Annotated in this window: 55 protein-coding genes (2 of these 55 cut by a window edge); 13 read left to right on the plus strand and 42 right to left on the minus strand. The window is 45.7% G+C overall.

What is annotated here, in order from left to right:
* The 8 genes from ICN24_RS08360 to ICN24_RS08390 form a co-directional block, all read right to left on the minus strand.
* Nucleotides 1–382: the 5' end (the start) of a Ppx/GppA phosphatase family protein gene (locus tag ICN24_RS08360; RefSeq protein ID WP_216223111.1), read on the minus strand. It extends 1,100 nt beyond the left edge of the window; only the first 382 of its 1,482 coding nucleotides appear in the window; the start codon lies at nt 380–382; its stop codon lies beyond the left edge, outside the window.
* Nucleotides 383–571: 189 nt separating this feature from the next.
* Nucleotides 572–772 (minus strand): GDCCVxC domain-containing (seleno)protein, encoded by a 201-nt coding sequence (locus ICN24_RS10400; RefSeq protein ID WP_370623125.1) that lies wholly within the window; start codon nt 770–772, stop codon nt 572–574.
* A gap of 42 nt (nt 773–814) precedes the next feature.
* Nucleotides 815–1,531, minus strand: coding sequence for an MgtC/SapB family protein (locus ICN24_RS08365; RefSeq protein WP_216222904.1), 717 nt, complete (start codon nt 1,529–1,531; stop codon nt 815–817).
* Nucleotides 1,532–1,544: 13 nt separating this feature from the next.
* Nucleotides 1,545–3,287: an alkaline phosphatase gene (locus tag ICN24_RS08370; protein WP_216222905.1), complete on the minus strand. Its 1,743-nt coding sequence runs from the start codon at nt 3,285–3,287 to the stop codon at nt 1,545–1,547.
* Between the two features lie 83 nt (nt 3,288–3,370).
* Complete coding sequence (locus ICN24_RS08375) at nt 3,371–4,729, minus strand: DUF2252 domain-containing protein (protein WP_216222906.1); 1,359 nt, start codon at nt 4,727–4,729, stop codon at nt 3,371–3,373.
* Nucleotides 4,730–4,875: 146 nt separating this feature from the next.
* Nucleotides 4,876–5,316 (minus strand): tautomerase family protein, encoded by a 441-nt coding sequence (locus ICN24_RS08380; protein ID WP_216222907.1) that lies wholly within the window; start codon nt 5,314–5,316, stop codon nt 4,876–4,878.
* 13 nt (nt 5,317–5,329) lie between these two features.
* Complete coding sequence (locus ICN24_RS08385) at nt 5,330–5,830, minus strand: arsenate reductase ArsC (protein ID WP_216222908.1); 501 nt, start codon at nt 5,828–5,830, stop codon at nt 5,330–5,332.
* A gap of 27 nt (nt 5,831–5,857) precedes the next feature.
* Entirely contained in the window at nt 5,858–6,034 is a 177-nt protein-coding gene (locus ICN24_RS08390; RefSeq protein ID WP_216222910.1) for a hypothetical protein, read from the minus strand.
* Between the two features lie 360 nt (nt 6,035–6,394).
* Between ICN24_RS08390 and ICN24_RS08395 the strand changes: the two genes are divergently transcribed.
* Together ICN24_RS08395 and ICN24_RS08400 are read left to right on the plus strand one after the other, a co-directional pair.
* Entirely contained in the window at nt 6,395–6,871 is a 477-nt protein-coding gene (locus ICN24_RS08395) for an MgtC/SapB family protein (protein WP_216222911.1), read from the plus strand.
* 83 nt (nt 6,872–6,954) lie between these two features.
* Complete coding sequence (locus tag ICN24_RS08400; RefSeq protein WP_216222913.1) at nt 6,955–7,155, plus strand: hypothetical protein; 201 nt, start codon at nt 6,955–6,957, stop codon at nt 7,153–7,155.
* A gap of 4 nt (nt 7,156–7,159) precedes the next feature.
* Here the strand turns inward: ICN24_RS08400 and phoR are convergent, their stop codons facing one another.
* The 8 genes from phoR to ICN24_RS08440 form a co-directional block, all read right to left on the minus strand.
* A complete protein-coding gene (gene phoR / locus ICN24_RS08405) occupies nt 7,160–8,458 on the minus strand; it encodes a phosphate regulon sensor histidine kinase PhoR (protein WP_216222914.1) in 1,299 nt (432 codons plus the stop codon).
* A 64-nt stretch (nt 8,459–8,522) separates the two neighbouring features.
* A complete protein-coding gene (gene phoB, locus ICN24_RS08410) occupies nt 8,523–9,236 on the minus strand; it encodes a phosphate regulon transcriptional regulator PhoB (protein ID WP_216222915.1) in 714 nt (237 codons plus the stop codon).
* A 16-nt stretch (nt 9,237–9,252) separates the two neighbouring features.
* Nucleotides 9,253–9,957, minus strand: a complete 705-nt coding sequence (gene phoU / locus ICN24_RS08415; RefSeq protein ID WP_216222918.1) for a phosphate signaling complex protein PhoU — start codon at nt 9,955–9,957, stop codon at nt 9,253–9,255.
* Nucleotides 9,958–9,970: 13 nt separating this feature from the next.
* Nucleotides 9,971–10,807, minus strand: a complete 837-nt coding sequence (gene pstB, locus ICN24_RS08420; RefSeq protein ID WP_255532627.1) for a phosphate ABC transporter ATP-binding protein PstB — start codon at nt 10,805–10,807, stop codon at nt 9,971–9,973.
* 8 nt (nt 10,808–10,815) lie between these two features.
* Nucleotides 10,816–11,682 carry a phosphate ABC transporter permease PstA gene (gene pstA / locus ICN24_RS08425; protein ID WP_216222919.1) on the minus strand — a complete coding sequence of 289 codons (867 nt, stop codon included), beginning with the start codon at nt 11,680–11,682 and terminating at the stop codon, nt 10,816–10,818.
* Nucleotides 11,679–12,665, minus strand: a complete 987-nt coding sequence (gene pstC, locus ICN24_RS08430) for a phosphate ABC transporter permease subunit PstC (protein ID WP_216223115.1) — start codon at nt 12,663–12,665, stop codon at nt 11,679–11,681. Before pstC ends, pstA begins: the two co-directional genes overlap by 4 nt.
* 83 nt (nt 12,666–12,748) lie before the next feature.
* Nucleotides 12,749–13,771 (minus strand): phosphate ABC transporter substrate-binding protein PstS, encoded by a 1,023-nt coding sequence (gene pstS / locus ICN24_RS08435; protein ID WP_216222920.1) that lies wholly within the window; start codon nt 13,769–13,771, stop codon nt 12,749–12,751.
* Between the two features lie 195 nt (nt 13,772–13,966).
* Nucleotides 13,967–14,980, minus strand: a complete 1,014-nt coding sequence (locus ICN24_RS08440; protein WP_216222921.1) for a CorA family divalent cation transporter — start codon at nt 14,978–14,980, stop codon at nt 13,967–13,969.
* 105 nt (nt 14,981–15,085) lie between these two features.
* On the opposite strand from ICN24_RS08440, the gene ICN24_RS08445 reads away from it, so the two are divergent.
* The 3 genes from ICN24_RS08445 (at nt 15,086) to ICN24_RS08455 (ending at nt 17,401) form a co-directional block, all read left to right on the plus strand.
* Complete coding sequence (locus ICN24_RS08445; RefSeq protein ID WP_216222922.1) at nt 15,086–15,922, plus strand: hypothetical protein; 837 nt, start codon at nt 15,086–15,088, stop codon at nt 15,920–15,922.
* A gap of 82 nt (nt 15,923–16,004) precedes the next feature.
* A complete protein-coding gene (locus ICN24_RS08450) occupies nt 16,005–16,424 on the plus strand; it encodes a hypothetical protein (protein WP_216222923.1) in 420 nt (139 codons plus the stop codon).
* A 2-nt stretch (nt 16,425–16,426) separates the two neighbouring features.
* The gene (locus tag ICN24_RS08455; protein ID WP_216222924.1) at nt 16,427–17,401 is read left to right on the plus strand and encodes a hypothetical protein; all 975 of its coding nucleotides are present in this window, start codon (nt 16,427–16,429) and stop codon (nt 17,399–17,401) included.
* 5 nt (nt 17,402–17,406) lie between these two features.
* Here ICN24_RS08455 and glmM read toward each other — a convergent pair whose 3' ends face one another.
* The 4 genes from glmM to ICN24_RS08475 form a co-directional block, all read right to left on the minus strand.
* Complete coding sequence (gene glmM, locus ICN24_RS08460; RefSeq protein WP_216222926.1) at nt 17,407–18,750, minus strand: phosphoglucosamine mutase; 1,344 nt, start codon at nt 18,748–18,750, stop codon at nt 17,407–17,409.
* Between the two features lie 40 nt (nt 18,751–18,790).
* Nucleotides 18,791–19,663 (minus strand): dihydropteroate synthase, encoded by an 873-nt coding sequence (folP, locus tag ICN24_RS08465; protein ID WP_370623126.1) that lies wholly within the window; start codon nt 19,661–19,663, stop codon nt 18,791–18,793.
* Between the two features lie 10 nt (nt 19,664–19,673).
* Nucleotides 19,674–21,551: an ATP-dependent zinc metalloprotease FtsH gene (ftsH, locus tag ICN24_RS08470; protein WP_216222927.1), complete on the minus strand. Its 1,878-nt coding sequence runs from the start codon at nt 21,549–21,551 to the stop codon at nt 19,674–19,676.
* Between the two features lie 157 nt (nt 21,552–21,708).
* A complete protein-coding gene (locus ICN24_RS08475) occupies nt 21,709–22,383 on the minus strand; it encodes an RlmE family RNA methyltransferase (protein ID WP_216222928.1) in 675 nt (224 codons plus the stop codon).
* A 127-nt stretch (nt 22,384–22,510) separates the two neighbouring features.
* On the opposite strand from ICN24_RS08475, the gene ICN24_RS08480 reads away from it, so the two are divergent.
* Nucleotides 22,511–23,137: a YhbY family RNA-binding protein gene (locus ICN24_RS08480; RefSeq protein ID WP_216222929.1), complete on the plus strand. Its 627-nt coding sequence runs from the start codon at nt 22,511–22,513 to the stop codon at nt 23,135–23,137.
* Nucleotides 23,138–23,172: 35 nt separating this feature from the next.
* Here ICN24_RS08480 and ICN24_RS08485 read toward each other — a convergent pair whose 3' ends face one another.
* From ICN24_RS08485 to gloB, 7 genes are all read right to left on the minus strand, one after another.
* A complete protein-coding gene (locus ICN24_RS08485) occupies nt 23,173–23,646 on the minus strand; it encodes a DUF4149 domain-containing protein (RefSeq protein ID WP_216222930.1) in 474 nt (157 codons plus the stop codon).
* Complete coding sequence (greA, locus tag ICN24_RS08490; protein WP_216222931.1) at nt 23,646–24,122, minus strand: transcription elongation factor GreA; 477 nt, start codon at nt 24,120–24,122, stop codon at nt 23,646–23,648. The genes ICN24_RS08485 and greA overlap by 1 nt, the downstream gene beginning before the upstream one ends.
* A 56-nt stretch (nt 24,123–24,178) precedes the next feature.
* Nucleotides 24,179–27,442, minus strand: a complete 3,264-nt coding sequence (gene carB, locus ICN24_RS08495; RefSeq protein WP_216222932.1) for a carbamoyl-phosphate synthase large subunit — start codon at nt 27,440–27,442, stop codon at nt 24,179–24,181.
* Complete coding sequence (gene carA, locus ICN24_RS08500; RefSeq protein ID WP_216222935.1) at nt 27,442–28,635, minus strand: glutamine-hydrolyzing carbamoyl-phosphate synthase small subunit; 1,194 nt, start codon at nt 28,633–28,635, stop codon at nt 27,442–27,444. Before carA ends, carB begins: the two co-directional genes overlap by 1 nt.
* Before the next feature lie 234 nt (nt 28,636–28,869).
* A complete protein-coding gene (locus ICN24_RS08505; RefSeq protein ID WP_216222938.1) occupies nt 28,870–30,753 on the minus strand; it encodes a propionate--CoA ligase in 1,884 nt (627 codons plus the stop codon).
* 26 nt (nt 30,754–30,779) lie between these two features.
* Nucleotides 30,780–32,225 (minus strand): transglycosylase SLT domain-containing protein, encoded by a 1,446-nt coding sequence (locus tag ICN24_RS08510; RefSeq protein WP_216222943.1) that lies wholly within the window; start codon nt 32,223–32,225, stop codon nt 30,780–30,782.
* Nucleotides 32,225–33,034 carry a hydroxyacylglutathione hydrolase gene (gene gloB / locus ICN24_RS08515; RefSeq protein ID WP_216222945.1) on the minus strand — a complete coding sequence of 270 codons (810 nt, stop codon included), beginning with the start codon at nt 33,032–33,034 and terminating at the stop codon, nt 32,225–32,227. Before gloB ends, ICN24_RS08510 begins: the two co-directional genes overlap by 1 nt.
* Nucleotides 33,035–33,040: 6 nt before the next feature.
* Here gloB and ICN24_RS08520 point away from each other — a divergent pair, with 6 nt between their 5' ends.
* From ICN24_RS08520 to dnaQ, 5 genes are all read left to right on the plus strand, one after another.
* Nucleotides 33,041–33,847, plus strand: coding sequence for a class I SAM-dependent methyltransferase (locus ICN24_RS08520; RefSeq protein WP_216222947.1), 807 nt, complete (start codon nt 33,041–33,043; stop codon nt 33,845–33,847).
* Nucleotides 33,848–33,856: 9 nt separating this feature from the next.
* Nucleotides 33,857–34,321 carry a ribonuclease HI gene (gene rnhA, locus ICN24_RS08525; RefSeq protein ID WP_216222949.1) on the plus strand — a complete coding sequence of 155 codons (465 nt, stop codon included), beginning with the start codon at nt 33,857–33,859 and terminating at the stop codon, nt 34,319–34,321.
* Between the two features lie 113 nt (nt 34,322–34,434).
* Nucleotides 34,435–35,733, plus strand: a complete 1,299-nt coding sequence (locus ICN24_RS08530; protein WP_216222952.1) for an efflux RND transporter periplasmic adaptor subunit — start codon at nt 34,435–34,437, stop codon at nt 35,731–35,733.
* Complete coding sequence (locus tag ICN24_RS08535; protein WP_216222953.1) at nt 35,730–38,828, plus strand: efflux RND transporter permease subunit; 3,099 nt, start codon at nt 35,730–35,732, stop codon at nt 38,826–38,828. The genes ICN24_RS08530 and ICN24_RS08535 overlap by 4 nt, the downstream gene beginning before the upstream one ends.
* Nucleotides 38,828–39,544, plus strand: coding sequence for a DNA polymerase III subunit epsilon (gene dnaQ, locus ICN24_RS08540; RefSeq protein WP_216222955.1), 717 nt, complete (start codon nt 38,828–38,830; stop codon nt 39,542–39,544). Before ICN24_RS08535 ends, dnaQ begins: the two co-directional genes overlap by 1 nt.
* On the opposite strand, the gene ICN24_RS08545 is transcribed toward dnaQ, so the two are convergent.
* The 3 genes from ICN24_RS08545 to ICN24_RS08555 form a co-directional block, all read right to left on the minus strand.
* On the minus strand, nt 39,541–41,604 hold the full coding sequence (locus tag ICN24_RS08545; protein WP_216222957.1) for a tetratricopeptide repeat protein: 2,064 nt from the start codon (nt 41,602–41,604) through the stop codon (nt 39,541–39,543). The genes dnaQ and ICN24_RS08545 overlap by 4 nt on opposite strands.
* A gap of 18 nt (nt 41,605–41,622) precedes the next feature.
* Nucleotides 41,623–42,714: a tartrate dehydrogenase gene (locus ICN24_RS08550; RefSeq protein WP_216859926.1), complete on the minus strand. Its 1,092-nt coding sequence runs from the start codon at nt 42,712–42,714 to the stop codon at nt 41,623–41,625.
* Nucleotides 42,715–42,793: 79 nt separating this feature from the next.
* Complete coding sequence (locus tag ICN24_RS08555; protein ID WP_216222959.1) at nt 42,794–43,456, minus strand: SprT family zinc-dependent metalloprotease; 663 nt, start codon at nt 43,454–43,456, stop codon at nt 42,794–42,796.
* A gap of 74 nt (nt 43,457–43,530) precedes the next feature.
* Between ICN24_RS08555 and ICN24_RS08560 the strand changes: the two genes are divergently transcribed.
* Nucleotides 43,531–44,841 carry an amidase gene (locus ICN24_RS08560; protein ID WP_216222961.1) on the plus strand — a complete coding sequence of 437 codons (1,311 nt, stop codon included), beginning with the start codon at nt 43,531–43,533 and terminating at the stop codon, nt 44,839–44,841.
* Nucleotides 44,842–44,856: 15 nt separating this feature from the next.
* Here the strand turns inward: ICN24_RS08560 and ICN24_RS08565 are convergent, their stop codons facing one another.
* Both ICN24_RS08565 and ICN24_RS08570 read right to left on the minus strand, forming a co-directional pair.
* The gene (locus ICN24_RS08565; protein ID WP_216222966.1) at nt 44,857–45,840 is read right to left on the minus strand and encodes a tripartite tricarboxylate transporter substrate binding protein; all 984 of its coding nucleotides are present in this window, start codon (nt 45,838–45,840) and stop codon (nt 44,857–44,859) included.
* Nucleotides 45,841–45,869: 29 nt separating this feature from the next.
* Nucleotides 45,870–46,991 (minus strand): NADH:flavin oxidoreductase/NADH oxidase, encoded by a 1,122-nt coding sequence (locus tag ICN24_RS08570; protein WP_216222967.1) that lies wholly within the window; start codon nt 46,989–46,991, stop codon nt 45,870–45,872.
* Nucleotides 46,992–47,152: 161 nt separating this feature from the next.
* Between ICN24_RS08570 and ICN24_RS08575 the strand changes: the two genes are divergently transcribed.
* A complete protein-coding gene (locus ICN24_RS08575) occupies nt 47,153–48,673 on the plus strand; it encodes a CoA-acylating methylmalonate-semialdehyde dehydrogenase (RefSeq protein ID WP_216222968.1) in 1,521 nt (506 codons plus the stop codon).
* Between the two features lie 61 nt (nt 48,674–48,734).
* On the opposite strand, the gene ICN24_RS08580 is transcribed toward ICN24_RS08575, so the two are convergent.
* From ICN24_RS08580 to nuoG, 10 genes are all read right to left on the minus strand, one after another.
* Nucleotides 48,735–49,232 (minus strand): DUF1178 family protein, encoded by a 498-nt coding sequence (locus tag ICN24_RS08580; protein ID WP_216222969.1) that lies wholly within the window; start codon nt 49,230–49,232, stop codon nt 48,735–48,737.
* Nucleotides 49,233–49,297: 65 nt separating this feature from the next.
* A complete protein-coding gene (locus ICN24_RS08585) occupies nt 49,298–49,897 on the minus strand; it encodes an NUDIX domain-containing protein (protein ID WP_216222971.1) in 600 nt (199 codons plus the stop codon).
* 141 nt (nt 49,898–50,038) lie between these two features.
* Complete coding sequence (gene nuoN, locus ICN24_RS08590; RefSeq protein ID WP_216222972.1) at nt 50,039–51,538, minus strand: NADH-quinone oxidoreductase subunit NuoN; 1,500 nt, start codon at nt 51,536–51,538, stop codon at nt 50,039–50,041.
* Nucleotides 51,539–51,548: 10 nt separating this feature from the next.
* Nucleotides 51,549–53,015 (minus strand): NADH-quinone oxidoreductase subunit M, encoded by a 1,467-nt coding sequence (locus ICN24_RS08595; protein WP_216222973.1) that lies wholly within the window; start codon nt 53,013–53,015, stop codon nt 51,549–51,551.
* 24 nt (nt 53,016–53,039) lie between these two features.
* On the minus strand, nt 53,040–55,091 hold the full coding sequence (gene nuoL / locus ICN24_RS08600) for an NADH-quinone oxidoreductase subunit L (RefSeq protein ID WP_216222975.1): 2,052 nt from the start codon (nt 55,089–55,091) through the stop codon (nt 53,040–53,042).
* Between the two features lie 2 nt (nt 55,092–55,093).
* The gene (nuoK, locus tag ICN24_RS08605) at nt 55,094–55,402 is read right to left on the minus strand and encodes an NADH-quinone oxidoreductase subunit NuoK (protein ID WP_215394215.1); all 309 of its coding nucleotides are present in this window, start codon (nt 55,400–55,402) and stop codon (nt 55,094–55,096) included.
* Complete coding sequence (locus tag ICN24_RS08610) at nt 55,399–56,046, minus strand: NADH-quinone oxidoreductase subunit J (protein WP_216222977.1); 648 nt, start codon at nt 56,044–56,046, stop codon at nt 55,399–55,401. Before ICN24_RS08610 ends, nuoK begins: the two co-directional genes overlap by 4 nt.
* Before the next feature lie 21 nt (nt 56,047–56,067).
* The gene (nuoI, locus tag ICN24_RS08615) at nt 56,068–56,559 is read right to left on the minus strand and encodes an NADH-quinone oxidoreductase subunit NuoI (protein WP_216222985.1); all 492 of its coding nucleotides are present in this window, start codon (nt 56,557–56,559) and stop codon (nt 56,068–56,070) included.
* Nucleotides 56,560–56,570: 11 nt separating this feature from the next.
* A complete protein-coding gene (gene nuoH / locus ICN24_RS08620; RefSeq protein ID WP_216222986.1) occupies nt 56,571–57,644 on the minus strand; it encodes an NADH-quinone oxidoreductase subunit NuoH in 1,074 nt (357 codons plus the stop codon).
* An 8-nt stretch (nt 57,645–57,652) separates the two neighbouring features.
* Nucleotides 57,653–57,671 carry the 3' end of an NADH-quinone oxidoreductase subunit NuoG gene (nuoG, locus tag ICN24_RS08625; RefSeq protein WP_216222987.1) on the minus strand. 2,294 nt of this gene lie beyond the right edge of the window, so only the last 19 of its 2,313 coding nucleotides appear in the window; its start codon lies beyond the right edge, outside the window; it ends in the stop codon at nt 57,653–57,655.

Genomic DNA, 57,671 nt, shown 5'->3' on the forward strand with positions numbered 1-57,671 from the left:
CCCCGCCAATATCCACAACTAGGCGATTGCCTTGTATAGCCTGCACCTCATGCGCTGCGCCAATATAAATCAGGCGAGCCTCTTCAACCCCTGCGATCACCTCAATCGGAAAACCTAAAGCTTCTTGCGCGTCATCAACAAACTGCTGAGCATTTTTTGCAACCCTCAAGGTATTTGTTGCTACTGCTCGTACATTGGCCGGATCAAACCCCCTGATGCGCTCGCCAAACCTGCGGATAGCCGTTAGACCTCTTTGGTAAGCGTCGTTACCTAGTAACTTATTGTCGGTGAGGCCCGCTGCCAAGCGAACGGATTCACGTAGGGTATCAATGGGTCGTAATTGGGTGCCAGAGGGTGTGTTTACTGCTTGCGCTACCAACATCCGAAAACTGTTAGATCCTAAATCTACTGCGGCCACGAGGTCTGCAGAATTCGATAAAGGATCTACGGTAGGACTGGTCAAAATATTCCCCAAAATGGATTACGGCATCAATTGTGTCTATTTTATGTAAAAAGCATGACACATTGATGAAATCCACAGCCAGCCAATGCCGCTGGGGGCCCACTGTATTTATGCAGCTAAATTTTGCTCAGAACTTGAGCAATCTAGGCTGCCGTAACTACACAGGATGCAGCAATCGCCGGATTTGGTTTTTAAAATATTGGCGCAAGCAGGACAGCGATATAGATACTGGGATGTACCTGCCTCAAAGTCAATAGTCTCAGTGGCATGGCAATGCGGGCAGGTAACGGTTGATTGAAGTCTGTTCACAAGTCAATACTGAACTACCAATGTTTCAGCAATATGACAGACTTAATCGGTTGTACTTGGACTCCAAAAAGCCTGATTCACAAATTCTTGATCAGCAATCTTTGCGATCAAGAGATCCATTTCATCGCCATCCACAGCGGATGCTGTCAAAACCGCCTGAATTTCAACCTCGTCGCTGCCAAACTGATGCACTTCAATATCTTGTGTTTGGTAACCAGCATCCTCAAGCGTTTTAATAAATTGTTTTAAAGCATGCTTCTGAGCATGCTTGGGCGTAATAATGTAAACAGAGTTTGTGACCTCAACCGAGTCAGTATCTAAAGGTTGTTGATTAATAAAGCTTACGACAGGACGCAGTAAGGTATTGGTTGCCAACACAAATAGGGTTGCCAAGCCGGCCTCAAGGATCAGGTCTGCGCCGGCACAAGCCCCTACCGCTCCAGATGCCCAAAGGGTTGCTGCGGTATTAATGCCGCGGACGTTACCCTCTTCCCGCATGATCACGCCGGCACCTAGAAAACCAATGCCGGATACAACGTAGGCCATCACATGAACAGCACCATCATGACCAGTGAGTCTATTGCCGGCATCAACAAATATTGCGGCGCCGATAGCAACCAAAATATTGGTTCGAAGACCTGCTGTGCGTTGACGATATTGGCGCTCAAGACCAATAAGACCGCCGAATAAAAAGGCTGCTCCTAGGCTGATAGCAGTATCAGCTAAGGAGGCATAGTTAATGCTGTTTAATGATTCCATTGATGTATTGTAATTACTTGGATCCCAGGCCTAGAGATTCCACCATGATTTTAAAAACTTCAGTATTGTCCATAAAACCCTTAAATTTTTCCGATCCCGGGCCCTGTGCGTTCAAAACTGCATCATCAGCTGTATGAACTCCAGAATCCTGGTGCACAGGCAAATTACCTCCTACATGAATAGCATCCTCTTGAATCTGATGATACTTGGGATTGGCAATATAGCTTGAGGAAGCATCTTTAATCGCAGGAACAAAAGTTCCATCTAGCTTTGGATGTAGCGTTTCATAATGATCGGGGTAGTTGCCGTAAAAAAAAGCTAGGCGCTTAGATACATCTACCTTGTTTGGATAACCACGCATATCTGCCTTTGGATAATTTGGGTAGCCTGCCTCAGCATAGATACCAACTTTCTCACGCAATGGGCCTGGGCGATCGTCATGAACTACGCCGCTAATAGAGCCGCTATGAGTATGATCAGGCGTAACAATTATCAAAGTATCAGGATGGGTCTTGGCAAAGTCTTTTGCAATTTGAACTGCATTACTAAGCATGATGGTATCGAAAGCGGCGCGCTCCCAATCCAAGGGGTGATTAAACTTATCGATCAATGCAGCCTCAACCATTAAGAAAAATCCATTTGGATTTCTAGATAAAACCTCAATCGCAGATTGAGTCATCTCAGTGAGATCTGGCTGATTGGGGTACAACTCAACCGTATTCTTTTTTAAATATAAACGGTCAAGCGATCCGTCCATATTGTCAGGATGAAATACTCCGAACAGCTTCTTAGTATTTTTATTTTGCGCCTCTGATAAGAGCTCCTGCTTTGTAAACGCAAGCTGATACCCTGCTGACTTAAAATCATCAACTAGATTTTTGTTATCCTTGCGCTTAGAGCCTGGGGTTGTCGCCGGGTAAAAGTATGCTGAACCACCACCCAATATGACATCAGCTTTGCTCGCAAAAAGTTGATCAGCAATGTACTGTTTATCTGCCCTACGGCGTGTATGGGAAACCATTGCTCCCGGAGTAGCATCTTCTAGCTCGGCATCCGATACTATTCCCACTGCCATATTCGTCTTGCGCTTAATTAACTCTGCAATCGTTTCTACCCTGGGGTGCGAGAGATTATCAGCAGATCGTGAAACATATACACCCATCGCATTTACTGCAGTTTTATGGCCTGTAGTGTAGGCACTCATAGAGTTTGCTGAGTCCGTAATTAAAGAGTCCGATCCAGATGTTCCAATCATCGCGGTACTGGGCATATCATCGAACGCCAACTTGCCTTGATACTTACCCTCAACAATACCCTTTGATAGAACCCTTGCTGCCGTTCTATTAGCAACCGTCATTCCATCCCCAATAAAGAGAATGATATTTTTGAGTTTGCGTGGTCCACTAGCATAAATATCCCAGGATACCTTCAGAGTCTCGTCAGGAGATTTTGCGACTAAGTTATAAAGTCCTGGTTTGGATAGTTGGACATCGCGAAACAGGATGGAGCTACCCTTACCATTTTCATTTGGGATAAATTCAAAGTTGCGTCCGAAGACTTTAGCGATGTTAGAGCCATTAAGCTCAATTTGAAGTTCTTCCGGCCGGACTACCGAATTGAATTCAACTTTAATGTCAAAAACTGATCCTGCTAGTATCGCCGCATGGTCAATCGGGTAGATAGCCGCATGAACTATGGAAATAGATAAGGCAACAGTTGCTGCAAATACTGCTTGAAGGAGTCTAGAGGTTTTCATAAGATGAAAATTTGGGAAAATGGGTACAGATTGAACTATCCCCAAAAATAATGTCAACTTAATGACTCTCGACGTTAAATGCTTTAAAGGGCCATTTTTTTGCTTGCAACTTTCAATTTGCCTGTCTTCACTGCCTTGCAGAAACGTCCGTAGTCTTGCTCATTTTGTATGGCATATGCCCTGGCAAATTGGTACATAGCCTGACTAAAATCCTTAGAGGATCCACAATATCCAGAAATCATGGCTGAATCACCTGAGCGTGCATGGCCAAGCGCTAGTGCCCAACCAAATAATCTAGCGTAGTCAGGGAAATTTTTTAAGGAGACTCCACCCGGGCCAATTTCGATGCCACCCTTCATATCCCTGAGCTGCCGTAAATAAAAACCTTGGCCACGGCTAATATCAAATTGTATGGAGCCGTAGTTTAAAAAGATGTCAGGGGCGCCTTGCAGGAGGCGTTGGCCTGCTACCACCCGCTGACCCATATCGCGATAAATAGATTCGCCAAGGTACGGACTTAAAACTGACTTTTGTGCTTCCTTGTACTGTAAAAAAAGTGGGTCCTTAGGACTATCGCCCTCCATATATAGAACCATACAATTTGTCCCCACACTGCCTACACCAACCACTTTTCGAGCAAAGTCTTTTAATGTATATCTCTCAAAGAGGATTTTTCTATCGGCCAAGAGCGAGCTTGAGTAGTTTAATAAAGCCTTATCAATTAGTGTACGCAAAGAAACGCCATACGCATTTTTCTTAAAGTGCTCAATTAATGGCGGTTTATTAATAATTTTGCGATTTTCTCCTACTAAAGTTGTAAGTTTTTGCAAAACCTGTATGTTACTTTGCCCTTTGCATTCCTTAAGATACGCATCGATTTTCTTTTGATGCTCTTTACTAAAGTGATTGCGGATATCTTTCTCTCCAATAAATTCTTGAGCTAGGTCTAAGTAAGGCATCTTTGAATAGCGCGCCATCTGCTTTTGATATTCAGAACAGATGCGAAATACTAGTTTCTTACTTAATGCATTATTTCCACCCAAACTTTCACAAGCAACAACAGCACTTGCTACGAGACGCTTTAAATCCCACTCCCAACTTCCTGGCAATGTTTCATCAAAATCATTAATACCAAAAACCAATCTATGTTCTGCTGTGCCAAACAAACCGAAATTGGAGACATGCATATCACCGCACAACTGAACTGTAATATTCGTTGTTGGTTGATTTGAGAGATCCTGAGCCATAATCGCTGCGCCTCCGCGATAAAAAGCGAAGGGTGATTGGAGCATTCTTTCGTAGCGAATAGGAATCAGCGATTTGATTCTGCTTTTGGCTTGATTTTCTAGAATCTCAACTGGATCACGCCTATTTATAGGGGCCGTATAGACTCCTTGTGACGCGATGCTGACCACTTTGCGCAATTTCTTGCCATCAGCCATCCGCTTTTGAATGCTTGGACGCGGATTCGCGAAAGACTCTATTGGCCTTAAGACAGCGTATTGCGGCTTTTTTTGGTTTGGCATTGATTGATCACCTGGTCTTCAAGCGATCATCTTAATACCTTCCTTAAAAAACACTCAAAAGTTTATGAATTGAGATAATTTAGCTTCTTTTGAATGTTAGATGGCAGCGTAGAAAACCAGACCCTATCATCCCCTACCGCCGGCAGTACCTGTCCATACTCAACCATCTGGCATGGGGCAATTTCATCGATATAAGCCCATATCTGATGAGCAGCTAATTTAGTCGTCGATTGTAGGGCAATCTCTAATTCAACCAATAACTGCTTCTTTGTTTGCTCGCTTCTACCGGCGCGAATTTGCCCATTCAAAAACAAATGTGGCTCTTCAAGCAGAACTCCGCCAATAAAACAGTCATGTAAATCGAGCTCTTTAAATATCACTTGAGCAAAATAGGCTTCAGCCCCAGTAACTTCGGCATGAATTTTGGTTATCGCTTGAGCTATTGCATACTTTTGATGCGTTCCAAAAGAAAGTCCAGCGAAATAAACACTGTAGGTGGCCATGGGTGCCCTTAAATTATGACTTTGATTCGTGATGAATAGAATGCAGCCTATCTTTTATCTGCAAGTGATCTAATTTATCCAATGGGATGTCTAAGAGCAATTCAATGCGATTTCGCAAACCCATCTCGACTCCTCGAAATGCATTCCAGACTTTTTCATCAGAGCCGATCACTGTTGCAGGATCTTCAAACCCCCAGTGTGCTGTTGCTGGATGTCCAGGCCAATAAGGGCACTCCTCTCCAGCGGCTGAGTCGCAAACCGTAATGATGAAATCCATATGAGGAGAGTCCTCGCGACCATACTCATCCCAACTTTTACTTCTAATAAGCGTAAGTGGATAACCAATTTCTTTAACAATCTTCAGTGCAATGGGATGAATATATGCATTAGGCCTTGATCCAGCTGAATAGCCAATGAACCTTCCGTGACTCAAGGTGGTTGCTAAGGCTTCAGCCATGATGGATCGTGCTGAGTTACCAGTGCAGAGAAATAGAATGTTTAATGGCTTTGCCATAAGCCTCGCCTTGAAAATTTAAGATAATTAAATAATCTCATCAAAGCGTAGGCAATATTTATTGTCTACTAAAAACTGCCGCGCATTCTGGTCGCCAAGAAAAACATTGGGCTGATGGATTTCAGTGAGTGGAGCTGGCTGATGTAATTTGTGAACATCATTTCTAAAAACCTCAGCTAGATATTTAATTAAATTCGATTCCATGCTGAATCCTTTCAATGTGACTCAACTTCACATCCTAGATAAGGTTTATTGCAGATTTATTAAACGCGTAATGAAACACGCATTAGGCAATATTGCGCTTTTCTCAAGCTCATTCTCTTAATAGACGGTGAACTACGTATTTTTGGGCATAAGCTAGACGTGACTCGTACCAAGCCTGCCAAACTGATAACAATATTTTTTTCATATACCAGCCCTTTTTTGATAAAAAAACAGAAACCTGCTTAATTAATCTCTACAACTTCCTATTGTGGAATCGTCATGTGTCAGGTAGCAGGCGAATATATGACAGATTAAAGTGCCTGAGATACACTCATTTCATAAATGCAAGGAGATTAAGTAATGATGAATTGGGATCTTTATAGCGCCATTACGTTGCGTCTGGTATTGGCTTTATTGGTTGGCGCGATACTAGGCCTCAATCGGTGGCTGCACCACAAGTCCGCAGGCATACGAACCCACTCCTTAGTTTCGATTGGCTCAGCAACCGCCGTAATGTTAATAAGCGACTTCGTAAAAGATGATGCCCAGTCTGTCAGTCGAGTGCTTCAGGGCCTCATTACTGGCCTTGGATTTCTGGGGGCCGGAGTTATTATTCGCGAACAACGTTCACAAAAGATTCACGGTCTTACTACGGCAGCAAGTCTTTGGGCATGCGCCCTGATTGGCGCTTCCTTTGGCGCCGGACAATTTGCCCTTGGAGGACTAGCTCTGGCTGCCATTTTACTTACGCTGATAATTGGCGGCCCCCTAGAAAGGCTTGTTTCTGGGCTAACTGGCGTCAAAAGAGACTCCGAAATCTCAGGCGGTCCAGACTAAAACCCACTAAAACTATCAAAAAAGTGGGATTTGTCATATTAGTTTGCTAGGATTGCGATTCCCAACAATAACAAGTTAAAACTATGAGCGATTATCGATATGAAGATGCAGTAAAGCAGCTGCAAGAGACTGGCGCTATCGGACTTGTAGACCTTAAAAGCCTGCCTCATGACGATCTCGTGGAATTATTCGAAGAGATCAAGGTCTGGTGTCTCTATGCAAGCGGTAAACCCGAAAAACTTGCTAAAGAATCTAAGAAAAAGAAGAAAAAGAAGAAGGATTGAGCTCCTAGGGGCTTATCCTTTCCTTTGGAAAGCGCAGCATAAACATACTACCTTTGCCTGGAGTGCTCTCAATCATTAGTTGAGCTTGGTGCCTACTGGCAATATGTTTCACAATGGCCAACCCGAGCCCAGTTCCGCCAGTATCACGCGATCGACTTCTGTCCACTCGATAAAAACGCTCAGTAAGCCTAGAGAGATGTTCTGAGGCTATACCCGGCCCCGTATCTAATACCGAGAATTCGCCTTGCCCTTGCTGATTTATAGACCACCGCACGTTGATTGCACCCACATCTGGTGTATAGCGAATAGCATTGGACACTAAATTACTAAAAGCAGAAAGAATTTCCCTTTCATCACCAAGTAAGTCTGCAGTGGTTGAAATATCAAAGCTGAAAGCATGCCTACCCTGGGATAGCGCCTCAGCATCATTGCGCAAGAGCGCCATCAAGGTCCCAATATGAACTGGGTTATTTGCCGCCGGTAAAGTATTGGCCTCAAGATTAGCAAGGGTAAGCAAATCCTCTACCAAACATTTCATCCGCTGGGCTTGCGACATCATCATGTCGAAATACTGGTCTCGTTGGGTCTTTTCAAGCTCCAAGGATTGAACTGTCTCCAAAAAACCCATCAGAACTGTTATGGGGGTTCTCATTTCATGAGAGACATTAGCTACGAAATCCCTTCTCATTGCATCCGCTTTTTGAAGGTCTGTCACATTCTGAACAAGCAGTAGATGCCGTTTTTGACCGAAGGGAAAAGCTTGCAACATTAAGCTCAGGCTGCTGTCAGGACCCATACGCTCAATTAATAATGGCTCTTCAAAATTACGCTTAGCAAGATATTGAATAAATTCAGGGCGGCGAATTAGGAAGTTAATTCGCTGCATAACATCGCGCTTGAATATGAGCCCAAAAAAATGTTCTGCAATACTGTTGCACCATTCGATTTGGTCATTTTCATCAAGCATGACAATACCATTTGGTGATGCCTGGAAAGCCTCAATAAAGTGATCGTACTGCTGTTTAATTTGCCGATTTGATTGCTTTAAGGCCCTCACTAGGCGCTGCAGTCTAAAAAAAATCTCCTCCCATAAACCGCTAGGAAGTGGCATATTCTCAACTGAATCTGTTTGGATGTACTTACCTAAGCGCGCAAGATTGACGTACGAGTAAATCAAGGGAATAGCTAAAATCAAAATTCCGACGGCAATAGCGATATCTGAACCCCAGTTTGCAAGCGCTATATAGGCTGCTATAAAAGCTACACAAAGTATCAGAATGAAGCGGGTTAATGCAGAAATCATGCCACCATCTTAGACTATCTCTGAACCCAAGGTCAGAAATACTGGGGCAATAATGTCGAAAACCTTAAGAATCTGTGGGGGTTTTGGTAATGCGATAGCCGCTACCTCTGACCGTTTCGATAAATCGATCGCAGTCCAATGGGGCAAGCGCAGCCCTCAAGCGCTTGATATGCACATCTACAGTGCGTTCTTCAATGTAGACCTCGTTTCCCCAGACGTTATCTAATAAACTGGTACGAGAATGAACACGCTCAGGATTAGACATGAAAAACTGTAGCAGGCGATACTCAGTTGGACCTAGTGATACAGGCTTAGGATCATGATTTGGCCATATAGCGAACACTCTATGGGAGCTAGGTTCAAGTTTTAATGGTCCGATAGTGATGGGACCGGTATCTTCAATAGGGGTTTGGCGACGTAAGAGCGCCCTAACCCTTGCAATAAGCTCTTTAGGAGAAAATGGCTTAGTAACGTAGTCATCAGCGCCCGAATCTAGACCCATCACCTTATCAGCCTCTTCGCTCTTCGCTGTTAGCATTAAGATGGGCAGACCGCGGGTGCGATCATTGGCACGCAATTCTTTTGCAAACTGAACGCCGGATTTACCAGGCAGCATCCAATCAAGAATGACAAGGCTTGGTAAACGATCTTTCATCAAACCCAGCGCGAGCTCAGTCTGCATCGCTTTTTCGACCTCATAGCCTGCGTGGGTCAAATTAATTGCAATAAGCTCTGCAATGGATGGCTCATCTTCTACTACCAGTATGCGGTGAGTCATTGTATTTGATCTAAACTTATTTAGTGGCTTCGCGTACTAAATCCTCGTGCGGAATATGACGCACGTCAGAGCCTTTAGCAATATAAATTACAAACTCAGCGATGTTCTTAGCATGATCGCCAATTCGCTCGATCGCTTTTGCAATCGTAAGCATATCTAAGCCGGTACTAATCGTATGCGGATCCTCGGACATATAAGTAATCAACTTACGGACAAAGCCTCGGAATTCTTCATCAATTTGACGATCTTCAGCAACCACTTCTGCGGCCGCAACAGTATCCAATCTTGCAAAAGCATCAAGACTACGGCGCAATAGATTGATTGCCATTTGACCTGACAAGCGAATTTCAGCAACGTTGATATTATGTGGTGCGCCAGATTCAATCAAGCGCTTAGTACGTTTTGCAACGCGCTCAGCCTCATCTCCGGCACGCTCTAAATTGGTAATTGCTTTAGAGACGGCCATGACAAGACGCAAATCTCGCGCAGTAGGCTGACGACGAGCAATAACCTCCGTACAAGCTAAGTCAATTTGAATTTCTAGATCATTTACGAGCTTTTCATTCTCAATAACGGTATTGCACGTGTCCACGTCCATCTGAGTAAATGCGCGCATAGCAGTTGCAATCTGGGACTCTACAAGTCCTCCCATTTCGAGTAAACGACTTGAGAGTGAATTGAGATCAGCATCAAATTGTGAGGATAGGTGTTTATCTGGCATGGTAGTCTCCCTTTTAACCAAAGCGGCCGGTTATATAGTCTTCGGTTTCTTTGCGCTTGGGCTTAATAAAAATCTCATCCGTTTTTCCGTACTCAACCAAACTTCCAAGATACATGTACGCAGTGTAATCCGATACGCGTGCGGCTTGCTGCATATTATGAGTAACAATAGCAATCGTGTACTCATGCTTGAGCTCGTTAATCAACTCTTCAATTTTTCCTGTAGAAATTGGATCTAATGCAGAGGTGGGCTCATCCAGGAGAATAACGGAGGGCTTAACGGCGACACCACGTGCAATACACAAACGTTGTTGTTGCCCACCCGATAAAGAAAGGCCGCTTTGATTTAACTTATCCTTTGCCTCTGTCCAGAGGGCAGCTTTATTTAAGGCCCACTCCACACGTTCATCCATTTCTGATCGGGAGAGTTTTTCATATAAGCGAACACCAAAGGCAATGTTCTCATAAATAGACATTGGAAATGGCGTTGGTTTTTGGAAAACCATACCAATGCGGGAGCGCAGTAGATTGAGATCCTGCCCTGGCTCAAGAATATTTTGGCCATAGAAGTTAATCTCACCCTCTGCTCGTTGACCTGGATACAGGTCATACATACGATTGAGCGTGCGAAGCAAAGTCGACTTTCCACAACCTGAAGGGCCAATAAAAGCAGTCACTTTTCCTTGCTCAATATCGAGATTGATATTCTTCAAGCCCTGAAATGCGCCATAAAAGAAGTTTAAATTTCTAACTTCCAAGGCATTAATAGCATTCTGCCCGGTCTGTTGATTGGTTGATTCCACTTTACCCCCTTGACCATCAATCTTGTTTAAGTCAAACATTGTTTTCATATTGCTCATCATCCTTGTACCTTCTCACGGAATACCACTCGTGCCAGAATATTTAAACCAAGTACGGCGAATGTAATGAGAAGTGCCCCACCCCAAGCTAATTCAACCCAGTTGTCATACGGGCTCATCGCAAATTGGAAAATAACAACCGGCAAATTAGCCATTGGCGCATTCATATTGGTGGAAAAGAATTGGTTATTTAGCGCAGTAAACAATAGTGGTGCAGTTTCGCCGCTAACGCGTGCCAACGCCAATAAGATGCCTGTCATCACCCCGCTTTGGGCGGCACGCAAGGTAATCATGAAGGCGACCTTCCACTTTGGTGTACCCAAAGCATAAGCAGCTTCACGCAGACTTCCTGGAACTAGACGAAGCATATTCTCTGTGGTTCGCACAACAACCGGAATAGCAATCAAAGCAAGTGCAATTGTGCCAGCCCAGCCTGAAAAATGCTTTGCTTGTGCAACCACAAATGCATATACAAACAAGCCAATAACAATAGATGGGGCTGAGAGCATGATGTCTGTAACAAAACGGGTGACTGAAGCCACACGGCTTCGGTCACCATATTCCGAGAGGTATAAGCCTGCGAGAACACCAATTGGCGTGCTAATCAGAGTACAAAATCCAACCAGTAGCAAGCTGCCAACAATGGCATTTGCTAATCCGCCGCCATCAGAGCCCGGGGCTGGGGTACTGTGAGTAAAAAGAGTGAGATCAATGGCAGAGAAACCCTTGATGACCAAAATACTCAGGATCCATAGCAGGAACACCATGCCCAAAAGCATCGCCCCCATAGAAAGGGTCAGACCAATTTTATTGACGCGCTTACGTCTCGAAAAAATAGATGGATCAATATTAGATGTATTGTTCATGTCTTCAAGCCCTGCTTTTTCTCCATATTGTTTAGCATCCACTTAGCAAGGGCTAAGACAATAAAGGTGATGATGAAAAGCGCCAGACCTAGAGCAAATAATGAGGATAGATGGTTGCCTGCTTCTGCTTCACCGAATTCATTGGCTAAGGTAGAGGCAATCGAGGTGCCTGGGGCAAATAAAGATGCAGATAAACGATGGGCATTCCCAATGACAAAGGTCACTGCCATAGTTTCACCAAGCGCGCGACCCAAACCCAGCATAACACCGCCAATAACGCCTGCCTTGGTATAAGGAAGAACCACATTTTTAACCACCTCCCAAGTTGTACAGCCAATCCCATAGGCTGACTCTTTTAATACCGGTGGAACTATTTCAAATACATCACGCATTACAGAAGCGATGAATGGCAGAATCATCATCGCCAGAATCAACCCAGCACATAAAACGCCTATGCCGTTAAATGCCCCAGAAAATAGAATTCCTAGGCCCGGGATTTTGCCCAAAGTTGCAGCAAGCGCTGGTTCTACGTATTCGGCAAAAAGCGGTGCAAAAATAAAAAGTCCAAACATGCCATAAATAATCGATGGAACAGCCGCCAAAAGCTCAACTGCTGTGCCCAATGGTCTACGCAAGTAACCTGGACAAAGTTCTGTGAGGAATACGGCAATACCAAAACTCAGAGGTACCGCTATGAGGAGAGCAATGACTGAAGTGACTACAGTGCCGTAGATAGCGATAAGACCGCCAAACTCGCCATTCACAATATCCCATTCTTGGGTGATGAAAAATGCGGGGCCAAAAGTATGTAAGGCTGGCCATGCATTCATGACAAGCGATACCAAAATACCCATCAAGGCAATCAGTACAGACAAAGCAAAGAATTGTGTGATTCCATGAAACAAAAAGTCTTGCACTCTTTGTAACTTAGCTATCCTCAGTGCTTGTGGGGTTGGCGCGGAATGAGATTGCGTTATATCCATCATATTTTTGATTATTCAATGTTGAAACAGCTCCATATGGCTATGGAGCTGTTCATCAGGGAGTGCTTGAGGGCAATCCAGGATTATTTCGTGATGATCTTGGTAAATACATTCTTGCGAATAAAGTCAGTGGTAGCGTCAGGCATAGGAACGTAGTCCAATTCTTCAGCCATTTTCTTGCCTTCTTTGAATGCAAACTCAAAAAACTTAAGTACTTCTGCAGAGTTAGCCTTGTTCTCTGGCTTCTTGTACATCAAAATAAAAGAGGCACCAGTAATAGGCCATGATTTTGCACCTGAAGCATTGGTAATAAAGGTCCCCATTCCAGGAATCTTTGCCCAATCAGTACCAGCAGCAGCAGCTGAGAATGTCAAATCATCGGGGGCTACAAAATTACCATCCTTATTTTTTAAGGAAATATAAGTCATCTTATTTTTCTTGGCGTAAGCGTACTCAACGTAACCAATAGAATTTTTAACGCGCGTAACGTTTGCAGCAACACCCTCATTTCCCTTTCCACCAACAGTAGAAGCCGCAGGCCATTTAACATTGGCGCCTGAGCCAACAGAATCCTTAAACAGGGCGCTAGTCTTGGCCAGGTAATCAGTGAAGATGGCAGTAGTACCTGAGCCGTCTGCACGAGTTACAACTGTAATAGGGCCAGAAGGAATCTTTACGCCAGGATTCATGATGGCAATTCGTTTATCACCCCAATCAGAGATGACGCCCTGGAAAATATCTGCCAAAGTTGGGCCGTCTAGCTTGATTTCTCCAGGCTTTACGCCGTCCACGTTAATAACGGGAACTACACCACCAATAATTGCTGGGAATTGAACCAGCCCATCCGCTTCGAGATCTTCATACTTAACTGGGTTATCAGATGCACCAAAATCAACGGTTTTGGCTTTAATTTGCTTGATTCCGCCAGATGAACCAATAGATTGGTAATTTAAGTTTGAGCCGGTTTTTGCTTTGTAGGCTTCAGCCCACTTTGCATAAATTGGATACGGAAATGTTGCGCCTGCACCAGTCATATCCACTGCAAATGCAGATGGAGCAAGTGAAATAGCGCCAATAATCAGCGCTTTTTTCAAGAAAGATTTCATGTGATCAGTCCTTAAATTGAGGTAACGCAACATCGCGATACAGAAACGATACGACCCTACTGTGACGCTTTCGTGACAGTTTCTCTTTTTAACAAAATAGTTAATAAAAACATAGGGTTAAATAAGATAACTAAGGCCTAATACCAGCGTGCTGCGAGTTTAAAAAACTTGCTAAATGAAGCCATAAATTCATATTTAAATGATTTTTTTGAGCCTCAAGGCGCCATAAACAGCTGCACCCGCAATAGACATCAGGGTCATCACTTCAAAAAAAGAGCCCTTAAGTCCTGGAAGGTCTTCCATATTCATCCCCATGATTCCGCTCAGCAGTGTCATTGGGAGAAAAATCACCGTCATCACAGATAGCACATGTAAATTTTTGGCATTAAATTCAGCAACATGTGCTGCTTGCTCATCCTGGAGCAACTTAGCTCGGTCATAGAGGCTAGAAATTTCTTGAGCCAAATAGCTCAGCAGATCCAAATCATCATTCAGGCGATTTTTGTCCTCGTCGCCAAACCAGTAAGGCAAACGCTTTAAAAGGCGATGTAAAGCAACTAATTCTGGTGAGAAATGCCTTCTCAGGCGACTACAGTGCATTCGAATTCGGCCAAGCGTTTCATGCTCTGGAAATTCCCTACCCTTTAGTAATTTTTCTTCCAATTCATCCATATTTTCAGACAGATGAACTAGTAGCGATCGTAAGTATTCCGCTCGTAAATCCAGCAGCTCATGGAAAAGTTCGATAGTTGAGCTCGGATGGATATTGCCGCTTCTGAGCTCATAACGTAGACTGTCTGTGGTTCTGAGGGGGTTGTTTCGCAATGAGACCATCAGTCTAGGGGTAACAATTGCCCATAAAGTTCCCAAACTAGAGTCGCCACGCTCCTCCCCAAACTCTTGTTGAAAATCATTCATCACCATTAGCAAACAATCATCCAACTTCTCTATTCGCTCTAAGCGACTGACATTTACACCCTCCTCAATCATTTCGACAACGCGCTCAGGAATGAGAGGTGTATCTACCAGCCAACGTTGAATTTGAGTATTAGACAGGTTAAGGTGAAGCCAAACCGATAGACAAGGATCTTCAAGTGCGCTGGGTATTTCAAATAATGGGATTTCGTATCCGCTGCCGATTTGCGGCATTGCCCATGCGAATACAACACCTGCGACTGGAAATGGTTTATTGATAATCTCGGCTGACATCCTAAAATTGTAAGTCAGCAAATCGAGCGCTCAGTTTATGACTGACATCAAATTGTCACTCAATTGTTATAAACAGAACAATTAGACTGGAGTTAGCAACACGATATGTACCGCATATTGATATGCACCCTGCTCTCATGCATGCCGCAGCTTGCGTTTGGATTTGAGCCTTTAAATACTGATGATGCCGGAACCGTTAAAGCCGGAGGCAATCAAATAGAACAATACTTCTTTATGATTAATCGCTCTGGCGGCAATCAACAAGTTGATATTGTGACGCCAGGAGAGGAATATACAGGCCAGTCAAGTGCCAAAGCCCTTCCATTTACCTACACTAGAGGTATTGAAAATGATCTAGAAGCTTCTATTTCAGCCACCTACTACAACACCCCTAATGGAAATTTTTCTAAAGTTACAAACTATGTAATTGCGAGTAAGTGGCGGTTTTATGAGAACACAGAGGAGCAATATGCTCTAGCAATAAAACCGACTTTAGTGCTCCCCTCAAGCAAACAACAACAAGTAGCAGGCCTTGGCTTAGCTGCTATGAATTATGGCTTGAACTTAATCGCCTCAAAGTATTGGAGCGAAATTGAAGTTCACCTCAACGCAATCTATATGCGATCACCTTACAATACAAACTACAACGTAGGCTATGGTGCCGACCCCAATCGCACAAATATCTTTTTAGTCTCGGTAGCGCCAGTATGGGCAATAAATCAAAATCTCAAGCTGGCACTAGATATAGGGGCAAGCACAAATCCCCCAACTACAGAGCAATATCTCAGTCACTATGCTCTTATTGCTGGAATTTACTCCCTAACAAATGACATCGATCTAGGTATATCCTATATGCGCACAGGCATGAACTATGGAGAAACTTTTGCATTGCAGCAATCAAGTGCGACCAGAAGTGAAGTAGGCATTACTTGGAGATTTTGAGGCCTGGTTTGCATTTATGAAGTTGACACAATAAGGTAGCAAACTACTTGATACCGTCAATGCAATCATTGGAGTATTTGTTATGCATTATCAAATCATTCCGTTAGAAATGGGTTCTTTAGTAGAGCGGCATATATTTCAGCAGAAAAATAAACAAATTAAGTGTGGAATGGTTTGGAAACTCGGCTCGGTGATCACCCCAACTAAGCCAGACTTCATAAAAAATTACAATCCCAATATGGGCTTTTGTATTGATGACATACCCGGAGGAGAAATCAGCAAAACCTATAGCGGCGAAAAAGTCATTTACTTTTCAGAAACTATCACCGAAGATGAGCAAGACAAACTAACGGATATTTTTTATCAGAGCGGCAAAAAATGCTCCAAGAATTATGGAGATGAATTTTGTGAGCTAGGCTGGAGTCTGATCAGCTCAAAATCCTTTATTTTTGGAGAGTTAGAGATTAAGGAGATGCGAGATACCTGCATCAGGTATAAATAGTCATGAACCTGCTTAAATTACTACTTACCCTACTGCTTGCGTCAAGCTCAATATCAGTCCATGCCCATTCATTTGATCCATTTAAATTTATTGCGCTTGGGGATATGCCTTATACCATTCCGGAAGACTACGTTCGTTATGAACAACTGATTAAGGCGATTAACGGAAAAGATCCCAGCTTTAGTATTTTTGTTGGGGATACAAAATCCGGCTCAACACCCTGTAGCGATGAAAACAATCAAAAGGTAAAAAATTACTTTGATCAGTTTGCATCACCATTGGTGTATAGCATTGGAGATAATGAGTGGACTGATTGCCACAGAGCACTTGCAGGCTCCTACGATCCAATTGAAAGACTGGGAAAGCTGAGGTCTACATTTTTTAGCAACAGGGAATCCCAGGGACATCGACGCTTAATATTAAATAGACAGGCTGATAGCGATCCGCGATTCTCGAAGTTTGTAGAGAATTCGTATTGGGTAAAAAATCATATTATTTTTGTAAATTTACACATTCCGGGATCCAATAATAATTTTGAACGTAATCAAGAGGCAATCTCTGAATATAGAGAGCGAAATACTGCAAATATCGAGTGGATAAAGCAAATGTTTGCAAAAGCTAAGTCAAATGAATATGTGGGAATCGTGTTCGCTTTTCAGGCAGATATATTCTATTCACTTAGGCAAGCTACTGAGTTAGATAGCGGCTATAAAGATTCTTTGGAAGCCTTCACCATCGGATCTCAGGAGCTGAGGAAGCCAGTGCTTCTAATTCATGGCGACAGTCATCGCCTCATTATTGATCAACCCCTCAAATCGAGCCATCAAGACGAGGTGATAGAGAATGTGATTCGACTAGAGGTAATGGGTGATAAACAGATTCAAGCTGTTGAAATCACCGTTAATCCCAAGGCAGAGCAGCCATTTGGATTTACACCGCTACTGCTCAAGCAAAATATGAGAAATCCAATGCCTTAGATATGTCAAGCAACAGGAATTAAATCGGCAATACTCTTAGCAGAGCTCATCGCCTGATCAGCATCTTTGGTTTCAACCATCACTCTCAGCAATGGTTCAGTCCCAGAGGCACGAATAAGCACCCTACCAATATCCTTAAGCTCGTTTTCGACTTTAGTAATCTGCTTTTTGAGTACTTCGTCTGCTTTCCAGTTGTAACCCTGCTTAAATTTCACATTTAAGAGCACCTGCGGGAAGAGCTTTACTGAATCCAGTAGCTGCGCCAAGCTCTTCTTGTTTTGACTCATCGCCGCTAAGACTTGCAGTGCCGCAATCGTGCCATCCCCAGTCGAGTGCTGGTCTAAGCACAGCAAGTGGCCAGAACCTTCACCACCAATAATCCAGCCTTTGAGCTTTAACAACTCCAAAACATATCGGTCGCCAACATTTGAACGCTCAAATCCAATGCCTAAATCTTTAATGGCGTTCTCAACGGCTAAATTCGTCATCAGGGTGCCAATGACACCACCCAGTTTCTCGCCGCGATCAAGGCGATCTTTAGCCAAAACAAAAAGGAGCTCATCGCCATTAAACAATCTTCCCGTGGCATCAACCATCTGAAGGCGATCTGCATCACCATCGAGCGCAATACCTAAATCTGCTTTTTCTTCTTTTACTTTAGCAATCAGCGCGCCTGGAGCGGTAGCACCACAACCATCGTTAATGTTTCTACCATCAGGATGAACACCGATGGCAACTACTTCAGCACCAAGCTCATGAAATACGTGAGGAGCTGTGTGGTATGCAGCGCCATTCGCACAATCTACTACTAGCTTTAAACCCTTGAGATTTAATTCCCCTGGAAAGGTAGATTTACAGAATTCAATATAACGCCCTGCTGCATCATCTAAGCGAAAGGCTTTACCCAACTCTTTGGAGCTAACGCACCCCATGGGTTTTCCTAGTTCAGCCTCAATAGCCAATTCAAACTCATCTGATAGTTTGTCGCCATTTGCAGAGAAAAACTTGATGCCGTTATCTTGATATGGGTTATGGGAAGCAGAAATGACAATGCCTGCAGATAATCGCAATGCCTTAGTAAGGTAGGCAACGCCAGGAGTAGGAATAGGTCCGCAAAGCATGACGTCTACTCCAGCTGCAGCAAAACCAGCCTCTAAGGCAGCCTCCAATAGATATCCAGAAACACGCGTATCTTTACCAATCAAGATTTGGCAACGCTCGCCTGGTTTTGCATCTCGGGTCAATACTTTCCCGGCTGCATAGCCTAGACGGGTCATGAATTCCGGAACAATCGGAAATTGACCTACCTCGCCGCGAATACCATCTGTACCAAAGTATTGTTTTTTCATGAATGTCATTATAAAACTTAGAAACAGGCCTAGTTTGGACTCAGCCCTCGGTATTAACAGCCTCCCAAAGCTTTAAGGCGTCGACAGTCTCCGGTACATCGTGCACCCTCACAATCTTGGCACCTCGATCTGCTGCCATGATCGCCGCCGCAACACTGGGAGCAACGCGCTCATTGGTGTCTTTACCAGTGATTTTTCCGATCATCGACTTACGGGATATACCGGCCAGAACTGGATAACCCAGTTCTCCAAAGCTGTGAAAGTTGGTGAGCATATTGAGGTTGTGCTCAAGGCTTTTACCAAAACCAAAACCAGGATCGATAGCAATGCGCTCATATGCAACACCTTGCGCTATTAGAAGATCCGCGCGCTCTTTCAGAAACTGCTTAACCTCAGCCATCACATCTCGGTATTCTGGATTAAATTGCATGGTTACTGGGTCGCGTTGCATATGCATGAGAACAATGCCGCAGTTGGCATTTTCAAGTACGGCATTGATAGCACCCTCTTGTCTGAGCGCCCAAATATCATTCACACAATCTACACCGGCATTCAGCGCGTAGCGCATCGTTTCTGCTTTATAGGTATCAATCGATAAAGGCACGCCACAATCTTTTAAACCCTCGATAACAGGTAATACGCGATCCAACTCTTCCTGAAGCGTTACTGGCTCAGCACCGGGTCTTGTAGATTCACCACCAATGTCAATGAGATCAACGCCATGAGAAATCATCTGCTCAGCTTGGGCTAGTGCATCTTTTACTGTTTTGTATTTGCCACCATCCGAGAATGAATCAGGGGTCGCATTAAGAATACCCATCACAATTGGGCGCTTGCGTTTAGCCAAGTCAAAAAGAAAACGCCCACAACGCCATGTTGTGGGCATCTTTGCAACGCCTTGCTGATCCATCAAACTCTAGCGATTAAGCAGTAGCTGGGGCGCTGCCCGCAGCAGGCCCTGGTGTACCAGCAGAATTGCCGAACTGGGTTGCGGGTGGAGGCTTAGGGGCACGTGGTGGGCGACCTTCCATGATGTCGTTAATTTGCTCGGCATCAATAGTTTCCCATTCAAGCAGAGCGGCAACCATGGCTTCAACCTTATCGCGATTTTGTTCCAGGATTGATTTAGCTAAGGCGTATTGACTGTCAATTAAAGTCCGAATCTCGGCATCCACTTTTTGCTGAGTTAATTCAGATACGGTCTTTGTACTGTTGCGCCCAAAAATACTTTCAGATTCAGTATCCACATACACCATAGTACCCAAGCTATCGCTCATACCGTAACGTGTGACCATATCACGCGCCATCTTAGTCGCACGCTCAAAATCATTAGAGGCACCAGTACTCATGGAATGCAAAAAGACTTCTTCAGCAGCGCGGCCTCCAAACAAAATCGCCAACTCCTCCAACATGCGATCTTTGTAAAGATTGACACGATCAAATTCAGGCAATTGCCATGTAACTCCCAATGCCATACCGCGAGGCATGATAGTGACCTTATGAACAGGGTCAGCCTTGGGCAACACTTTGGCCACCACGGCATGTCCAGACTCGTGATAGGCCGTATTACGACGCTCTTCTTCACGCATAACTGCTGACTTGCGTTCAGGACCCATGTAAATCTTATCCTTGGCGTCCTCGAAATCTTTCATGTCAACTGAGCGTTTGTTACGGCGTGCTGCAAATAAAGCGGCTTCATTCACGAGGTTTGCCAAATCTGCACCCGAGAAACCAGGAGTTCCACGTGCCAATACCGCTGCATTTACATCTGGATCGATGGGTACCTTACGCATATGCACTTGCAAGATTTGTTCGCGGCCACGAATATCTGGCAAACCAACATGGACTTGACGGTCAAAACGACCTGGACGCAACAATGCTTTATCCAAGACGTCTGAGCGATTGGTAGCAGCAACGACGATGACACCGCTATTGCTTTCAAATCCATCCATCTCAACCAACATTTGGTTAAGGGTTTGCTCGCGTTCATCATTACCGCCGCCCATACCGGCACCACGATGACGACCAACTGCATCAATCTCATCAATAAAGATGATGCAAGGAGAATTCTTCTTGGCGTTTTCAAACATATCGCGCACACGTGATGCGCCTACACCAACAAACATCTCGACAAAGTCAGAGCCTGAGATGGAGAAAAAAGGAACTTTAGCCTCACCTGCAATGGCACGTGCCAACAGGGTTTTACCAGTGCCAGGAGGGCCTACCAGCAATACGCCATGGGGAATGCGTCCACCAAGCTTTTGAAATTTTTGCGGATCTTTTAAGAAATCTACAAGCTCATAGACCTCTTCTTTAGCTTCATCGCAACCGGCAACATCAGCAAAAGTGACAGTATTGCTATTCTCATCAATGAGTCGCGCTTTTGATTTTCCGAACGAGAAAGCGCCGCCTTTACCGCCGCCTTGCATTTGGCGCATCATGAAAAACCAAAATCCAATAATCAATAATGTAGGCCCGAGATAGTACAAAGCAGAGACCAGCATATTAGGTTCATCTTCCGCCTTACCAGTTACTTGCACGCCGTACTTCATCAAGTCCCCAACCATCCAAATATCACCCGGAGAGATGATGGAATATTTATTGCCATCAGCAGGGGTAACTTGCAACGTGCGGCCTTGCACGTCAACGCGCTTCACTTTGCCAGCCTTGGCATCGTCCATGAATTGTGAGTACGTGACTTGATTCTGTTCTTTGGGCTTATCAAACTGCTTAAAGACAGTAAAAAGCACCAAGCCCACAATGAGCCACACACCGATTTTTTGGAACATATTGCTGTTCAAAATTGAGTCCTTTTCTGGAGTAAACCAGGAGTTAAAGCGAATCGCTACCTAAGTATTTGATTCTACTACCAGCCTTTTTCAAGGGCTAATGCAGTATTTATTTAATAAACCCATGTATTTCAGGGGGTTATTGAGCTAATTGATATGGTTTTAAAGCTTATTTTGGAGGCTTTAAGTTCCGACCCAGCAAAAAGATCTCCGAGGAGCGGGCCCGTGAAGCCTTTGGCTTGCGGGAGGCCACTGTTTTGAAGACCTTTTTGAAGGACTCCACAATCTGGCTATATCCACTGCCGTTAAAACACTTAATCAGCAAGGCGCCCTCTGGTTTAAGATGCGCAACAGCAAAATCCAAAGCAATTTCTGCCAAAAAAGCCATGCGCGCGGCATCAGCAACACCGACCCCAGATAAATTGGGTGCCATATCTGATAGCACCAAGTCGACCTTGCCTTCGGCACTTTTAGGCAATAAAGCCTCCAAGGCTTTCAAACCCTCTTCCTCACGAAAGTCGCCCTGTATAAAACTGACGTCTGCAATATCTTCCATTGGCAGAATATCGATCGCAATGATCTGTCCATCTGGCTTGCCGGATTCAATCTGTGGATTGTGTTTGCCTAGTTCTGTGAGGCGATTACGCGCGTACTGAGACCAGCTGCCTGGTGCGCTACCCAAGTCAACAATAGTCATACCTGCTTTAATCAGATGATCTTGCTCGTCAATTTCACTGAGCTTATAAACCGCCCTTGCTCTGTAGCCCTCTTTTTGAGCCATCTTTACATAGGGATCGGTTAGATGATCCTGCAACCAACTTTTATTAAATTTATTCTTTGCCACAACTTACCCACTTTCAAGCAGCTATTTTCCTAGTTTCCGCCTCCTAAAGCAAAAGGAATTGACTTAAATATGCCTAAATTGATCCTAAATCAGGGCTTTTAGCACTCAATGCTCTATCATCGATGCCATGACTGCACTAACCATTACCCCCGCACAACGCAAATCCCTCAAAGCCGATGCCCATGACTTAAGTCCTGTCGTAATGGTTGGTGGCGATGGATTAACGCCGGCCGTTATCAAGGAAGCTAAGCTAGCTATTGGCCACCACGGCTTAATTAAGATTCGTGTTTTTGGCGATGATCGTGAAGCACGTGTAGCAATCTATGAGGAGTTATGCGACAAGCTCAATGCAGCTCCCGTACAGCACATTGGCAAACTCTTAGTGCTTTGGAAGCCAAAAGACATTGTCGATGAAGCTTATGCAAATTTAGGGCGCTCAAGCAAACAGACTAAGAAGTCTTTACAAGCACCCCGTACTAAGCGCCAACCAAATCGTGCACCAACTAAAGCTGGTGTTCGCACCAGCAGCTCTGAGCGCTCTGATCGCCGCTCTGCATCCAATAAGTCTCCATTTGAGAGAGCTGCAGCGGTGAAGTCTGCAACACCCAAAAAACGAGTGCTGCGCTCCGAAGCTGCTGAGTCCAAAATTGGCTGGTCATCTCCAGGATATCGCAAGGCAATTGCGGCACCTGCCCCCATCAAGAAGCGCAAGGTTCGGATGAGTAGCACCAAAAAGAAATCACTGGGGTCGTGATTTCACACCAACTATCCTACAATCAATGAACGCCGCTAGTCGGCGTTTTTTGTTGCCTGCCAAACAAGCAATAAACCCAGCGCCGCTTGGATCAAGAACAAAATACTAGAAAAGCGATGCAAAAGATTGAACAGCTCTGCGTAGCTAGATTCTCTTACTGAAAGACCCAAAAGCAGAGCCTGGTCTCTCAGGGAATTCATCCAGGGAATGATGATGAAGGCGGCGCCTATGGCGCAGGCTAACATACCCGATAGAACCCATCGGCCAAAACGATATGATTTCAGGCCTTGTCGAACCAGGCGGTTAGCCATCACCATTAAAAATGCACTTAAGCCCACACTGCTATAGGCACTGATCTTAAAAAGGTTGGCAGCAACTAGGCCTGCTACTTGACGATCGCCAAGACTGGCAAACAAAACGGGGACTACAAAAAAACCAATGGTAAGAAAGCTGCCAACCCAAAGCCCAGAAACGCATGAGAAAACTCTCTGGGTTTGGGTGCGCGCCATTAAATATATTTGACCGCTAAGATTTCAACTTCGCGATTGCCACCAGGCGCTTGAACCGCAACGACATCACCCTCTTCCTTACTAATTAAAGCGCGTGCTATGGGAGAGCTAATGGAGATCTTGTTAGAAGCAATATCAGCCTCATCATCACCAACAATTTGGTAAGTGAATTTGGTGCCATCTTCGAGATCTTCTAAATCAACGGTAGCCCCAAACACAACGCGGCCGGAGACATCTAGTGAGGATGGATCAATAATTTGAGCAGCTGAAAGCTTGCCTTCAAGCTCTTGAATGCGACCCTCAATAAAGCCTTGCTTTTCTTTAGCAGCGTCGTACTCGGCATTCTCAGAGAGGTCTCCTTGAGCTCGAGCTTCAGAGATGGCATTAATGACTGCAGGACGTTCAACGTGCTTTAAGCGATGCAGCTCCTCTTTCAGGAGTTCTGCACCGCGTTTGGTAATGGGGATTGTGCTCATGCTACTAACCTAACTTAAATTGAAGCGCAAAACGCGCCGGTAAATTTAATTTTAGATTAAATGAGCGCCCGATGTAAGCTTTGCAAGGAATAAACCTCTAAAGACTCTTTGCTGCCATTTTGTGAAGCCAGCAGGCCATCCATTACTGCACGGGCCGCGCTAATCGTGGTGTAGTAAGTCACGCCATTAGCCTGAGCACTTGTGCGAATAGATCTAGAGTCTGCAATCGCTGTACGGGTCTCATCTACAGTCGTAAACACCAAGGAAATCTCACCATTTTTGATGAAATCAACAATGTGCGGACGGCCATCCTTCACCTTATTTACCAAGCGAACTGGTAAGCCTGCAGCCTCAATGGCGGCTGCCGTACCTTTTGTAGCAACCATCGGGAAGCCCAATTGGTGCAAGAGCTTGGCAACCTCAACCGCTTTCGGCTTATCGCTATCCTTCACGGTTAGAAGAACAGTTCCACTCTTAGGCAATTTGATGCCAGCGCCTAACTGAGACTTGAAAAGCGCTTCGCCAAAGGTTTTGCCTACGCCCATCACCTCACCTGTTGAACGCATTTCAGGTCCAAGGATAGGATCGATTCCAGGGAATTTATTAAATGGGAATACTGCTTCTTTTACTGAGAAGTATGGAGGCTTCACTTCTGACTGGATACCCTGTTGAGCAAGTGTCTGACCAACCATACAGCGTGCTGCAATCTTTGCCAACTGCAAGCCAGTGGCCTTTGACACAAACGGAACAGTACGCGAAGCACGCGGGTTAACTTCGAGCACGTAGATAACATCTTTACCATCGACATTCTGGATTGCAAACTGCACGTTCATCAGGCCAATAACGTTTAAGCCCTTGGCCATTGCAGCGGTTTGACGCTTGATTTCCTCAACGGTAGCATCTGAAAGTGAATATGGCGGCAATGAACACGCTGAGTCACCGGAGTGAACTCCGGCCTGCTCGATATGCTCCATTACGCCACCAATAAATACTTTTTCGCCATCACTGATGCAATCCACATCACATTCAATCGCATCATTTAAGAAGCGATCTAATAACACTGGCGAGTCATGAGAAACCTTCACTGCTTCGCGCATGTAACGCTCTAAGTCACGACCATCATGAACAATCTCCATAGCGCGACCACCTAAAACATAGGATGGGCGAACGACCAATGGATAACCAATTTCTTCTGCAAGCTTGAGGGCCTCTTCTTCGGTACGGGCAGTACGGTTAGGAGGCTGACGCAAACCAAGATCTTGCAATAATTTCTGGAAACGCTCACGGTCTTCAGCAGCATCAATCATGTCTGGTGAAGTACCGATAATCGGTACTCCATTGCGCTCTAAATCCAATGCGAGCTTCAAAGGAGTTTGGCCACCGTATTGAACAATGACGCCCTTTGGCTTCTCTTTGGCAACGATCTCCAGCACATCTTCTAGCGTTAATGGCTCAAAATACAGACGATCAGATGTATCGTAGTCGGTAGAAACCGTTTCTGGGTTGCAATTAACCATAATGGTTTCATAACCATCATCACGCATTGCTAAGGCTGCATGCACGCAGCAGTAATCAAACTCAATACCCTGACCAATACGATTTGGTCCACCACCCAAAACCATGATCTTGTCTTTGTTAGTTGGGCGAGATTCGCATTCGCCATGCTCTGCCTCGTATGTGGAATACATATAAGCAGTATTTGTAGAGAACTCTGCAGCACAGGTATCCACACGCTTATAAACCGGCACCACTTTTAAGCGATGACGTGCCGCGCGCACAGAAGATGCGTCAATTCCAAGCAACTTAGCCAAGCGACGATCAGAAAAACCTTTTTGCTTTACAAAGCGCAACTCTGCAGCAGACAAACTATCAATTTTGCGTTGCTTAAGCTCAGCTTCAATGGTGATGAGCTCTTCGATTTGCTCCAAGAACCATGGATCAACTTTGGTTTCGTTGTAAATCTCATCCAAGCCCATGCCCATACGGAAGGCATCAGCCAAATACCAGATGCGATCGGGTCCGGGCTCATTGATTTCATTAATGATGTCATCAAGATCGGTTGAAACTTCATCTAAGCCGTCAACACCAACCTCTAGTCCGCGCAAAGCCTTTTGGAAAGATTCTTGGAATGTTCGACCGATGGCCATCACTTCACCAACAGACTTCATTTGTGTAGTTAAACGAGAATCTGCTTGGGGGAATTTCTCAAAAGCAAAGCGTGGAATCTTAGTAACAACGTAGTCAATCGAAGGTTCAAATGATGCTGGTGTTGCACCACCAGTGATGTCATTCTTCAATTCATCTAGGGTGTAACCCACAGCGAGCTTGGCTGCAATCTTCGCAATTGGGAAGCCAGTAGCCTTGGAGGCCAAAGCAGATGAACGAGACACGCGAGGATTCATCTCAATCACAATCATGCGTCCATCAACTGGGTTAATGGAGAACTGTACGTTAGAACCGCCAGTATCCACACCGATCTCGCGCAATACTGCGATCGATGCATTCCGCATCAATTGATATTCTTTATCCGTCAATGTTTGTGCTGGTGCAACCGTAATGGAGTCGCCGGTATGCACGCCCATAGGATCTAAGTTTTCAATCGAACAAACAATAATGCAGTTGTCATTACGATCTCGCACCACTTCCATCTCGAATTCTTTCCAACCCAGTAGTGACTCTTCAATCAAGAGCTCTCGCGTTGGGGACAAATCAAGGCCGCGCTTGCAAATCTCTTCAAACTCTTCACGGTTATAGGCAATACCACCACCTGATCCACCCATAGTGAATGAAGGACGAATGACTACCGGGAAACCTGAACTTCCGGTTTCTTGTTGAATACGTTGCTGCACCTCATGCGCCTCATCCATAGAATGGGCAATGCCAGATTTAGCGGAACCTAGACCAATTTTGGTCATGGCATCCTTAAACTTCTGACGGTCTTCTGCTTTATCGATCGCTTCTGGAGAGGCGCCAATCAACTCGCAACCGTACTTCTCTAAAACGCCGTGGCGATGCAAATCCAAAGCGCAGTTCAATGCGGTTTGGCCGCCCATGGTTGGCAAAATAGCATCGGGGTTTTCGGTGGCGATAATACGCTCAACGACCTCCCAAGTAATCGGCTCGATGTAAGTCACATCTGCCATTTCTGGGTCTGTCATGATGGTTGCAGGATTGCTGTTGACCAAGATGACTTTGTAGCCCTCATCACGCAATGCTTTGCAGGCTTGTGCTCCAGAGTAGTCAAACTCGCATGCCTGACCAATCACAATCGGGCCTGCACCAATAATCAGAATGCTCTGAATGTCGCTACGCTTAGGCATTATTTGCCCTCCTTCTTACTAGCACCGGCAGCATTCATGAGCTCCACAAAACGGTCGAATAAATAAGCAATGTCGTGCGGACCTGGCGAAGCTTCAGGATGACCCTGGAAGCACAGCGCAGGTTTATCTTTCCAGGCAAGACCCTGTAAAGAACCGTCAAACAATGAAATATGGGTAACGCGAATATTGTCTGGCAAGGTCTTTGCATCAACAGCAAAGCCATGATTCTGTGAAGTGATGGCAACGCGCCCAGTATCTAAATCTTTTACTGGATGGTTAGCGCCATGATGACCAAACTTCATCTTCAAGGTTTTTGCTCCGGCAGCCAAGCCCATAATCTGATGGCCCAAGCAAATACCAAATGTTGGAATGCCTTGATTAATAATTTCTTTTGCTGCAGCAATAGCGTAATCGCAAGGTTCCGGGTCGCCAGGGCCATTCGAGAAAAACACGCCATCCGGGTTCATAGCAAGCACTTCAGCTGCACTCGTTTGCGCTGGAACAACTGTAAGCTCACAACCACGCTCGGTGAGCATGCGCAAAATATTGCGCTTCACGCCAAAGTCATAGGCAACAACTTTTTTAGTAGACTTGGTTTTATCAAGTGTTCTATATGCAGGTTTGCCATCTGGGCCATGTAAATCCCATTCAGCTTCACGCCATTCGTAAGGCTTTTTGGTAGTAACCACTTTTGCTAAGTCTAAGCCAGCCATACCCGGAAAAGCCTTGGCTAGCTCTAAAGCTTTCATGCCAAGAGCTTCATAGTCATCACCCAGCTTGCCAGCCACAATCGCACCAGATTGGGCACCTTTGTCACGCAGAATGCGGGTGAGCTTGCGGGTGTCAATGCCAGCAATACCTACGATGCCAGTATTACTGAGGTAGCTGTCTAAGCCTTCTTCAGAGCGAAAGTTGGAAACGCGTTTTGGCAGATCTTTAATGACCAAGCCAGCTGCATGAATTTGATCGGATTCCGCATCCTGGGCATTTACACCAACATTACCGATATGAGGGTAAGTTAAGGTAACGATTTGACGTGAGTAACTAGGATCAGTAATGATCTCTTGATATCCAGTCAATGCGGTATTAAAAACGACTTCGCCAGAAGTTTCGCCAGGGGCGCCAATACTAAATCCGGGAAAGACAGTGCCGTCGGCTAGAGCCAACACGGCAAGAGGAAAAGAAGGAAGCAAGGGTGACAAACCATCTCCAGTCCCTGCTCCATCCGACGCTCAAAACCCCCAAAAAGACCAACCCGGGGCTTGTTTATGCGGGAGGTGAGTGTCTTTAAGCGCTAGGGTATTTAATTAGTTTCGAACCTTGCAATGATACCAGTTTTGCTCGTAAACCCTTGAATCCCTGACTAAATGGGCGCCAGAGGAAGATCTCCTCCCCAAAGCCCGGGGCTGGGGAGGTTTTTTACAGTTTTAGGCTACAGCACTTTGCTCAATGATGGTCTTAATTTGAGCCAAGACGTTTTGATCTTCCATCGTGCTGATATCGCCAGGATCGCGACCCTCAGCAACCGCCTGCAAGGCGCGCCGAACAATCTTGCCTGAACGCGTCTTTGGCAAGGCGGTGACGACGTATACGCGTCCTGGGCGGGCAATGGCACCTAACTGGCTATCCACGGTTTTCATACATTCTTTTTCCAAATTCTCCGCTTTAGAGGCGTCTTTCGGGATTACAAAAGCAATGGCAGCCTGCCCTTTGAGTTTGTCCTCAATACCTACTACAGCAACTTCAGAAATGTTTGGATGGCTAGAAATACTCTCTTCAATCTCACGCGTACCAAGGCGGTGGCCTGCAACGTTAATGACGTCATCGGTACGACCTAGAATAAAGAAGTAGCCGTCTTTGTCTTTAATACCCCAGTCAAATGTAGAGTAGATCAACTTGCCAGGAATGGTTTCCCAATAGGTGCTCACAAAACGCTTGTCATCACCCCACACTGTCTGCATGCAGCCAGGAGGCAATGGGCCCTCAATGGCGATGACGCCTTTTTGATCTGGGCCCAACTCTTCAGAGGTCGCATCGTCAAGCAGCTTCATGTTGTAGCCAAATGAAGGGACACCTGGCGATCCAAATTTATGCGGCATGACTTCTACACCACGCTGGATTGCCAGCATCGGCCATCCCGTTTCGGTTTGCCAGTAGTTGTCGACAATCGGCTTTTTAATTGCATCATGAATCCAACTTGCAGTTGGCTCATCGAGTGGCTCACCCGCCAAGAACAAAGCGCGCAATTTTGAAAGATCATGCTTAGTCAAGAATGCAGGATCTTGTTTCTTTAGCACGCGCACTGCGGTTGGTGCTGAGAACATCACGGAGACGTTGTACTTTGCTACCAACTCCCACCAAATACCAGCATCAGGACGCAATGGTGTTCCTTCATACATGATGGTTGCCATACCACTGAGCAATGGCGCATAAATAATGTAACTATGACCCACTACCCATCCAATGTCAGATGTACAGAACATAGTCTCACCTGCATTACCGGTGAAAATATGTTTCATAGAAGCTGCTAGGGCAACAGCATAGCCACCAGTATCCCGTTGCACACCCTTTGGCTTGCCGGTGGTACCCGATGTATACAGAATGTATGAAGGATGAGTAGCATCAACCCACTCCACCGGAACGATATCATTCAAGTGTTTTTGACGCTCTGTTGCGTAATCTAAATCACGACCCGCAACCGTTGTGAATTCCGTCAAACCGCGATTCACAATCAAGACCTTCTCAGGCTTATAGCTCGCCAATTTAATGGCTTCATCCAACAATGGCTTATAAGGAACTGCTTTGCCACCGCGCGCGCCTGCTTCAGCAGTCACAATCATTTTAGGTTGCGCATCATCAATGCGAGAAGCCAGACTATGAGAAGCAAAGCCTCCAAATACAACTGAGTGAATAGCGCCGATACGGGCACACGCGAGCATGGCAAAACAGGCTTCAGCAATCATCGGCATGTAGATCAATACGCGATCGCCTTTCTGAATACCATTGGCCTTATAGATCGCAGCCATACGATTCACTTCCTCGTAGAGCTCTTGATAGGTATAGGCTTTTTCAAGATTAGTTTCCGTAGAAACCGCTACCAAGGCAATTTGATTGGGACGCTCTTTGGCATGTCGATCAACTGCGTTATAGCAAAGATTGGTAAGGCCACCCTCAAACCATTTTGCAAATGGCGGATTATCGTAATTCAGTACTTTGTTAAAAGGTTTTTCCCAATGAATTAACTTTGCCTGCTCACCCCAAAATCCATCTGGGTCTTTAATTGAGCGTTCGTGATGTGCTTTATAGGACATGGTCAACCTAATCTAAATGTACGAAATTACTGGTTTTTGCTCGCCCCCTTTGCGCTGGTTTTGCTACTTGGGGACACCGAACTAGCATTTTTCGCAGATTTTGCAAGCCCTGTCGATGCGGATTTATGCTGAGATGCAGCATTTTTTGATGAAGAATTACCCTTAGAGGCGGCATTTTGTACTCCTTTTGAGGGTTCACACTTCACAGCCTTGGCGCCTTTTGAGCTTTTGGCGCCTTTACTATTTTTGGCAGGCGCAGAACATTTTGGTTGCGGTGGGGGTGGCTTTTCTAGGCTGAGGCTAGCGTTATCTGCCATGGCCGATGAAACATCGCCTGAATGACCATTGGATTTGGGGATCAATACTGTTGAGCCTGCTTTAATCCGCATCCCTTTTGGAATGCCGTTAACTTGCCTTAAAGCCTCCGCATCTACGCCAAGCGTTTTAGCGGCCTGATCCACATTCTCAGTTTTACTCACTTTCACTGCTGTCCAGGTTGAAAGCGGTTTGTTGTAGCGCTTTAGATTCTCTTGAAATATTTCTGCATGACCAAACGGCAAAAGTATTTGCTGGTTCGCATTACTCAGAATCACGGGTTTATTAAATGAAGGGTTTAAGCTTTGAAATTCTTCCGGTGGAATTTCTGCCAACTTAATCGCCAAGGCAACGTCAATATCGTTACCTACATCAACTGCTACAAAGTACGGGTGATTTTCAAGCTCCGGCAACACAATTCCATAGGCCGATGGATCGAGCACAATTTGGCGATAAGCCATCAATTTGGGTACGTAATTACGAGTTTCACGAGGTAGCGTCAGACTCTCATAGTCAGTAGGTAAGCCTTGCGCAAGGTTTCGCTTTTGGGCTTTCAAAATATTGCCTGCTCCCCAGTTATAGGCTGCTAGAGCAAGTTCCCAGCTTCCAAATTGGTTATTTAAACGCTGCAGGTAATCTAAAGCGGCATCGGTTGATTGCAAAACATCGCGTCGTTCATCACGAAATACGTTTTGCGTCAATTGAAAGTCTTTTCCAGTGGCAGGCATAAATTGCCATAAGCCCACTGCTTTCGCATTGGATTTAGCATTGGTGACAAATGCGCTTTCCACAAATGGCAGTAATGCAATCTCAGTTGGCATATTGCGTGCATTGACCTCTTGCACGATATAAAACAAATAACGTGAAGAGCGAGCCATGGAGCGATTGACATAGTCAGGGCGACTGCTTAACCAACGCACCTGCTCAATCTCTAAAGGACTATTCATGGGCTCCATCTGAAAGCCATCCCGAATACGAAGCCATAAGTTATCTGAAGGTGCATACACCTTACTGACTGACTGATTCTTTAAATTGACGCGAGTCGCTTTAGATGAACGAGGGCTCCCTTTTACAGGCGTATCAGAGGACCACTCACCGGTGCTAGCGCAACCCGACAGAAAAACGGCAATCAATATTGCCGCGTATATCAAGCGCATTAAAACCGGTCTTTCCAAGCACGTATTACAGCCAATACATGAGCGGGGGTTGGTAAATCAACTTGTCCTGAAATCGTTTTTGCAGATGCCTGAACCTCGGCTTGATCACAGCGCATAAAAGGATTGACCTGCAATTCTTGGCCAATAGTAGTCGGCAATGTTGGCAAACCTTTAGCGCGCAATTCTTGCGCCCTCTGTGACCAGGAAAGCAAATTCACATTATTCGGTTCAACAGCTAATGCAAAGCGAATATTCGATAAGGTGTACTCGTGAGTGCAATAGACCAAAGTATTTTTTGGTAACGCCGCAAACTTTCCTAATGATTGACTCATTTGCGTGGGAGTTCCCTCAAACAAACGACCGCAACCAGATGCAAATAAGGTATCGCCACAAAACAGCATAGGCTCAACCACATTGGCCTGCATATTGGCAAAATAAGCGATGTGGCTCAAAGTATGCCCCGGTACTTCATATACTTTTAGGCTGATGCGTGGTGATTCAATGTCAAGCTTATCGCCTTCTTTTGCAATCTGAGTACGGCCGGGAATATTGTCGCCAACTGGCCCATAAACTGGAATATGAGCCCCCAAAGCCTGCAAAAGATTCAGAATCCCGCCGGTGTGGTCGGCATGGTGATGGGTAATGAGGATACCCTTGAGTGTTAGGCCAGATTTGCTAAGGTACTCCAAAACAGGAGCGGAATCGCCTGGATCAACTACCAATGCACAATGCCCATCATGGATACACCAAATGTAGTTGTCATCAAAAGCGGGGATTGGCCAAACCTGCAATAAAGTATTCTTATCCATATACCGATGATACCAACCCCACCCATTCCCTCGCAGACCCCTGCACCCCCTTGGAGCTCTTGGGAGAAATGGCTGCAATCCCCTCCAGGGCGTTATGTCCTGGGCTGGGAGCAACGGTGCTTCAATCAAATCGTAGCCGATGTATTTGGCTTTCATGCGGTCCAAATTGGCCTACCCCAAATCAATGCGCTTGCCGAAAATCGCATGCCGCTGCAAGCCATTTTGGTGCACTCACATGACAGCCGACAAGAGGCGGCGCGTTTTAACTGGCACCCCATTGAGGGTAGCGCAACGGAATTGCCATTTGCCAATGAAAGCATTGACCTCATTGTTTTGCCCCATGTCCTGGAATTTGCCGCCGACCCTCACCACATCCTTCGGGAGGTAGATCGCGTCTTAAGACCCGAAGGCAGATTAGTGATCTCGGGCTTCAATCCAGCCAGTCTTTGGGGTGCTCGACAGTATCTCAGTAGACTTATTGGCAACCCCTATCTACCTCGAGATGGTCAATTTATTAGCCTCATACGGGTAAAGGATTGGCTGCAACTGCTCAACTACTCTCTCGATCGAGGCCATTTTGGCTGCTATAAATTCCCCTTGCAGGGGCAGTCCGCTATGCAAAGTATGGATTTTTTAGAACCCATGGGCAATCGATGGTGGCCTATTTTTGGGGCAGTATTCTTGGTATCAGCCATTAAACGCCATCAAGGCATCCGCCTGATTGGTCAGGTGGTGCCCAAGCGAGTCGCCCCCATCACTCAATTAGCCCCAGCTGCCGAACGTAATCAGCTAAAGACTAGAAAGACCAAGTAAATTACTGTCATGCCGCATACCGAATCTAGCCACCACAAGCCCCATATCGTGATTTATACCGATGGCGCCTGCAAAGGAAATCCGGGGCCCGGTGGTTGGGGCGCCGTTCTGCGCTCTGGCGGACACGAAAAGCATATTCACGGCGGAGAAAAGCTCACCACGAATAACCGCATGGAAATTAGCGCTGTTATTTTTGCCCTCAAAGCCCTCAAACAACCCAGCTCTGTGGAGCTGTGGACAGACTCCCAATATGTCCAAAAAGGCGTAACCGAATGGCTCGAAGGCTGGAAAAAGCGTGGCTGGAAGACCGCCAGCAAGGATCCCGTGAAAAATGCCGATCTTTGGCAAGAATTGGACTCCCTTCTCCCCGGCCATCAGATCTCCTGGCACTGGGTTCGGGGTCATAACGGCCACCCTGGCAACGAGCTAGCCGATCAGCTTGCCAACAAGGGTGTGGAAGAGTTTTTGCCCTAGGGCTAATAAGCCTGCAGCCCTGCACCAAATAGCGCTCTTATGAGAGAATGAATAGGCTCTAAAAGTGGTCATAAACAGCATTTAAACAATAAAAAACAGAGAAAAACGAGACTGTGTCAAAAATAGAAACTTCACTCGATCAATTGCTTGTGAAATTGGGTCAATTTAAAAATGTTGCTAAAACTCGCTTGTGCGCACTTTGGCAAAAACTCTCTCCACAGGCAGACAAGCTCAAGAAAATAGATTACGCCTCCGCAAAAGCGTTCGTGGTGAAATTTAAATGGCGCCTTTTGCTGGCGCTGATTCTGCTCTATGCAGCTTCAAAAACCTATGATTATTTTTTTCCTGCAGCAGATAAAGCAGGCGGTCCCGTCACTGTAACTACCGTTGTTGTAGAAAAGAAAGATGTCCCGCTCATTATTGAGGCCACAGGCACAATCGTTTCTAACAGTATTGTGGATATCCGCCCCATGGTGACCAATACCGTTGCCAAAATTAGCGTCAAAGATGGTCAGGAAGTAAAAGCTGGCGATCTATTGTTTACCTTAGATGACCGTAACGACAAGGCTAATTATGAAAAACTAAAGGCTTTGGCAGACGATGCGCAAAAGCAATATTTGCGCGCTAAGGAATTGGTTGCCAAAAACTTTATCTCTAAAGCTGGCCTGGAAACGTCTCTGGCTAATGCGAAGTCCGCCCAAGCAGCTGCTCGTGCAGCAGAAGTGCAATTGTCCTTCGATTACATTCGCTCACCGATTGATGGGCGTGCCGGTATCGTGAACGTATTCCCTGGCTCTTTAGTTCAAGCTAGCAATGTGGTGACTACTGCTACTAGCTCGACTGCAACATCTAGCGTTGGATCAATGGTGACAATTACCCAATTAAATCCCATCAATGTGCAGTTTGTAATTCCTGAAAAGGATATTCCCATCATTCTGGAGAATCAGTTAGATGGTGAGGCCATGAATGTCCAAGTGACGATCGGCGAAAACAGTAAAAAAACCTATGAAGGCAAGGTGCTCGTTGTGGATAACCAAGTTGACCCATCCATTGCGGCTGTTAGAGTAAAAGCGCAAATCCCCAATGACTCCATGACTTTGCTCCCGGGGCAATTTGCTCGTGTTTCTTTAATAGCCAATACCTTAAAAGATGCCCTATCAATACCATCCCAGGCGGTTGTGATTAATCCCCGAGGAAAGTTGGTTTACGTTGTTGATAAGGACGGTAAAGCTGTCTCAAAACCCATTAAGGTGGCTTATGAATACCAGGGGTCTTCAGTTGTTACAGGAATTGAAAGCGGAGACAAGGTTGTGGTTGAAGGCAAACAAAATCTTCGTCCCGGCAGTAAGGTGCGGGAAGCAAAAGCAAGTCAAGAGTCTAACCAACCTCCAGCAGTAACTGAGAAGAAATGACCCTATCCGAATTATGTATCCGTCGCCCCGTAATGACGGTATTGCTCTCTGTTGCTACTGTTATTGCAGGTACTGTTGCTTACCTTAAAATCCCTGTAGCCGCTTTACCAAGCTTCAACTCTCCGGTCATTTCCGTGAGCGCATCTTTGCCAGGTGCATCGCCTGAAAATATGGCCTCTGCTGTAGCGTTGCCCCTGGAAAAAGAATTTTCCACGATTGATGGCATCTCTGTTATCAGTTCTACGAACTCCTTGGGTAGCACGAGCATCACCCTAGAATTTAATAACGATCGCGATATTGATAAAGCGGCGGTTGATGTCCAAGCAGCACTGTTGCGTGCTCAGAAGCGACTTCCAATTGAAATGACGGTTCCCCCGTCCTATCGCAAAATTAATCCTGCAGACACGCCCGTCTTAGTGGTCCGCATGAGCTCTCCCTCAATCAGCCTTTCAGACCTCAACCAATACGCTGAAAATTTGCTATCGCCTAATTTATCTACGATTAGTGGAGTTGCTCAAGTACTCGTTTATGGCGCAAAGCGCTATGCGGTTCGAGTCAGAGTCCATCCGGATGCCCTGGCTAATCGCAATTTGACAATTGATGATGTTGCAATCGCTATTAATAAAGCAAACTCTAACAGTCCAGTAGGCGTATTGGATGGGCCAAGACAAGCCATTACGATTTACGCTAATCCTCAGATGGTCAGACCCGAGGAGTTTGCAAACCTCATTGTCAGCCAAAAAAATGGGTTGCCTATCTATTTAAAAGATGTAGCTGAAGTTGTAGAAAGTTATGAGGATGTCAAAACCCTCGCTAGCTCAAATGGGGAACGCTCAATTGCTATTGCTGTATTGCGACAGCCAGGCGCCAATACAGTTGACGTTGTGAATTCAGTCAAAGCGCTTTTGCCACAATTACAAAAGCAAATGCCTGAGTCGGTACGTCTTCAACTACTAAACGATCGATCTCTGTCGATTATTGAAGCAATTCATGATGTCAACATCACGCTTGCCTTAACGGTTTTATTGGTTGTACTGGTGATTTTCCTGTTTCTTAAACATGCCTCGGCAACCATCATTCCATCAATTAGCCTACCAATCTCTCTCATTGGTGCGTTCTTCTTGCTGTATTTCTTGGGCTACAGCCTGGACAATATCTCGCTGCTGGGAATTACCTTAGCGGTTGGTTTGGTAGTTGATGATGCAATTGTGGTTCTTGAGAACATCATGCGATATGTTGAAGAGGGTATGGAGCCACTCAAGGCATCACTCAAAGGAAGTAAAGAAGTTGGATTCACCATCATCTCTATCTCCATTTCATTGGTGGCTGTATTTATTCCAATCTTCTTTATGGCAGGGCCAATTGGTCTTCTTTTTAGAGAATTTGCCGTTGTAGTCTCATTGTCGATCTTGGTATCCGCAATTGTTTCCTTAACTGTTGTACCAATGTTGTGCAGCCGGTTTCTACCAAAACCAGGCGTTCATGCAAAGGAATATGCGATCAATAAGAAATTTGACCGACTCTTTGATTGGATGCTCAAAACTTACATCCACTATTTGGATTTGGCCCTCAAAAATCGCAAGATAGTTCTCTGGGGTGCGCTTTCTACTTTTGTTTTAACTGTTGTGCTTTTCATAAACAGTCCAAAGGGATTCTTTCCCGAGGAAGATATTGGGCAAATTCTGGCAACGACTGAAGCATCTGAAGATATCTCCTTTAAAGCCATGCTAGCCCTGCAAGATCGCGCTGCTGAATTGGTCAATACAGATCCAAACGTTGCTAGCTCTATTTCCGTTATTGGAGGTGGCGCAAGTTCCGGCTACAACACTGGAAGAATATTCATCATTCTGAAGCCCAAAAGTGACCGCGCCAAAATGGCCAAAATCATGGAGGGCTTGCGCGCGAAATTTAAAGAAATTCCTGGCCTGCAGGTCTACATGCGCCCTGTTCAAAACCTCCAGCTCGGCGGCAAAAGTAGTAAGAGTCGTTATCAATTTACCCTCCAAAGCGTAGGCTTTGAGGGGGTCAATGAATGGGCTGACAAGCTAATGCAGAAAATGCGGAGCGATCCCATCTTCCGCGATGTCACTAGCGACTCTCAGCTGAAGGGTTTAAACGTCAAAATTAATATTGACCGCGAGAAAGCAGCCAGCGCTGGCGTGAATATTGCCGATATTCGAACTGCCCTCTATTCAGCTTTTGGCGAGAAACAAGTTTCCACCATATACACGCCTGTCAACACCTATTACGTCATTCTAGAAGCCGCTGAAGAGGACCGTCAATTCGAAACTGATTTAAATAAAATCTTTGTTCGAGGACGTGCAACGGATAAACTTATCCCACTATCTAGTCTAGCCACTTATACGAGAACAGTAGGTCCTACCGCGGTAAACCATCAAGGTCAAATCCCAGCGGTAACGCTCTCCTTTAACCTTGCGCCTGACGTCTTCCTGGGTGATGCGACAAAAAAGATTGAGGAGTACACCAAGCAAATAGACCTACCCCCTTCTATCATCACAAGTTATGGTGGTGATGCAGCCGTGTTTAAAAGCAACCAATCTGGGCAGATTATTTTGATTCTTTCCGCCTTGGGTGTCATCTACATATTGCTGGGTGTGCTCTATGAGAGTTACATCCACCCACTCACTATTTTGGCTGGGCTGCCATCCGCTGCCATTGGCGCCATCTTGGCACTGCGTATTTTTGGATTTGAGCTCACCATCATTGCCTCAATTGGTATTTTGCTATTGATTGGTATCGTCAAGAAAAATGCGATTCTGATGATCGACTTTGCTCTTGATGCTCAGCGCAATCAGGGTATGACTCCTGAAAAAGCGATACGCGAAGCTTGTATTTTGCGTTTCCGACCAATCATGATGACCACCTTTGCCGCCTTAATGGGTGCCCTGCCGATTGCATTTGGACTTGGTGCAGGCGCTGAGCTTCGTCAACCCCTTGGCATCAGTGTTGCAGGCGGCCTGATCTTCTCGCAATTTGTGACGCTCATCATCACACCAGTCATTTATCTTTACCTGGATAAATATGCTGGCAATGGTCCAATGGATATTCCTGCTTCCGTATTGGAGGGAACCTAATGCGTCAAGTCATTCTCGATACTGAAACAACGGGATTAAATCCCGCTACTGGCGATCGCATCATTGAAATTGGGTGCGTTGAAGTCATTGATCGTCGCCTCACAGATAGAACTTTTCATTACTACATCAACCCTGAGCGCGATATTGATGCCGGGGCTTTTGCTGTCCATGGCCTCTCTAGAGAGTTTTTGTCAGATAAGCCCGTCTTTGGCAATATCGTTGAGCAATTGATTGAATTTGTGGATGGCGCTGAAATAGTGATTCACAACGCAGCGTTTGACTTGGGCTTTTTGGATAATGAATTTGCTTTACTCAAGCGCCCACCATTCCGCGGTCTTGCCTCTAAGATCATTGACACCTTGTTAGATGCTCGCCAAATGTTTCCTGGCAAGCGTAATTCTCTAGATGCACTATGTGAGCGTTTCTCGATTAGCAATGATCACCGAACGCTCCACGGCGCTTTATTGGATGCCCAACTACTAGCTGAGGTTTACATCGCCATGACCCGGGGTCAGGAAGATCTCTCAATTGATCTGATTGACTATACCGTTGGTGCAGATGAATCCGGGCATACAAAAGCCTTGCCAATTAATTTAAAGGTGATTCAAGCAAGCGCAGAGGATTGCCAGCTGCATGAAAAAGTCTTGGCTGAAATTACTAAAGCTAGCAAAAAAGATCCCATCTGGAGCCTGTCTAGCGCTCCATCAGCGACTTAAGATTTTTCTTGTAAAGAGTTGATATAAAGCGACTCTAAATCTATTACATATTGCTTAGTATCAAACAAAGGCGCCGTTGTGCGATTCATCTCTTGTTGATAGCGAATCGACTTCAGTTTTGCATGATCGCTTGCAAGCTCTAGGGCTTTAGCGGCGTATTCCTCAATAGAATGCGTAATGAGATCGGACATGCGCAAAGCAGTTAATTGACTTGCAGCAACACGACTGGCAAAGGTGTCACCTTGGATTGTCAAAACTGGCACCCCAGCCCACAGCGCATCAGCGGCAGTTGTATGGGCATTGAAATACATCGTATCCAAGAAAAGATCGGCCAGACGCAAGCGACTAAGGTGATCAACCCTTGCAGGAACGCGCTTAGCAAAAATGATGTGCTCCGGATCTATGCCATGGGATAGTGCTTGAGTGCGCAAATGCAATGCAGCGCTATCAGATGGTTTAGATAGCCACAAAACACTATTAGGCACTTGCTTTAATAAATCCATCCATACCGAAAAGATTGCTGGAGTAATCTTATAAGCGTTATTAAATGAAGCAAACACGAAGCCTTCCTCTGGCAGGTCTTGGCTTAGACGTGTTGGCAAAGCACCCATCTGCTCATGTGAAATCAAAGTATCAGCTGGGAAAAAAGAATGGGGTAAATAAGCCACCTTCTCGGTGTAATGAATCTGATGTTCAGGTGGAATCGTCACCTGATCTGCAATGAGGTAATCATAAAAATCAGCGCCAGATGTGCCAGCGTATCCCAGATAGTTCATCTGTAATGGCGCTATCTTGCGTGCAAACAAGCCAGTACGAGCACCTGCCGTATGTCCGTTTAGGTCAATGGCAATATCAATATCTTGCTCTAGAAGAAGTTTTTGAGCCTGCTGATCATTGATGCCAAAAATGTCGATAGTGTGATCAAAAGTTTTGGCTAAACGCGCCTCTAATGCATCATCTGTTCGCTTCGCTAAAAAAATACCAAGCACTTCAAAGCGTGAGCGGTCGTGTAAGCGAATGAGATTCTCCATCAAGATACCCACTGGGTGCTCTTTAAAGTCAGTGGAGAAGTACGCAATACGGATCTTGCGGCCTTCAGTAGGATGCTTAATGCTGAGCTTGTTTGGGGACACTACAGGCAAGCGCTCTTGAATAAATGTTTGCGCTGCACGCTGTTGCATCGCCAAAGAAGCTGGGGTTTGTAATAAAACAAATGGTGGTACAGCAGCCTTTGACTGCCCTACTACCTCAATAGCCAAGGGAATTAGAGGCTCGCTCTGCTTCCAATCACAATTTGAAGAGTAGGCATTTAAAAGCTGCCCAATCAAAAATGGGTGCGTGGGAATGAGTTCATACGCCCTTTGGTAGCTCAGTAATGCATCATCGCTACGCTTCAGTTCCTGCATCGCATTGCCATGATTTGACCAGGCTTCACCATAAACTGGGTTGATAGATAGCGCTCTTTCATGAGCCTGTCTAGCATCATCAAAACGACCTAACTCAAAAAAAGCATTACCGTAATTCATCCAAGTTTCTGCATATTCAGAATTGTGTTGCAAAGCAGTTTCATAAGAAGCGATTGCTTGCTCCGGCAATCCCTGCTCTAGCAATAAATTGCCTCGATTTGACCAAGCTAAAAAATAATTTGGGGCAAGAGAAAGCGCTTTGTCATAACAAGCGCCTGCTTTTTCATACTGGCGCAGCTTGCCATAGGACGTACCCATATCCGTCAAAATATGAGCATTGTTGGGTACCAAACGGTTAAGCTTCTCAAAGGTCTGTACAGCGTCAGAAAATAAGTTGGCGCCATGTTGCGCCTTTGCTAGATTACTGAGTAACTCAGGGTTCTTAGCGTCCAGGGCAGCAGCTCTAGTTAAAAGAGAGACAGCTTCGAGAAGCCGTCCTTGCATGGCTAAGGCTAAACCAAAGACTTGTAGTACGACCAAGTCCTTTGGATTAATGCGCAAAATGGATTGCGCAATACGCTCCGTAGATTCAAGTCGCTGATTCTGAAATTCCAGCAGCATCTGCTGGAGTAACGGTGCGTATGGCTGAGCCATGCCTCAGTGACTCATCAATTAAATGGCTGCAGCAATTGCCTTACCAAGATCGTCAGTTTTGGCCTTGCCGCCAAGATCTGGAGTCAATGGCGCGTTACCTGGGCCAGAAGCCAATACAGTTTCAATCGCATTAAAAATGGCTTTACCGGCCTCTGGGTAACCAAGGTGATCCAACATCATCGCCCCACTCCAAATTTGACCAATCGGGTTAGCAATCATCTTGCCGTAAATATCAGGCGCGGAGCCATGGACTGGCTCAAATAATGATGGGAACTTTCCTTCGGGATTGATGCTGCCAGATGGCGCCACCGCAATTGTGCCGGTACAGGCTGGACCAAGGTCAGACAAGATGTCGCCAAATAAATTACTTGCAACAACCACATCAAAGCGATCTGGGTTCATGACAAAATGCGCCGCCAAGATATCAATATGGTATTTGTCGGTACGCACATCAGCAAACTTTTTGGACATCGCTTCTACGCGCTCATCCCAATAAGGCATAGTGATGGCAATGCCATTGGACTTGGTGGCGGAGGTGAGATGCTTTTTAGGGCGACTCTGCGCCAAATCAAACGCATATTGCAAGATCCGGTCTACACCTTGGCGGGTGAAGATAGATTCTTGAATGACGAACTCACGATCAGTATCGGGGAACATTTTTCCACCAACGCTAGAGTATTCACCCTCGGTATTTTCACGCACGACGAAGAAATCAATATCACCAGGTTTGCGATTAGCCAAAGGACATGGCACACCTGGCAAGAGACGTACAGGTCGTAAATTCACATACTGATCAAAGCCCCGACGGAATTGAATCAAGCTTCCCCATAAGGAAACATGGTCAGGCAGAATATCTGGCATGCCAACGGCGCCAAAGAAAATAGCGTCGTACTGCATCAACGTTTCAAACCAATCATCCGGCATCATCTTGCCGTGCTTGAGATAGTAATCACAGCTCGCAAAATCAAAGTGATCAAATTGCATGCCAATTCCAAACTTCCGATTGGCGGCCTCTAAAGCTCTCACACCCTCGGGCATGACTTCTTTACCGATGCCATCTCCTGGAATCACTGCAATTTTAGGATTCTTGAAAATCTTTTTAGCGTTCATATTTATGTTGTCTCGATGAATTGTTATGGTGAATAATTCCGTCTCTTCTTGCGGTAATACGAATAATTTTACCTACCCACTAACTAATAGCGCGTCGTATCTCATCTGGGGCCGTTTTGACGCCCTTACCAACAGATTCGCTGTCGTAATCCGTCGTATTCTCAATGGTTTCCGGCTCTGCCTCGAGCATTCGGATATTGTCTTTAGGGCAGATAGGCGCTCCATAACTTGCCCATTTTTTCAGAAGCGTGACCTCGTAGCCGCATTGGCCGCATTTCGCCTTGCTACGGCTGGCATTGCTCGGCCTTGGCGGAGGAAACACAATCGCTTGGTGAGGATAAGGCCCTAATTCTTGGCTAATCATCATCAATTTCACGGTTAACTCTTCAGTCGCGTGAGCCATTCTGGCAGGACCCTCTAAACCAACAGTTTGGGCGATACCTTTGAAATCTTCCCCGTGACCGCTAAAGCAATCATCGACAGCATGACAAAGCTCATGCACCAATGTATCGAGTAACTGCACAGGATCATCTAATTTTGGGGAGATAAAAATCTCATTAAAACCGCCACCAGAGCGCTCACGAGGCCAACATTGCCCTAAGGTTGTTCTAGGACTGCTCGACGCCGGAAATCCACAAGAAACTCGAACTGGGGGAATGGCATAACCTGCCTTAGAAAATACCGGCTCCAAATGGCGAACCGCGTCTTCTAACCAAGCTTCGCGTATGGAATGTTGCTTCATTTTTATGCAAATTTCAGAAAGGGGGTTAAAAACAGTAAATTGCGATCATACGCCACCAAAAGTAGAATAGCCTGATGAAAGACTTGGAAAGCCTTAGCGCATCCCAGGCAGTCAAAGCCCTTGCGAAAAGAGAGATCAAAGCAAGCGATTTGCTGCTCTCTTGCCTAGACCGCATAGGACAGCGAGAAAACGTCTTAAAGGCCTGGGTAAGCTTGGGTAAGGAAAATGCGCTAGCACGTGCCAAAACACTCGATAAAGGGGCCATAAAGGGGCTATTACATGGCTTACCCATGGGGGTAAAGGATCTTTTTGATACCTATGACCTACCCACTGCCTATGGCTCGCCTATTTATGCCAAGCACTACCCTAATACAGATGCCGTTTCCGTGGCGCTACTTCGCCAAGCAGGTGCCATTATTCTGGGCAAAACGGTAACAACCGAATTTGCCTCATTTAAAAGCGGCCCCACAAGCAATCCCCACGATTCCGTCCATACCCCGGGCGGATCATCTAGCGGTTCAGCCGCTGCAGTTGCTGACTTCATGATCCCTTTGGCAACCGGAAGCCAGACAGCCGGATCCATTATTCGCCCCGCTTCCTTTTGTGGAATTGTTGGCTATAAACCCACTTACGGAAAAATTAGTGTTGCTGGCGTGAAGAGCTTAGCCCCCTCCTTCGATACTCTAGGATGCTTTGGCAGAACCGTTGAAGATGTTGCACTCGGAGTAGCGGCAATGAGCGGCGACATCCCTCTTGCGCGAGTTGAGGGGTTGCATAACAAAGCGCGTATTGCGATCTGCAAAACGCCCGATTGGCATCTTGCTAGCAAAGAGACTGCTAGCGCATTAGCGCTTGCACGCTTTACGGCGCAATCGATTGCCAAAGGACAAGTGGGCGATTTCATCTTTCCAGAATCGCAAAAAGATTTGCGAGCAATACAAACTCGCATCATGCTCAGCGAGATGTCGCGCAGTTTGGCGTTTGAGCGTGAGCATTACCCCAAGAAAATGAGCGTACAAATTCTGAAGCAATTGAGCGATGGCGCACAAATTTCTTATAGGCAATATCAACAAGATCTTTTAGAGGCTCAGTCTGCTGGGGCCTATATTGATCAACTGCTCCGTGATGAACTAGACCTCATCATTGCTCCAAGCGCTATAGGCGAAGCACCGCTTCTCAAAGATGGCACGGGAGATCCTGTATTTTGTCGTAGCTGGACCCTACTAGGGTTGCCTTGTATTAATTTAAATATTGCCAGCGGATCTAATGGCTTGCCGATTGGTATTCAATTGATTGCCAGAAAAGGTCAAGATTCTTTTCTGCTGAGTGCTGCTAGAGCATTTGCGCTAGCATCGCCTGACCCCATACTCAGGGATCAAGCTTAAGACCTCTCACGATAATTAGTCGAGCGTAATATTGGCCGACTTGATAACTTTGCTCCAATGGGGCAATTCTTTTTTCACTAGCGCTTCAGTTTGGGCTGGATTCTGATAACGCAATTCAACACCTGCTGCATCAGCACGTTCTTTTACCTCTGGTAATGCCAAGCTTTTCTTAACCGACTCAGTTAACTTCGCAACAACAGGCGCAGGAGTTCCGGCTGGTGCAAATAAGGCTACCCAAGACTCCAATTGGAAAGAAGGTAAACCCGCCTCAGCAGTAGTTGGCACATTAGGCATACCGGGATGACGATTTTTGCCAGTAACGGCCAAGCCTTTGAGTTTGCCGCTCTGCACATGCTGCATTACGGACGGTGGCGTGGAGATGAATACCTGCACTTGGCCAGCCAGAACGTCCTGAATGGCTGGGCCAGACCCCTTGTAGGGCACATGCACCATATCCACACCGGTGGTTTGCTTAAACATTTCAGTACCGATGTGAGATACCGAGCCATTTCCTTGCGAAGCGTAATTCAACTTACCGGGATTGGCTTTTGCATACGCAATAAATTCTTTCAAATTGTTTACTGGCACGGAAGGATGTACAGCAATCACGTTAGTGGAAACCGTTAACAGCGCAATAGGCGAATAGTCCTTAATCGGATCCCACGGCAATTTGTCCATCAACGCAGGATTGCCGACGTGATAACCAGAATACGAAATAAGTAAGGTATAGCCATCTGGTTTTGCTTTAGCAACGTACTGATAAGCAGTATTGCCACTCGCTCCCGGTTTGTTATCGACAATGACTGGTTGACCAATGACGCGCGTTAAAGGTTCGCTCAGTAGGCGTGCCGAGGTATCCACTAATCCACCCGGTGGGTTAGGCACTACCAAGACGATCGGTCTATCAGGATAGGTTTGCGCAAAGGCTAAATTGAATAGTCCTACGCATGCAGCCGCTAACACCGCCTTTGAACCTGTTAGAAAGATTTTCATATTCATCTCCAATACGTTTAATGGATTTTTCGTGCTTAGCGCTGACCAATTTTGACATTACCAAAGGCTGTTTGTGCTTCACGCGGCAAACAACGCCAATAGCGCTCATTCGCATTTACCGTGCCATTCAGTGCTGCAGCAGCCTCCCAAGCCCAACGGGGCTTGTACAAAAAGGCACGCGCTAATGCGATTAAATCAGCATCGCCTGCTTGCAAAATTGCTTCCGCTTGATGGGGGTCGGTAATCAGACCAACGGTCATTGTTGGTAGACCGGATTGGTCTTTCACAATTTTCGCAAAGGGCACTTGATAATTTGGACCTAAGGCGATTTTTTGATTTGGGGAAATGCCGCCCGAAGAGATATGAACAAAATCGCAACCCAGGGGTTTGAGTTGTTGTGCAAAGTTCGCAGTCTCCTCAGGAGTCCAGCCACCCTCAACCCAATCACTTGCAGAAATCCGAATACCTAACACGCCAGAATAAGCGGCCCGTACTGCCTTAAAAAGCGCTAATGGAAAGCGAATGCGATTTTCAAATGAGCCGCCATATTCATCGCTACGTTGATTGGCAATTGGCGATAAAAATTGATGCAGCAAGTAACCGTGCGCACCATGTAGTTCGATGCCATCGACCCCTGCTCGATCTGCACGCTGAGCAGCAATCACAAAAGCTTCAATCAAAGCGGCTAGCTCTGCCTTAGAAAGTTCATGCGGTAGACGCTCACCTTCTAGCTGCGGAATGGCTGAGGGGGCCAAGGTTTCCCAACCGCCCTGCTCTTTTGCTAATAATTGACCACCATCCCATGGGGTTGCGCTAGAAGCCTTGCGGCCTGCATGTGCTAACTGAATAAATACTGGGGTTGCCGGGGCCAATTGACGAGCACGGCTTAATTTGTCTTTTAATGCGGCCTCAGTGCGGTCATCCCATAGACCCAAGCAGGCAGGAGTAATCCGCCCCTCAGGAGTGACCCCGGTAGCCTCGATGATGAAGAGTGCAGCACCACTATTAAGAAGGTTGCCCCAGTGCATCAGATGCCAGTCTGTAGCCTCCCCATTGATGGCAGAATACTGGCACATGGGAGCCACCACAATGCGATTGGCGAGCGTTAAGGGGCCACGTGGGGAATTTAGGGTGTATGGGGTGAACAGCAGACTCATGTAAGGGCCTTCAAAAGTCAAAAAATAAGGGTCAAAATACCAAAAACGCCTGAAAGCGATAGAATACTTAAAAAGCAGAATAAACGAGACAGCGAAGTCGTGCAGGCCATCGAGCCAAGCGCCTTTTTACACAAAACCATAAAAATTACTTATAGAAGACTATGAACGCACCCAAAGCCTTTGATTCCAATGCTGATATTGGCCACTATGTTGGCGGCTCAATCATTAACCCTAAAGATGGTCGCTTTGCAGACGTATTTAACCCGGCCAAGGGTACAGTCGCCCGCCGAGTTGCTTTGGCCAGCCGAAATGAAGTTAATGACGCTGTTGCTATTGCTCAAAAAGCATTTGAGACTTGGGGCCAAACCAGCCCTTTGCGTCGTGCACGTATTCTATTTAAGTATTTAGAGCTACTCAATGCCAATCGCGATGAATTAGCGGCAATCATTACCGCTGAACACGGCAAAGTATTCACAGATGCACAGGGTGAAGTTACCCGCGGTATTGAAATTGTGGAATTTGCCACTGGCATTCCTGAACTACTCAAAGGCGAATACACCGAGCAAGTTTCTACAGACATTGACAACTGGGTCATGCGTCAGCCACTAGGCGTTGTAGCTGGCATCACTCCTTTTAACTTCCCAGTCATGGTACCAATGTGGATGTTCCCGATGGCGATTGCTTGTGGCAACACCTTTATCCTCAAGCCAAGCCCAACAGATCCTTCTGCCTCGCTGTTTATGGCCAAACTTCTTAAAGAAGCTGGTCTGCCTGATGGCGTATTTAACGTCGTCCAAGGCGATAAAGAGGCTGTGGATGCTTTAATTGAAAACCCAGACGTAAAAGCAATTAGCTTTGTGGGCTCCACCCCTATTGCCAACTACATCTATGAGCGTTGCGCCCATTTTGGTAAGCGCTCCCAAGCTCTGGGCGGCGCAAAGAACCACATGGTCATCATGCCCGATGCCGATATCGATAAAGCGATTGATGCCTTGGTTGGCGCGGCCTATGGGTCTGCTGGTGAGCGCTGTATGGCCATCTCCGTTGCAGTTTTGGTAGGCGATGTAGCAGAAAAAATCATGCCTAAATTGATTGAGCGCACCAAGACCTTGAAGGTCAAAAACGGCATGGAACTTGATGCTGAAATGGGCCCAATCGTTACGAAAGCCGCCCTTGAGCGCATTACTGGTTACATCGATAGCGGCGTTGCTTCTGGCGCAAAGCTCTTGGTTGATGGTCGCGGCCTAAAAGTTCCTGGTCATGAAAACGGCTTCTTCTTGGGTGGTACTTTGTTTGACAATGTCACACCAGATATGAAGATCTATCTTGAAGAAATCTTCGGACCAGTACTGTCCTGCTTACGGGTTGCAAACTTTACCGAAGCACTCAATTTAGTGAACTCTTGTGAGTTTGGCAACGGGGTTGCTTGCTTTACTAGCGATGGCAATATCGCCCGCGAATTCGCTCGTCGCGTTCAAGTTGGCATGGTTGGCATTAACGTACCTATTCCAGTGCCAATGGCATGGCATGGTTTTGGTGGCTGGAAGAAATCGCTCTTTGGTGATATGCATGCATACGGCAAAGAAGGTGTACGTTTTTACACCAAACAGAAGAGTGTTATGCAGCGCTGGCCTGAGAGTATCGCCAAGGGCGCAGAGTTTGTTATGCCGACCTCTAAATAAGCAAGGCATCAATAAAAATAGCGATCTTCGGATCGCTATTTTTTTATCTATCCTTATGCCCTTACTGAAGGGTATTTTTAAAAGCTGGTATCAACGGTACTGCTAGAACCTCGATACCTTCTTCACGCAAAGATTCCGCCTCATCCAAAGTAGTTTGACCGCGAATGCTACGCTCAGGCGCTTCTTTGTAATGGATCTTGCGCGCCTCTTCTGCAAATGCAGTGCCAACGTCCTCTGACTTACCCATGAGATCGCGCATGCCCTTTAAAAAAGCAGCTTGCACCTGAGCCTCTAAATGCGAATGGTCTTTTCCGGTTAAGGCAACGACATCACCGCTAGCACCATTGTTAGTGCTAGAGATATCTTCATTAGCCACTGTGAGTGCGTGTGAGGATGATTTGGCAATATGCGGCGCAGAAGGCATGCGAGCAATTTCTGTACTGTCACACACTGGGCAAGCAAGCATCCCTTTTTCTTTTTGTGCCAAGCAATCTTCCTCTGAGGCAAACCAGCCTTCAAAGCGATGATCCAAGGGGCATGCGAGGTTATAAACTTTCATAAGACCTATATCGGGGCAAAAATGCCAAATTCAATAGGTCTATTTTAATAGGAAATGCTGGATGCCTATTTAAGCGGCTTTGGACTGACAAGCCCTCGCCGATAGCGATCTAACCAATAAGCTGAAATCGTCGTTTTGACGTCTGTGATCTCCCCCTCCTCTACCCACGCAATCAATTGCTCCAAGGGGGCTGCAAAAACATCCAAAAACTCCTCATCATCCAATTTACTCTTACCGGGCACGAGATCTTCTGCAAGATAGATGTCGATCAGCTCTGTGGAATAGGAAATGACTGGATGAATACGGCGAATATAACTCCACTTTTTAGCCGTATAACCAGTCTCTTCTTCAAGTTCACGTTGCGCGCACAATAAGTGATCTTCACCAACTTCCAATTTTCCAGCCGGAATCTCAATGCAAGCCTTAGCAATGGGATAGCGATACTGACGCTCAAGAAGCACCCTGCCATCCTCTAACAATGCTACGACCGCTACCGCTCCTGGATGTGTGAGGTATTCACGTGCAGCAATCTGTCCATCTGGCAAGCGGACCTGATCGCGTTTCATATTCAAAAAAATACCGCCGTAGATATCTTCACCAGAAACGCGCTCTTCTCGCAAGTGTTGATCGCCACTTGGCAAATCTTGAAATGTTTTTTCACTCATGATGTCAGCCTATAAAAGATTGCTTGATGCTACAAATTGCATGTGACACTTCAGTGTCATTAAATGCATTGTAAATTCCTAAAAATAAAGGCTCCTCAGAGGAGCCTTTATTGAATGAATCATGAAAATGCCTGCTTGAGCTTAAGAGCCTAATAAAGTGCGGCGCATTGCATCTAAACAAATGGTCATTAACCCTGCAGGCACAATACCGATCACCAAAACAAGAATGGCATTAAGACTCAGTAAACCCTTGGCAAAGCCAGAGCCTGATACTGTCACTTCATGAACGGGCTCATCAAAATACATCACTTTAACCACCCTAAGGTAATAGAAGGCACCGATCAAAGATGCCATGACAGCAATGATGGCCAAGAATGTGTGTTCAGCATCCACCAGCGCTTCCAGGACGCCCAATTTTGCCGCAAAGCCAACTGTAGGCGGGATACCTGCCAAGGAGAACATCATGACCAAGCCAATAAAGGCAAACCATGGGTGTTTCTTGTTTAACCCTTTAAGGCCTTCCAAGGTTTCACAGTCATAACCCTTGCGTGAAAGAACCATCAACAAGCCGAAGGTTCCCAGAGTGGTCATGACATAAGTAATGACATAGAACATGGATGCACTAAAGGCATGATCATCAAACACCGACAACATACCAAGCAGTACGAAGCCCATCTGCGCAATTGCAGAGTATGCCAACATGCGTTTGACGTTCGTTTGCGCAATCGCAGTGACGTTGCCGAGCACTAGGGATAGAACAGCCAGCAATACCAGCATTGGCTGCCAATCACCCATCAACGGTAACAAGGTATTAACCAACAAGCGGAATAGCAATGCAAAGGCTGCTAATTTTGGCGCAGCTGCAATCATGAGCGTTACAGCAGTTGGGGCCCCCTGATAGACGTCTGGAACCCACATATGAAATGGCACAACACCTAGCTTAAAGGCCAGTCCAGAAACAATGAATACCAAGCCAAAAGCCATCACCAAATGGTTGACACGAGGATCGGCTACCGTTTTAAAGATCTCAATCAGATCCAAAGAACCGGTTACGCCATAAAGCATGGACATACCATAGAGCAAGAAACCAGATGCCAATGCGCCTAATACGAAATACTTAATACCAGCTTCAACACTCTTTTCGCTGTTATGGCGCATGGCAACCAAGGCATAAGTAGGTAAAGCCATCAACTCTAGGCCAAGGTACAAAGTTAATAAATTAGCACCAGAGATCAATACCATCTGACCCAATAGCGCCAGCAATGCCAAGACGATAAAATCAGGACGGAATAAAGCGCGATCCTGTAAATACCGCTTAGAGTAAATTAGGCTAACCAATACTGCACCGCAAGCACAAGCTTTAAGTAGATTGGATAAAGGGTCAGATTGAAATAAACCATTCATCGCAACTAGGGATACATCTCCTAAGCGGCCAACAAATGCAAAAATCAAATAGCCCAGCAGAATAATAGAAAAGAAGTAAACAAATCCAACGCCACGCGGGGTGTGGAAAATATCTTGTTCTACACCAGGGGTTGAAGGAACCCTTTCGCGTACATAAACGCTAGCTACCAATAATAAGCATGTAGCGAGAAGTAGAACGAGTTCCGGCAGGATGGCGTATAGGTCGAATGCTTGCATTTGCTTTTACTCAGAGTTTGCTTACAGCAACATGCTGTAGCAGATTAATCACAGCGGGATGAATGATGTCTGTAAATGGTTTTGGATAAACACCCATACCAATCACGCAAATAGTGAGCACAGCCATCATGAAATATTCACGACCATTGAGGTCTTTGAGCTCTTCAACGTGGGCGTTATGAATTGCCCCAAAAAATACGCGCTTCACCATCCACAAGGAATACGCTGCACCGAGGATTAACGCTGTTGCAGCCAAGATGCCGATTACGAAGTCATAATCAACTGCAGCCAGAATCACCATGAATTCACCAACGAATCCAGAGGTTGCTGGTAAGCCGCAATTAGCCATCGCCATTAATACCGCAAATGCAGTAAAGGCAGGCATGCGATGCACTACACCACCGTAATCAGCAATTTGACGTGTGTGCATACGATCATACAAAACGCCTATCGAGAGGAACATTGCACCCGCAACAAACCCATGGGAAATCATTTGAACAATGCCGCCCTCAATACCCAAAGGACTAAAAAGGAAGAATCCTAAAGTTACAAAACCCATGTGCGCTACAGATGAGTACGCAACAAGCTTTTTCATATCCTTTTGCACCAAGGCTACTGCGCCTACGTATATCACTGCAACTAAGGATAAGAAAATGACAAAGGGACCAAGGTATTGACTAGCATCTGGTGCAATCGGTAATGAGAAACGCAAGAAACCATAGGCGCCGAGCTTGAGCATGATGGCAGCCAAGACTACAGAGCCACCAGTTGGCGCTTCAACGTGCACATCTGGCAACCAGGTATGCAGTGGCCACATTGGCACCTTCACAGCAAACGCCATAAAGAAAGCAAAGAACAACAGGATTTGTTCAACGATATCGAGGCGCGCGTTTTGCCAGCTCAGGATATCAAAGGTGTTGGTGACGTTGTACAGATACAGCATTGCGATTAAGGTCAACAAGGAACCGAGCAAGGTGTACAAGAAGAACTTAAACGCAGCGTAAATACGATTATGACCACCCCATACACCAATGATGATGTACATCGGAATCAGGGTTGCTTCAAAGAATACGTAGAAAAGCAATGCATCTAGTGCGGCGAATACACCAATCATGAGTCCCGATAGAATCATGAATGAAGCCATGTATTGCGAAACCTTAGTATCGATCACTTCCCATGCTGCGATAACCACAAAGATGTTGATAAAAGCCGTCAGGACAATGAACCATACCGAGATACCATCAATACCGAGGTGGTAATTGATGTCATAACGGGGAATCCAACTCATCTTTTCAACGAATTGCATGCCAGGGTTGGCAATATCAAAATTGATTACCAAAGGAAGCGTGGCGATAAATCCAATGACTGCACCCACAAGCGCTAACCAGCGTACGCCGGCAGAAGGCTTTTCAGACCCATAAAACAAAATAATGAGTCCAAAAACAATTGGGGTCCAGATTGCGTAAGAAAGAGTCATAGTGGCTACTTAAGTAACAAAGGCCTATCGAACAAAAGGCAGGTAAGCGTATAAAACCCAGGCAAGTAAAACCGCCAAGCCTGCAATCATTGCAAACGCATAGTGGTAAACATAACCGGATTGCAAATGGCGAATAACACCAGCGAAGCGTCCAACCGTATGTGCGCTGCCGTTAACAAAGAAACCATCGATGATTTTTTGATCGCCGCGATGCCAGAGGAAGCCACCAACCCAAATCAAACCTTTAGCAAATACTGCTTGATTGAAGTCATCGAGGTAATATTTGTTATCAAATAGTTTTTTGATTGGTGCAAATGCTTGGGCAAATTTTTCTGGAAGCTTCGGAGCCCAGAGATATCCAATTGCAGCAGTCAGAACACCCAAGACAACCAATCCCAATACTGGGGAGGTAAACGCATGGATAGCCATTGCTACTGGGCCATGGAATTCTTCGGCCAATTCTTTCATAACCGGGTGGCGCGCCAGATCAATGAAAATCGAGTCACCAAAATAGGTGCCGAATAACAAAGGAGTAATGGTGTAGAAGCCAATAATGACCGAAGGAATAGCCAACAGAATCAACGGCACAGTGACAACCAAAGGTGACTCGTGCGGCTTCTCCCCGGGAGCTAGGCCGTGATGAGCATGGTCATCGCCCTGCTCTGCGTGCTCATGATGATCATGTGATTGCGCATGTCCCCAGCGTGCTTTACCGTGGAATACCCAGAAATACAGGCGGAATGAATACAGCGCAGTCACAAATACACTAGCCATCACAGCAAAGTAAGCAAATCCAGAGCCTGGAATATGGCTGGCAGCTACGGCTTCAATGATGGAATCTTTGGAATAGAAGCCTGAGAAAAATGGAGTGCCAATCAATGCCAGATTACCCAGAAGCATCATCAAACAAGTAACCGGCATGTACTTCCACAAACCACCCATCTTGCGCATATCTTGCTCATGGTGCATACCAAGAATCACGCTACCAGCAGCAAGGAACAACAATGCCTTAAAGAATGCATGCGTCATCAAATGGAAGATAGCAACTGGATAAGCGGATACCCCTAAGGCCACTGTCATATAGCCCAACTGAGACAAAGTAGAGTAAGCCACAACACGCTTGATGTCGTTTTGGACGATACCCAAAAAGCCCATAAATAACGCTGTGATTGAGCCGATAACCAAGATGAAGCTCAAAGCAACATCTGAGAGCTCAAACAAAGGAGACATGCGAGATACCATGAAGATGCCGGCAGTCACCATAGTTGCCGCGTGAATCAAGGCAGAAATTGGAGTTGGGCCTTCCATTGAGTCAGGCAACCAAACATGCAGCGGGAATTGGGCTGATTTACCCATCGCGCCAATGAACAAGCAGATACAAGCTACAGTCAACAGGTTCCAGCTTGTGCCAGGCAGTGTTTGCGCTGCTAATGCCGTATTTTGGGAAAAGATCACGTCATATTGCATGGAGCCAGTACTGGCTAGAATCAAGCCAATCCCCAAAATGAATCCAAAGTCACCGACTCGGTTGACCAGGAAGGCCTTCATATTGGCAAAGACTGCTGACTGACGCTCAAAGTAGAAGCCAATCAGAAGATAAGAAACTACGCCTACTGCTTCCCATCCAAAGAATAGTTGCAAGAGGTTATTGCTCATCACCAACATCAACATGGCGAAGGTAAACAAAGAGATGTAAGAGAAGAAGCGGTTGTACCCTTCTTCGCCCTGCATATAACCAATGGTATAGATGTGAACCATCAAGGACACAAAGGTAACAACGCACATCATGGTTGCAGTTAATGGATCGATGAGGAAGCCAATATCGAGATTGAGCTCACCCAACTGCATCCAGCGATAAACCGTACCGTTGAAATAGAAGCCATCCATTACCTGAGAGAGGACATTGCAAGACAGCACAAATGCAATCGTGACGCCCAGAATGGTGACAAACTGAGAAGCGCCATTACCAATGCGGTTACCGCCAAGTTTTGTGCCCAAGAAGCCGGCAATCATAGAGCCAATCAATGGCGCTAAGGGAATAGCACAGAGAACAGGAATATTTAAGGTCAATTGCATGACTAGCCTTTAAGGTGGTCTAGATCTTCGGCATTAATGGTGTCAACCTTACGGAAGAGCACTACCAAAATTGCCAAACCAATAGCTGCTTCTGCTGCTGCCACTGTCAGAATAAAGAATACGAATACTTGACCAGCCATATCTCCCAAATAATGTGAGAAGGCAACAAAGTTCATGTTGACCGACAACAACATTAATTCGATTGCCATCAGCAACACGATGACATTCTTGCGGTTTAAGAAAATCCCAATGACGCTGGTTGCAAATAAAATTGCGCTTAATACTAAGTAGTGAGCGAGAGTAATACTCATTTTTTCTCTCCTCTAATATCTTGCTTGGCAGCCATATCAGACCCCATTTTGACAATGCGCATGCGATCAGCTGCAATAACGTTCACTTGCTCATGAATATTCTGAGATTTGGAATCTTTGCGATTGCGCAATGTCAGGGCTACAGCGGCAATAATCGCTACAAGCAAAATGACACCAGCAACTTCGAAAGCATATACGTAATCGCCAAAGATCAACATACCCAAGGCCTGGGTGTTGTTAGCCATAACCTCTTCCGGCATCGGCTGAACCGGAGCATTGGTGCCAATAAAGCTACGAATGATCACAATCGATAGCTCTAAGACGATCACCGCACCCATTAAGAAGGCCACCGGCAAGAATTTTTTGAAGTCACGGCGTAAATGTTCTAAATCTAGATCTAGCATCATGACCACAAATAAGAACAAGACCATGACGGCGCCAACATAAACCAGGATCAGTGCCAAGCTCAAGAACTCTGCTTTGAGCAACATCCAAAGACCAGAGGCACAGAAGAATGCAAGCACTAAAAAGAGCGCTGCATGGACAGGATTGCGAGCGGTAATCACGCGCAAGGCAGAAATGACTAGCAAGCCTGCAAAGCCGTAGAAGAACGCAGCAAATAATGTAGATGGATCGAATGTCATATAGATTGGTTCTTTATTCGATTAGCGATAAGGCGCATCAATCGCGCGGTTCTTGGCAATATCTTTTTCATACTTATCGCCTACAGCCAAAAGCATTTCTTTTGTAAAGTAGAGATCGCCACGTTTATCACCGAAATACTCAAAAATATTGGTTTCAACGATAGCGTCAACTGGACAAGCCTCTTCACAGAAGCCGCAGAAAATACATTTGGTTAAGTCAATGTCATAGCGAGTTGTGCGACGTGTTCCGTCATCACGCTCAGCCGTTTCGATTGTGATCGCATAAGCAGGACAAACTGCTTCACATAACTTACAACCGATACAACGCTCTTCACCATTTTCATAACGACGTAGAGCATGCAATCCGCGAAAACGATTAGATAAAGGGGTTTTTTCTTCAGGATATTGAACAGTAATCTTTGGCTTAAACAGATAGCGACCAGTAATAGACATGCCGGTCAAGATATCTCTAAGCATCAAGCTATCGAGGAATTGGGAAATTTTCTTAAACATGATTGATCAACTTATTTCCAAATATTCCATGGAGAAACTACCCATGCGCCGATAACGACCACCCAGAATACGGAGATGGGGATAAAGATTTTCCAGCCCAAGCGCATGATTTGGTCATAACGATAGCGCGGCAATGTTGCGCGCAACCAGATAACACAAGAGAGCAAGAAGAAAGTTTTACCAAACAGCCAGAAGAAACCAGGAATTTCGCGCAAGATTGGTAAATCAACGATTGGCAGCCATCCGCCCAAGAACATGATTGAAGCAACGGCAGCAATCAAAATCATATTGGCATATTCAGCCAAGAAGAACATAGCAAAAGACATACCTGAGTACTCGACCATATGGCCTGCAACAATCTCAGACTCCCCTTCTACTACGTCAAATGGATGACGGTTTGTTTCCGCTACACCGGAAATGAAGTAGATCAAGAACATCGGCAATAGAGGTAACCAATTCCAAGAGAGGAAATTGAGGCCCATATGCGCAAAGTAGCCGTGCTCTTGCGAAGCAACAATAGCACTCAGATTCAAAGAACCAGATGTCAATAGCACTGTAACCAAAGCAAAGCCCATGGCAATTTCATACGAAATCATCTGAGCTGAGGCGCGCATTGCTCCTAAAAATGGATACTTTGAATTTGAGGACCAGCCTGCCAAGATGACGCCGTAAACACCAATCGACGAAATGGCCATGATGTACAAAAGGCCAGCATTGACATCAGCCAAAACCATCTTTGCCTGAAAGGGAATCACTGCCCATGCTGCAAACGCAGGGGCAATTACCATGACCGGCGCAATGAAGTACAGCACTTTGCTGGCTTGAGTTGGCGAAATGATTTCTTTCATCAGCAACTTCAAAGCATCAGCAATTGGCTGCAATAAGCCCAATGGACCAACACGATTAGGTCCAAGACGGATATGCATCCAGCCAATGAGCTTACGCTCCCAGAGAGTCAAGTACGCAACGCAACCGAACATAGGCAATACGATGATCACGATTCGAACTAAAGCCCAAACCAATGGCCACAAGGATCCGAAAATAGCTTCGCCTTGGGTGGTAATGAGGTTCAAGAAATTATCCATCTCGTCCCTTATGACTTGCTAACAGTT

Source organism: Polynucleobacter sp. UK-Kesae-W10, assembly GCF_018881575.1.
GTDB lineage: Bacteria > Pseudomonadota > Gammaproteobacteria > Burkholderiales > Burkholderiaceae > Polynucleobacter.

Bases quoted from the DNA above. Each gene is read 5' to 3' on its own strand.
- ICN24_RS08365 (WP_216222904.1), bottom strand. From the start codon at position 1,531: ATGGAATCATTAAACAGCATTAACTATGCCTCCTTAGCTGATACTGCT.
- ICN24_RS08370 (WP_216222905.1), bottom strand. From the start codon at position 3,287: ATGAAAACCTCTAGACTCCTTCAAGCAGTATTTGCAGCAACTGTTGCC.
- ICN24_RS08375 (WP_216222906.1), bottom strand. From the start codon at position 4,729: ATGGCTGATGGCAAGAAATTGCGCAAAGTGGTCAGCATCGCGTCACAA.
- ICN24_RS08380 (WP_216222907.1), bottom strand. From the start codon at position 5,316: ATGGCCACCTACAGTGTTTATTTCGCTGGACTTTCTTTTGGAACGCAT.
- ICN24_RS08385 (WP_216222908.1), bottom strand. From the start codon at position 5,830: ATGGCAAAGCCATTAAACATTCTATTTCTCTGCACTGGTAACTCAGCA.
- ICN24_RS08390 (WP_216222910.1), bottom strand. From the start codon at position 6,034: ATGGAATCGAATTTAATTAAATATCTAGCTGAGGTTTTTAGAAATGAT.
- ICN24_RS08395 (WP_216222911.1), top strand. From the start codon at position 6,395: ATGATGAATTGGGATCTTTATAGCGCCATTACGTTGCGTCTGGTATTG.
- ICN24_RS08400 (WP_216222913.1), top strand. From the start codon at position 6,955: ATGAGCGATTATCGATATGAAGATGCAGTAAAGCAGCTGCAAGAGACT.
- phoR (WP_216222914.1), bottom strand. From the start codon at position 8,458: ATGATTTCTGCATTAACCCGCTTCATTCTGATACTTTGTGTAGCTTTT.
- phoB (WP_216222915.1), bottom strand. From the start codon at position 9,236: ATGACTCACCGCATACTGGTAGTAGAAGATGAGCCATCCATTGCAGAG.
- phoU (WP_216222918.1), bottom strand. From the start codon at position 9,957: ATGCCAGATAAACACCTATCCTCACAATTTGATGCTGATCTCAATTCA.
- pstB (WP_255532627.1), bottom strand. From the start codon at position 10,807: ATGAAAACAATGTTTGACTTAAACAAGATTGATGGTCAAGGGGGTAAA.
- pstA (WP_216222919.1), bottom strand. From the start codon at position 11,682: ATGAACAATACATCTAATATTGATCCATCTATTTTTTCGAGACGTAAG.
- pstC (WP_216223115.1), bottom strand. From the start codon at position 12,665: ATGGATATAACGCAATCTCATTCCGCGCCAACCCCACAAGCACTGAGG.
- pstS (WP_216222920.1), bottom strand. From the start codon at position 13,771: ATGAAATCTTTCTTGAAAAAAGCGCTGATTATTGGCGCTATTTCACTT.
- ICN24_RS08440 (WP_216222921.1), bottom strand. From the start codon at position 14,980: ATGTCAGCCGAGATTATCAATAAACCATTTCCAGTCGCAGGTGTTGTA.
- ICN24_RS08445 (WP_216222922.1), top strand. From the start codon at position 15,086: ATGTACCGCATATTGATATGCACCCTGCTCTCATGCATGCCGCAGCTT.
- ICN24_RS08450 (WP_216222923.1), top strand. From the start codon at position 16,005: ATGCATTATCAAATCATTCCGTTAGAAATGGGTTCTTTAGTAGAGCGG.
- ICN24_RS08455 (WP_216222924.1), top strand. From the start codon at position 16,427: ATGAACCTGCTTAAATTACTACTTACCCTACTGCTTGCGTCAAGCTCA.
- glmM (WP_216222926.1), bottom strand. From the start codon at position 18,750: ATGAAAAAACAATACTTTGGTACAGATGGTATTCGCGGCGAGGTAGGT.
- ICN24_RS08480 (WP_216222929.1), top strand. From the start codon at position 22,511: ATGACTGCACTAACCATTACCCCCGCACAACGCAAATCCCTCAAAGCC.
- ICN24_RS08485 (WP_216222930.1), bottom strand. From the start codon at position 23,646: ATGGCGCGCACCCAAACCCAGAGAGTTTTCTCATGCGTTTCTGGGCTT.
- greA (WP_216222931.1), bottom strand. From the start codon at position 24,122: ATGAGCACAATCCCCATTACCAAACGCGGTGCAGAACTCCTGAAAGAG.
- carB (WP_216222932.1), bottom strand. From the start codon at position 27,442: ATGCCTAAGCGTAGCGACATTCAGAGCATTCTGATTATTGGTGCAGGC.
- ICN24_RS08505 (WP_216222938.1), bottom strand. From the start codon at position 30,753: ATGTCCTATAAAGCACATCACGAACGCTCAATTAAAGACCCAGATGGA.
- ICN24_RS08510 (WP_216222943.1), bottom strand. From the start codon at position 32,225: ATGCGCTTGATATACGCGGCAATATTGATTGCCGTTTTTCTGTCGGGT.
- gloB (WP_216222945.1), bottom strand. From the start codon at position 33,034: ATGGATAAGAATACTTTATTGCAGGTTTGGCCAATCCCCGCTTTTGAT.
- ICN24_RS08520 (WP_216222947.1), top strand. From the start codon at position 33,041: ATGATACCAACCCCACCCATTCCCTCGCAGACCCCTGCACCCCCTTGG.
- rnhA (WP_216222949.1), top strand. From the start codon at position 33,857: ATGCCGCATACCGAATCTAGCCACCACAAGCCCCATATCGTGATTTAT.
- ICN24_RS08535 (WP_216222953.1), top strand. From the start codon at position 35,730: ATGACCCTATCCGAATTATGTATCCGTCGCCCCGTAATGACGGTATTG.
- dnaQ (WP_216222955.1), top strand. From the start codon at position 38,828: ATGCGTCAAGTCATTCTCGATACTGAAACAACGGGATTAAATCCCGCT.
- ICN24_RS08545 (WP_216222957.1), bottom strand. From the start codon at position 41,604: ATGGCTCAGCCATACGCACCGTTACTCCAGCAGATGCTGCTGGAATTT.
- ICN24_RS08550 (WP_216859926.1), bottom strand. From the start codon at position 42,714: ATGAACGCTAAAAAGATTTTCAAGAATCCTAAAATTGCAGTGATTCCA.
- ICN24_RS08555 (WP_216222959.1), bottom strand. From the start codon at position 43,456: ATGAAGCAACATTCCATACGCGAAGCTTGGTTAGAAGACGCGGTTCGC.
- ICN24_RS08560 (WP_216222961.1), top strand. From the start codon at position 43,531: ATGAAAGACTTGGAAAGCCTTAGCGCATCCCAGGCAGTCAAAGCCCTT.
- ICN24_RS08565 (WP_216222966.1), bottom strand. From the start codon at position 45,840: ATGAATATGAAAATCTTTCTAACAGGTTCAAAGGCGGTGTTAGCGGCT.
- ICN24_RS08570 (WP_216222967.1), bottom strand. From the start codon at position 46,991: ATGAGTCTGCTGTTCACCCCATACACCCTAAATTCCCCACGTGGCCCC.
- ICN24_RS08575 (WP_216222968.1), top strand. From the start codon at position 47,153: ATGAACGCACCCAAAGCCTTTGATTCCAATGCTGATATTGGCCACTAT.
- ICN24_RS08580 (WP_216222969.1), bottom strand. From the start codon at position 49,232: ATGAAAGTTTATAACCTCGCATGCCCCTTGGATCATCGCTTTGAAGGC.
- ICN24_RS08585 (WP_216222971.1), bottom strand. From the start codon at position 49,897: ATGAGTGAAAAAACATTTCAAGATTTGCCAAGTGGCGATCAACACTTG.
- nuoN (WP_216222972.1), bottom strand. From the start codon at position 51,538: ATGCAAGCATTCGACCTATACGCCATCCTGCCGGAACTCGTTCTACTT.
- ICN24_RS08595 (WP_216222973.1), bottom strand. From the start codon at position 53,015: ATGACTCTTTCTTACGCAATCTGGACCCCAATTGTTTTTGGACTCATT.
- nuoL (WP_216222975.1), bottom strand. From the start codon at position 55,091: ATGCAATTGACCTTAAATATTCCTGTTCTCTGTGCTATTCCCTTAGCG.
- nuoK (WP_215394215.1), bottom strand. From the start codon at position 55,402: ATGAGTATTACTCTCGCTCACTACTTAGTATTAAGCGCAATTTTATTT.
- ICN24_RS08610 (WP_216222977.1), bottom strand. From the start codon at position 56,046: ATGACATTCGATCCATCTACATTATTTGCTGCGTTCTTCTACGGCTTT.
- nuoI (WP_216222985.1), bottom strand. From the start codon at position 56,559: ATGTTTAAGAAAATTTCCCAATTCCTCGATAGCTTGATGCTTAGAGAT.
- nuoH (WP_216222986.1), bottom strand. From the start codon at position 57,644: ATGGATAATTTCTTGAACCTCATTACCACCCAAGGCGAAGCTATTTTC.